This is a genomic window from Antribacter sp. NEAU-D49 (assembly GCF_057158775.1).
In genome coordinates this window covers 1-50,104 of sequence record NZ_JBXTSN010000034.1, presented here as the reverse complement: position 1 = coordinate 50,104, position 50,104 = coordinate 1, and the positions used below count along the sequence as shown (strand labels likewise).

The following is a 50,104-nucleotide window of genomic DNA, read 5'->3' as shown; positions in this document are numbered from 1 at the left end:
CTCCTCGTCGAGCTCCAGGTGCTTCCCGCGTCGTTGCGGGAGGCCGGGTCGTCGTCGACCCGCTACTTACTTACCATCAGTAAGCCCGCCACAGCCATACCCACAGCGAACCGAGGTCAGGGGACCGTCGGGACCAGGAGCGTCACGAGCTCGCCCGTCCCCAGGTGCACCAGCGCCCGCCCCGGCGTCACCTGCGACGACACCGACGAGCGCGGCAGGCGCACGCCGACGAGGTCGCCGTCGAGCGGGGCCTGCGGGCTCAGCAGCGCACCCCGCCGCCCCTTCTTGGCGTCCACCTGCCAGCCCGAGAACCCCGACGCGACCTCCGTCGAGTCGCCGCCGAGGATCAGCCCCCGCCGGTTGTCCTGGGCCGTGCGCAGGAACGCGCGCAGCCACGCCTTGGCGGGGACGTCCTGCAGCAGGCCGCCGTCGTCCACGACCAGGACCACGGGCGTGCCGTCCGGGTCCAGGTGCGGCGCGAGGTCCTCCTCGGTGAGCTCCGTCCCGGTGTGCACCACACGCACGCCGGGGCGCCCGTCGAGGTCGCGCAGCGGGCTGGGCCGCGGCGCGAGGACCACGAGCTCGGTGCCTCCCCGGAGCAGCGACTCGGCCATCACCGCGAGCAGCGTGCTGCGGCCCGACCGGGCGGGACCAGCCACGATGAACGTGGGCGCGTCGCCGGCGAGGTCCATGCCGAGCGCCGCGAGCTGGTCGCCGCCCACGCCCACCATCGCCCACATCGGCTTCGCGGCCTCCGGCCCGGCGTACGCGTAGGCGGCGTCGAGCGTGATCGTCGCGGGCAGGTCGTCCACCCGGAACGGGCCCGTGCCGGGCACCACCTGCTCGCGCTCCCGCACGACGGCGGCCAGCCCGCGCACCGCGTCGGTCTGACCCCGGCCGCCCGGGTCCTCCCCCACGATCGCGACCTGCACCTCGCGCCCCGAGCCGCCCCGGAAAGCACGCCCGGGGAGGATCTCGTCGGGCAGCTTGCGGTAGGCGATGCCCGCCATGCCCGCGTCGGACCGGTCGGTGAGGCGCAGCACCAGGACGTCGTCGGTGAGGACGCTCATCCGGCTCGTCAGCAGCGTCCGGTCACCGGCGACGAGCAGGTGCACGCCCGCGCTCGCGCCGTCGCGCAGCAGCTCGTGGACGATGTCGACGAGCGCCCCGTTGTCGACCTCGCCGAACGACGACACGAAGCTCTCCCAGCGGTCGACCAGGAGCAGCACGCGCGGCAGCCGCTCGTGCGCCGGCGCCAGCGAGCGCTGCTCGGTCACGTTCGCGTAGTTCCCCTGGGACAGCACCTGCTGGCGGCGGGCGAGCTCCGCCCGCAGGCGGGTCAGGAGCCGGGCGGCGCGGTCGGCCTGGGTTCGCTGCACGACGGCGCCCGTGTGCGGCAGCTCGTCAAGGACGGCGAGAGCGCCGTTGCCGCAGTCGACGGCGTACACGTGCAGGTCCGCGACCGGGTTGGCCAGGGCCGCGGCGACCGCCGTCGTGCGCAGCACCGTGGACCGGCCCGAGCCCGGGGCGCCGACGACGTACCGGTGCCCGAAGGTGTCGAGGTCGATGACCGCAGGCTCCTGGCGCTGCGCCCCCGGGTCGTCCTCCAGGCCCCACGCGAACGTGCCGGGCGCCGGAGGCTCGGCGGCCTCCGCGACCCCCGCGCGCTCCGTGAGCTCGGCGAGGGTGAGCAGGCCGGGGAGCGCCGGGAGCCACGGGCTGCGCGGCGCCTCGTAGCCGCCGAGCGCCGCGGCCTCACGCAGCGTGGTGACGATCGCGGACAGGTCGGTGTCGTCCTCGACGCGGCGGGCGGCCCGCTGCCGGGCGGGGGCCGGCTCGCCGAGCCCCGAGGGCAGCAGCCGGGCCACGAACGGCGGCTCGACCTCCACGGCCTCGGTACGGCGCAGGCGCCGTCCGCCGACGCGGGCCGCCTGGAACGGCACGAGCGACGAGTGCCCGAGCCGGGCGTAGGCGCGGCCCGGCTGCGACTTCGCGATCTGGGCCGCCTCGGGCGCGTCGATGACGTCGGACGACTCGCTCGTGTCGGTCATGCGCAGCGCGACCCGCAGGTTCGTGTTGGCCCGGATCGCGGGCGAGATCACGCCCGACGGCCGCTGCGTGGCCAGGATCAGGTGGATCCCGAGCGAGCGGCCGCGCTGGGCGATGTTCACCAGGCCGTCCACGAAGTCCGGCAGCTCCTTGGCCATCGCGGCGAACTCGTCGATGACGATGAGCAGGCGCGGCAGCGTCGGTCCGGCGTGGCCGCGCCGCTGGGCGTCGACGTAGTCCTCCAGGTCCTTCGCGCCCGCGGCGGCGAGCACGTGCTCGCGATGGGTGAGCTCGGCGCGGAGCGAGTCGAGGGCGCGCTCCACGAGGTGGGAGTCGAGGTCCGTGACCATGCCGACGGTGTGCGGCAGCAGCGCGCACTGGCTGAACGCCGCGCCACCCTTGTAGTCCACCAGGACGAACGTCATGGTCTCGGGAGAGTTCGCCACAGCGAGGGCGGCCACGACCGTCTGCAGAAACTCGGACTTGCCCGAGCCCGTGGTCCCCGCGACCAGCCCGTGCGGCCCGTCCTTCACCAGGTCGAGGACGAACGGCCCGTCCAGCGACACGCCGACGACGGCCTGCGTCGTCCCGCTGCCGGACCGCCAGCGGCCCACCACCTGCTCCGGGGTGACGTCCTCGATCCCGAGCACCTCGACCAGCCGCGCGGAGTCCGGGATCAGCCCCTCGGACTCGGTGGCGCTCACGTCGCGCACCGGGGCGACGGCCCGGGCCACCTCCTCGAACCAGTCGTCCTCCACCTCGTCGACGAGGATCCGGCCGAGGTCGTCGAGGTTCTGGCGCCGCAGCAGCATCCCGCCCTCGGCCCGGGCGTGCGCCACGACGGTGCACTCCTCGGGCAGCAGCTTCTCGTCGCCGTCGAGGCAGACCACGCTGACCCCGACGGCCGGCCCGTCCCGCAGGATCGTCACCACCCCCGGCAGGGCACGCAGCCGCCGGGCGCCGTCGAGCACCACGACGACCTCGGTCGCGAACACCGTCGAGCGGCCGGACGACTTCTCGCTCGCCGCACGCCGCTCGGCGACGAGCGCCCCGAGCTCGGCGACGCGGGCCGCCAGGGTCTGCGTGGTGGCGCCGATCGTCGCGACGGTGTCCTGGCCGAGCGCCGGCCGCAGGTGCGGCAGCCAGGCCGCCCACGCCCACTCGTCCAGGTGCTCGGGCGACGTGAGCACGTACACCTGGACGTCGCGCGGGCTCTGCAGCACGCCGAGCTGGCCGACGATCCAGCGGGCCCGGCGCCTCGGCCAGTCCCCCGGCCCGGCGATCCCCACCACGCCCGCGTCGCGCAGCCCCACGGTCACCGGCACCGCGGGGAGCGTGGCCTGGGTCTTGCGCCGGTGCTCCGGCTCGGTCAGGTCCTCCACCTCGACGCGGCTCGTCGCGTCGGCGAGGCCGAGCCGCACAGCGAGGTGGTCGGCGTCGGTAGGACGCCGCTCCCACAGCCGCCGGGTGGGCGTCGTCGCGATGGTGCGCAGCTCGGCCGCACCCGGGCTCGACAGCCGGCGGCGGTGCTGCTCCCTGCGCACGGCCTCCAGCACCTCGGCCTCGAGCGCGGCGCGCTCCGCGGCGTGCTCCCGCAGCAGGTCGCGGTGCGACCGCACGCCGTTGCGGCGGGCGGTCCACCAGGAGCCCACCGCCATGAGCGGCGACGCGAGGGCCAGCATGAGGAACAGCGGTGAGTTGAACACGAGGGCCGTCACGACCCCCAGGACGGCGGGCATCGCCGCGGCGAGCCACGGCAGCGGGTTGCGCGCGGGCGGGGACGGCGGCGCCGGCAGCCGGAACCGGGTCCCGCTCTGCGGCGGGAGCAGCCGCGGCGGCCGGTTGTAGTCCCACGTCCCGTCGCCGGGCTGCAGGTCGGCATCGGGCCGCGCGGCGGGCTGGACCGTCAGGGCGCTCCCGCCGAGCGTCAGCTGGGCCCCGGGCGGCCACCGGACCTCGTCCTCGCCGAGCGGCTCGTCGAGCGTGTCGAGCGTGACGGCCCGGCTCGCCGAGCGCGGGTCGGCGACCCGCCGCACGCGCACCCCGCCGTCGAACCCCACGACCACGGCGACCTGCACCCGGCCGCCCTCGGCGGGCTGGTCGAGCAGGAGCCGCCCGGCGTCGGCCTGGACCACCGTCTCACCGACCCCGAGCCGCGCGACGGTGCCCGCCCCGGCGCCGCCCGTGACGCACAGGTCGACGGGCCCGGGATCGGGCTCCGGCGGGGACGCGGCGCCGAACCGGACGGCGGCGCCGTCCCGCAGCCCGACGTCGCCTGCCGTGGCGTCCCCGTCGACGGGCCGGCCGTCGACGTGGGCGACGGCGGCCCGCGGGGCGCCGACCTCGGCGCCCAGGCGCTCCACCAGGTCGGCCGCGGTGACGCGCTCGTCGGTGTCCACGAGCACGAGCGCCGCCCGCGGCCCGTGCTCGACCGTCAGGTGGACGCGCACGTCACTTGCCGCCCTTGCGCGCCGCCGGGCGGTCGATGTACCGGACGTCCGGCAGGAAGCTGCTGCGCAGCCAGCCGTCGCCGTCGACCGTGAACCGCCACTTCGCCGTCGGGACCGCGCCCAGCACGACGACGACCCAGCGGAACGACGGGCTCGCGAACCGCTGCGCGAGCATCGCCTGCTGCGCCGTCGACGGCGCCTGGGCGAGCACGAGCACCCCGTGGCCCTCGCTCTCCAGCTCGGGGACGAGCTGCTCCAGGTGCGCCAGGTGCTCCACCGACTCCTGCTGCGGCATGCCGTTGCCGACCACGACGACCCGCGGGTCGTCCGACCACGGGTTCGCCGTCAGCTCGCCGAGCCACCGGCGCAGCACCTCGTGCTTGGCCCGGGTGGGGCCGTCGAGGCTGATGGTCCCGCGCGCCGCGGAGAAGTCGACGAGCACCCGGCCGGTCTCGGCCATGCCGACGGTCACGAGCCGGGCGAACCGCGTCGTCGGCTCCTCGGACGCGGGCGCCGACTGCAGGCGCGCCAGCGGCGCGGCCCAGCTCTGCCCGTCCTCCGACGCCACCCACGGCACCGGCGCGGGCGAGACCGGCCCGGCGAGCCGCAGCCGCAGGCCCGAGCCCTCGACGAACACGCCCACCAGGCGCGGGACGTCCATGCCCTCGCGCTCGCACGCGGCGACCAGGACACGCAGCGCCCGGTCCACCATCCAGGACGACGACGTGTCGGGGCGCAGCAGGCTGTCGTCGAACGGCTCCTCGGCCGCCGCGGCGGCGGCCCGACGGCGCAGCAGGTACCAGACGCCCGCCGCGAGCGCCGCCAGGACGAGCACCACGAGGGCGACGAGGAGGACCGGTGAGACACCGCCGGCGTCGTCGGCCGCCGCGTCGCCGGCCGCCGCCTCGCCGGTCTCCGTGCCGGAGCCGGTGGGCTCGGGGGCCGACGTCGTGCCCTCGTCCGCCGGCGACGCCGCGGCGCTCGACTCCTCGCTGCCGGGCGCGGGCGAGAGCCGAGGTGCGCGAGGGGTCACGAGCGTCGTCGGGAGGGGGCCCGTCTGGAGGCCGTCACCGGCGGCGCCGTCGGGCATGACGAGGACCCACCCGGGAAGGAGGACCGACGGGTCGGTGAGCGCGAGCCCGTCGGGCTGGGTACGGCCCTGGTTGAGGTCGAAGATCTCCTGGTACCGGTTGCCGTCGCCGAGGAAGCGCTGGGCGAGCTCGAAGAGGAACTCCGGCTCTCCGTCGGTGATCTCCGGGACGACGTAGTAGGTGACGTCCTCCTGCTCGGCGGACCGCAGGGTCGCGGCGACACCGGCAGCGGGCCCGGCGGGGACCACCGCGGCCGAGGCGGCCGTCGGCGCGGTGAGGGTGAGGACGAGGCAGGCGGCGGCCGTGAGGGCAGCGAGCCGGCCGGCGGCGGTGGGGCGCACGGTTCTCCGAATCGGGGACAGGAAAGAAGGTGGGATCAGGCGTCGCCGGCCGCGGGGCCGGAGACAGGGGCAGAGCCGGGGACCGGGCTGCCGGCGGCGTCGCCCGGCAGCGTGCCCGGGCCCGCCCAGCGGAAGGTGCCCATGAGGGCGTCGAAGAACAGGACCAGCGCCTCGGCGAGGCGCTCCGTCTCCGGCGTGCTCCACACGGCGTGGAAGGACAGGACGAGCCACTCCCCCGCGTCCTCGTCGCGGTTGAGCGCGTAGAGCACCTGGCGGCTCGACACCACGGGGAGGTCGTCGTCCTGCTCCACCTCGTGGAGCGTGGAGACGACCCGCACGCCGGGACGGCCGTCGACCTCCACGGCCTCGCTATCCTCGTAGCCGTCGGCCAGGACGCTCGAAACGATGTCGCGCGGGTCCGTCCCGGCGTCGGTGGTGAGCTCGAGCTCGACGAGCGAGCAGGGCAGCACGACCCCCTCGAAGGTGTCGTACGGCAGGTAGACGGCGTTCGCGCCCTCCGCCCCGGCGGCGGTGATGCCCTGGTGCAGCCGCTCACGCAGGAGGCGGCGGTACGGCTCGGCGGTGTCACGAGGAAGGTCGGGGGGCAGCGCCCGCGCGACGACGGCCTCGATGGCCTCGTCGAGCTCGCGCTCACGGCCCTCGCTCACGGGGAAGCGGGCCCAGCCGGGCGGCAGGAGGAAGACCCAGGCGTCGGTGGGGCGGGCGTCGGGGCTCATGCGTCGCTCCTTGTGACCTGCACCGCGGCGAGCAGCTCGTCGAGCAGCTCGACCATCAGCGACAGGAGGACCAGGTCGGTGGTGCGCCAGACGAGGACGGTGTCGACGACGGCGTCCGGGTGCTCGACGCGGCGGCCGAGCGCCACGCTCGCCCACACCTCGCCGGACTGCTCCCCGACGTCGAGCCGCACGACCCGCACGCCGTCGCCGTCGGCCAGGTCGAGGTGCTCGACCCGCGGGTCCTCCACGGGGCTGCCGCCGGTCGCCCCGCACAGGGCGAGCAGGTCGGCCGGCTCCGCGCCGTCGTCCGCCACGTCGACCGCCACCAGGACCGGCACAGGGGTGCGGTCGAGGAGCCCGACCGCCGCGACGACGCCGGCGTCCGGCCCGACGCCGTCCGCGAACGCGCACAGGTTCGCGACCGCCTCCTCGCACATGCGGGTGAGCTCGGGCGAGGCCAGCGCGTCCGGCCCGTCGGGGCCCGTCTCCTCGGCGACGAACGCGGCGATCGTCTCGCGGGTCGCGTCCACCACCGCGGTGACCCACGGGGCCGGGGCACCGGCGGGCACCACGAGCCAGCGGTCGCGGTCCGCCTCCACGGACCAGGACCAGGCCCCGGTCACAGGTTCTGCCCCGAGTAGAGCCCGGCGTAGTTCGCATCGGTGAGCAGGGTGCCGCTGCGGGCGTCGGGGCGGCCCGTCAGGCTGTTCAGGAAGGAGGGGCTGCCGCCGATGTTGAACCCGGCGAAGCTCCACCCGGCCAGCTTCTGGGAGAAGCCGCCCGCGTACATCCACGCGGCCGGGCCACCCATGGGGCCCACGCTCGGCAGGATCTTGGACACCTGGGCGCTCCACGACTTCCAGTCGACGGCGCGGTCCACGCCGAACACCTTGTCGATGCGCCAGTTGCCGCGCGGGTCCTTGAACCGGGCCAGGTCGAACTTGAGGTAGTCCGGGTGCCTGGTGCGGAACCACTCGGGCTTGACCGGGTTCTTCTCGAGCCACTTGCCGAGGTCGTGCACCTTGCCGATGCGCTGCTCCAGGTTCGGGACGTTGCGGAACGCGGGATTGCCGGTGGTACGGAGGAATCGGCCGGTCCACAGCTCGAGCTTGGAGAGGTGCTGCAGCTCGTCCGTGATGCCCGACCGCGCCGCACCGTGGACCCCCGCCAGGCCCTTCGTGGCGGCGCGCGTCGCGAAGGCCGAGAACCCGTAGAGGCCGAGCCCGACCACGCCGAGGATGACGGACAGCCAGCTCCCCTCACCCTGGGCCGCGAGGATGATGTTGGCCACCACGGAGATCGCGCCGGCCACCAGCGCCGTGACCGTGAGGAACCCGACGCCGGGGATGAGGACGCTGAGGACGGCGAGCGCCAGGCCGATGTAGCCGAGCACCTCGACGAGAGCCTTGAGGAACTTGTTGAACCCGTGGACGAACTTGTCCCAGCCGCTGGCGTGCAGGCCGTCGACGTGCCAGTCCTTGCGGATGGCGTCGGCGGCGCGGCGGGCGGCGCCGTCGAACCGCTCCATGGCGGCCCGGGCGCGCTCCTTGGCCTTCGCCAGGGCGTCGGACGCCCCGGACAGCGCGCTGCCACGGGAGGCGGACTGCTTCTCCTCCTCGGGGGTGAGGGGCTCCGCGTCCGGCGGCCGGGGCTGGTTCACCGGGTCGGGCATGCCCTCGGCGGCGCGCTGTGCGGCGGCGGCGTCCTCGGCCTCCTTGACGGCGAAGCCGGTCTCGGACCGCGCGTGCGCCAGCTCGGGCTGGTACTCCCGCAGCGCGCGCTCCATCTGGTCGTACCGGTCGGCGGCCTTGTGCAGGGCGTCCTGGGACTCCCTCGCCCGCTTGCGCATCGCGTCGGCCGACACGCCCTTGAGCAGGGTGGTGTCGCCGTCGCCGATCTGCTTCAGGAGCTGGGCCTCCGTCGACATCATGTCGGCGAGCTCCCGGTAGTACCGGATGACGTCGTCGAGGGCGCTGCCCTCGCTGGGCACCGGGTCGCTGTCGTAGCCGACGAGGTGCCACTCCTGGGTGCGGGCGGCCATCAGGCGCCCGCGGGGGGCTCGAGCGACTTCGTCAGCTCGATCTCGAGGTCGGTCCAGGCCTGCGCGGCCTGCTCCATCTTCTTCTGCAGGTCCTTGAGGTTCCCGGTGAGCTTCTCGCGCTTGACCCACCAGTCCTCGACGAAGTCGTGCATCGCCGAGCGGACCAGCGGGTGCCCCCAGAGCTCGGCGTTCTCGCCGCGCCGCTTGTTGGCGCCCTCGAACTCCGCGATGATCTTCTTGATCTGCGCCGCGGCGTCGTCGACGGCGATCTTGGTGACGACGAGGTCGCTCACCGGGTCCCCCTCTCGCAGGCTCGGGCGGGACTACTTGTTGAGGGCCTTGGCGAGCTCCTCGTCGGTGCCGCGGAGCGCCTCGGCCGCCGCGTCGAGGTACTGGGAGATGCCCTCCAGGCCGCCGATGCACTGCGTCGCACCCGTGTTGAACTCGCCGTACGCGGAGTTGAAGGCGACGGAGGACTTGTCGGTCACGTAACCGCCGTTCACGAGCTGGTCGACGAGGTTCTTGAGCTCGCGGAGCTTGGTCTCCATCTCTGCCTGACCAGCGGAGATGCGCTTCGCGGCGTCCTGCATGTCGGCATACGTCACGTTGAGGTTCGCCATGGTTCCAGCCCTTTCGATCGACCTGCGGACGTACCGAAAGTAAGCAGGCCACGCGAACCGGACATGAACAAACGGGCAATACGGGGCAAACATCCCAGTCTTCGTCGCCGTAGGCGATCGTCCCCCTGCTCGCTCGGGGTGTACGCAGGTGGTGGGCTGCAGCTGCGGGACGTCGGCTCGTCCGGCGTCCCGGCCGCCCCGAGCGCCTGCGCACGGAGCAGCTGCCCGACGACGACGGAGCGCGCCTCCCGTACGGGAGGCGCGCTCGGGCGTGGGCCGGGCGGGCCCGTCAGGCGGGCCGGGCAGGCGGGCCCGTCAGGCGGGCCGGGCAGCCGGGGCGAGTGACGGGACGCGGCGCTCCAGGCGCTCGACGAGGCCGACCGCGACCGCGGCGAGCGGGACCAGCACCAGGTTGCCGAGCAGCATCGTCCGGAGGAACGGCAGCCCGGCGACGTAGCTCGCGAGCAGGCCGTCGAGTCCCGGCGCGTAGTAGGCCTCGCGGCCCAGGAGCCAGACGCCGAAGTTGGTCCACAGGAAGAACCAGACCGATCCGCCCACCCCGAGGCCGAGGGCCGCAGCGTACCGGCGCAGGCCCGTGGTGCGGCGGCCGAGCAGCGCCGCCACCCCGACCACGGCCCAGGCCGTCCAGGTGAAGAGCAGGATCGACGTGTTGCCGAGCAGCACGTCGCTGAGTGCCACGGCTGCCAGCGGCACCAGCAGCGCAGCGCGGTGCCGCAGCAGGACCGCCGAGAAGAACGTGGCGGCCGTGAGCAGCTCCAGGTTGGGCGGCGCGCCGAGGTCCTCGCGCACGAAGCGCCAGCCGACGGCGAGGCCCAGCGCGAGGACCACGAGCGCGGGACGCCACCAGCGCCGCGCGAGCTCGCGCGCGCCGAGGTCCCGGCGGGTCTCGGTCAGTACGTCTCGAGCTTCCACGTGATCTCCTGTCCGTCCTCGGTCACGAGCGTTCCCGCCCCCACCTGCGCCTGCTCGCCGTCGACATACAGCGCCCAGAACTCCTTCGCCGCGTCGTCGGCCGCACGGCCGTCGACGGCCGTCACGTACGCCATCTCGCCCTCGCCGCTGACCTCCGCCGTGGGGTCGGCCTCCAGCAGCAGCTCCAGGGCCGTGCGGCCGGCCTCGCCCGCGTACGAGAACTCCGTCGCCTCTGCGGTGACCGCGGACGGGGCGTCCCCGTCGGCCGGCGCTGAGGCGGACTCGTCGACCGACACGACCGGCGCGTCCGTCTGCTCCGCCGCGGAGCAGCCGGCGAAGAGGCCCGCAGTGAGGAGGGCCGTGAGGGCGAGCGGCAGCGTACGAGCGCGGAAGGTCGAGATCATCACGCGGCCAGCCTAGGCCGTCGTCCGCCCACCGGGCAGAGTCGTCTCATGAACAGCGCAGCTCGGGTGGGGCCCTCGGCGCAGCCCGCCGCGGGCGGCGGTCAGGCGTCGATGCGGTTGCGGTCCAGCTCGTCCGCGCCCGCGATGATGAACTCCTTGCGCGGCGCCACGTCGGACCCCATGAGGAGCTCGAACACCCGCTCGGCGGCCTCGACGTCAGCCGCGGTGACGCGGCGCAGCGTGCGGTGACGGGGGTCCATCGTGGTCTCGGCCAGCTGGTCTGCGTCCATCTCGCCCAGACCCTTGTAGCGCTGGATGTCCTCCTTGTAGCGCCGGCCCGCCTTGTCGAGCCTGCGGAGGGTCGCCTGCAGCTCCGCCTCGGAGTACGTGTAGATGTACTCGTTCGCCTTGCGCCCGCTGCCGATGACCTCGACGCGGTGCAGGGGCGGCACCGCCGCGTACACCCGCCCGGCCTCGACCAGGGGCTTCATGTAGCGGTAGAAGAGCGTCAGCAGCAGCGTGCGGATGTGCGCGCCGTCCACGTCGGCGTCCGTCATCAGCACGATCTTGCCGTAGCGGGCCGCCTCCAGGTCGAACGACCGGCCCGAGCCCGCACCGATCACCTGGATGATGGCGGCGCACTCCGCGTTGCGGAGCATGTCGCTGACCGACGCCTTCTGGACGTTGAGGATCTTGCCGCGGATCGGCAGGAGAGCCTGGAAGTCGCTGGAGCGCGCAAGCTTGGCCGTGCCGAGCGCGCTGTCCCCCTCGACGATGAACAGCTCCGAGCGCTCGACGTCGTCGCTGCGGCAGTCGGCCAGCTTGGCCGGCAGGGAGGAGGTCTCCAGCGCGTTCTTGCGGCGCGAGATCTCCTTCTGCTTGCGGGCTGTGACCCGCGCCCGCATCTCGGCGACGATCTTGTCGAGGAGGAGAGACGCCTGCGTCTTCTCGTCGCGCTTCGTCGAGGTCAGCATCGCGTTGACCTCCTTCTCGATCACCCGCGAGACGATCGCCTTCACCGGCGCCGTGCCGAGGACCTCCTTGGTCTGGCCCTCGAACTGCGGCTCGGCGAGGCGGACGGTGACGACGGCCGTGAGGCCCGCCAGCACGTCGTCCTTCTCGATCCGGTCCGCGCCCTCCTTGGCGGAGATCTTCAGCCGGCGCGCATTGGTCTCCACGGCCTTGCGGAGCACCTTGAGCAGACCCTGCTCGAAGCCCGACAGGTGCGACCCGCCCTTGGGCGTCGCGATGATGTTCACGAACGAGCGGACCTCGGTCTCGTAGCCGGTGCCCCAGCGCACCGCGACGTCCACCTCGCACTCGCGCTGCACAGCCTGGGGCGACATGTGGCCGCGCTCGTCCAGGACCGGGACGGTCTCCGTGAACGTGCCCGAGCCCGTCAGCCGCCACGTGGCCGTGACCGGCGAGTCGGGCGCGAGGAACTCGACGAAGTCGACGGTGCCGCCCGTGTGCCTGAAGACCTCCTCGTGCGGACCGGCCTCGCCCGGCGTGCCGGGCAGGCCCCGCTCGTCCCGCACCCGGATCTCCAGGCCGGGCACCAGGAAGGTGGTCTGCCGCGCCCGGGTGACCAGCTCGTCGTAGCTGAAGACCGCGCTCTTGGGGAAGATCTGCCGGTCGGCCCAGTACCGCACCCGCGTGCCGGTCCGGCCGCGCGCGACCTTGCCGACGACCGCAAGCTCCGAGTGGTCGACGAACGGCTGGAAGGGCGCGTCGGGCGACGGACCGTCGGCCGGGTCGGCGAAGTTCCCGGGCTCGCCCCGGTGGAAGGTCATGCGGTACGTCTTGCCACCGCGGTCCACCTCGACGTCGAGGCGGGAGGACAGCGCGTTCACCACGGACGCGCCCACGCCGTGCAGGCCGCCCGACGCCTGGTACGAGCCGCCACCGAACTTTCCGCCCGCGTGCAGCTTCGTGTAGACCACCTCGACACCCGACAGGCCCGTCTTGGGCTCGATGTCGACCGGGATACCACGCCCGTCGTCGCGCACCGTCACCGAGCTGTCCGCGTGCAGCACCACGTCGATCTGCGAGGCATGGCCGCCCAGCGCCTCGTCCACCGAGTTGTCGATGATCTCCCAGAGGCAGTGCATGAGGCCGCGGGAGTCCGTGGACCCGATGTACATGCCGGGCCGCTTGCGCACCGCCTCCAGGCCCTCGAGGACGGAGAGGTGGCGTGCGGTGTAGCTCGACTCGGAGGTGGTGGTCACGGCGCCCAGCGTAGACGAGTCCACCGACAGCCTCCGTGAGGCGCTCCACACAGAGGGCCGCCCGGTACGTCCCGTCGACGGCCCCGCATCGAGGCCGCGGGGTGAGGCTGCCGGGCGGGTGGCGATTATTTCCCTCTTAGCGCAATTGCCCGGTACGTCGTACCCGGAGTGTGACACGCGCCGCTATGCTCGCAGCGAACCGGCGACCTCGGTCGGCATGGACCGCGGGCCTGGATGGTTGGATGGAGACGTGACCACCATGACGACCGAACCGCTCACCGCCGCCGACCGCTGCGACCGCTGTGGTGCCCAGGCCTACGTCCGCGTCGTTCTCCCAGTGGGCGAGCTGCTCTTCTGCGGCCACCACGGACGTGCGCACGCCGCTGCGTACACGGGCGTCGCCAAGCACGTCCAGGACGAGACCGACCGGCTCCTCGCCGAGCACGGCAAGGCCTGACGCCAGGCGCTCGCCGCACCCAGACCACACAGGACGACGGCCCGCCCCTCGGGGGGCGGGCCGTCGTTCCTTGTCCGCGATGCGTGGTGCCACAGGCGGAGGGACGGGTCGACGCGGCCGACCCGAGGCTCGAGCATGCACGAGGGCCCCGCTCGTCGAGCGGGGCCCTCGTGCGTCGGGATCGAGCGTCAGTCCAGGTAGTCGCGCAGCACCTGGGACCGCGACGGGTGCCGCAGCTTCGACATCGTCTTGGACTCGATCTGCCGGATGCGCTCACGCGTCACGCCGTAGACCTTGCCGATCTCGTCGAGCGTCTTGGGCTGGCCGTCCTGCAGGCCGAAGCGCATCGAGACCACACCGGCCTCGCGCTCCGACAGCGTGTCGAGCACCTGGTGCAGCTGCTCCTGGAGGAGGGTGAAGCTCACCGCGTCAGCCGGCACCACGGCCTCGGAGTCCTCGATGAGGTCACCGAACTCGCTGTCGCCGTCCTCACCGAGGGGCGTGTGCAGCGAGATGGGCTCGCGGCCGTACTTCTGGACCTCGACCACCTTCTCGGGGGTCATGTCCAGCTCCTTGGCCAGCTCCTCCGGCGTGGGCTCGCGGCCCAGGTCCTGGAGCATCTGGCGCTGGACGCGGGCCAGCTTGTTGATGACCTCGACCATGTGCACCGGGATGCGGATGGTGCGAGCCTGGTCGGCCATGGCGCGGGTGATCGCCTGACGGATCCACCAGGTGGCGTACGTCGAGAACTTGTAGCCCTTGGTGTAGTCGAACTTCTCGACGGCACGGATGAGGCCGAGGTTGCCCTCCTGGATCAGGTCCAGGAACAGCATGCCGCGACCCGTGTAGCGCTTGGCGAGCGAGACCACGAGGCGCAGGTTCGCCTCCAGGAGGTGGTTCTTGGCCCGCTTGCCGTCGTGCGCGATCCACTTGAGGTCGCGCTCCATGCGGCGCTGGTCGGGGTCGGCGCGGTCGAACGTCTGCGACGCGAGACGCTCCTCGGCGAACAGGCCGGCCTCGATGCGCTTGGCGAGCTCGACCTCCTGCTCGGCGTTCAGCAGCGCGACCTTGCCGATCTGCTTCAGGTAGTCCTTGACGGGGTCTGCCGTGGCGCCGGCGGTCACGACCTGCTGCACCGGGGCGTCGTCCTCGTCCGCGTCGGACACCACGAAGCCCGTGTCCTCGTCCGCCTCGGCCTTGACGGCGACCGGCGCGACGGCGACCGGCTCGGCGTCGTCGTCCGTCACCTCGACCGGGACCTCGACGTCCTCGACCTCGAGGTCGACCTCGAGATCCTCGATCGGGACGTCCTCGAGCTCCTCGTCGTCACCCTTGGCACCTGCGGCCTTGCCCTTGGCGCCCTTGGCCGGCGTCTTGGCGTCGCCCGCCTTGGGAGCGGCCTTCCGGCGCGTCGCGGGCTTCTTGGGCTCCTCGACGACCTCGGGCTCGGGCGCCACCTCAGCACCCTTCGCCGCGGACGTGCGGGACTTGGCCGCCGCACGGCTCGTGGACGCGGAGGTTCGGGTGGTGCGCCGTGCCGTCCCCGTCGCGGGAGCCTCGCCCTCGGCGGGGGCCTTGGCCGCCACCGACGTGGAGCGCGCGGCAGAGGCCGCGGCCACCTTGGTCGCGGTGGGCACCCCCACCTCGACGCCGGCGTTCGCGAGCGCACGGAGCACGGCCTTCAGCCGCTTGGCGTCGGCGATCTGCGCTGCCTCGCACGCGGTGCGGAAGCTCTCGGCCTCCACGCGCCCGGCAGCCACGCCGCTGTCGAGCAGCTCCTTCAGCGCGGGGTGCTCGAACTCGCGGGGCAGATTGTCGCGCGCAGCGTCACGAACAGGGGCGACGTTCTGGGGATCTTTCACGGAAGTGGGCGCCACAAACCGACCTTTCGGTAATCGAGGGGGCGGCGTACCGCCGTCGGGGCCTTCACCGGATCTTCTTCAGCCGCCGGCGGACAAGGGATATTGTACCGTCGGGAGCCGTCCGCGCCGCGTCGGCACGACGATCCGGGCGAATCCGTGCGGATTATCACCTTGCCGTCCGTGCCTGGCCTCACAGTCCGGGGGAATTCCTGTTCCCCTGACAACGGCCGGGCGGGCCCGGGAATTCCCGTTCTCAGACCTTCACGGTCAGCACCGGGCACGGCGCCTCGATGAGGATCCGCTGAGCGCCCGCGCCCAGGATGAGCTTGCCCACCGGGCTCCGGCGGCGCAGCCCGATCACCACCAGCTCGGCCCCCGTGTCGGTCGCGGCGCGCACCAGGTCGTCGGCGAGGTCGCCGGTGCCCGGCACCACGCGGACCTGCAGACCGGACTGTTCCAGGGAGCCGGTGAGCTCCGGCAGGCCGGGGTCGGAGCCGTCCTCCGCGCCCTTGCCGGTCGTCACCACCACCAGCGGCAGATCGCGCTGCCGCGCCTCCTCGACTGCGGCGCTCAGCGCCGCCTGGCCCTCGGGCGTGGCCAGGTGGCCCACGACGATCGTCATGTCTACCGACGCTACCCGACTTCGGGGCGCGGCTCAGCGCGGCGCCACCCCGAAGCCGGGCTCCTGCCGCCGGTCAGCCCGCCCGGGCACCCAGTGACGCGCGAGGCACCGCCTCGTCGTCCCGCGACTCCACCTCCTCCCGGTACACGCGCCCCACCCAGCCGGGCGGCACCCCGCCCTGGAGGGCGCTCGCCAGGAGCGTCGCGAGCCGGTAGCCCGGCTCCGCCCGGAGCGCCTCCGCCACGCGCTCGCTCGCCCCGCCGCCGTCGCCGTCCCACCAGGACAGCAGCCCGAGCAGCAGGCAGGGCGGGGCCCAGCGCCGACGCGGCACGTGAGCCACGACCGCCTGGAGGACCACGCACGCGGGGACCGTCAGCCGCTGGTCGGGCTGCTCGCCGATCGCCGGGTCGACGATCCGCGCCATCACCGAACCGATGGCGGCGTCGCGCTCCGGGTCGGCCTGCCGCCGGGCCGTGGCACCGGCCAGCTCCTCCGTGCCCGGCACGAGGCTCAGGAGGACGGCGTCGCGGACCCAGGTGTCCGCGAGGCCGGCCGCCAGCCTGCCCAGCAGCACGGGTGCCAGGACGACCCGGCTGCCCGGTTCCGCCGCCGCCTGCCGGGTGAGGGTGCGCCACAGGTCGAGGGCCTCACCACCCCGCCGGCCGAGCGCCCGCACCGCCGCGACCGCGTCCGGACCCGTGCCCGCCGCCGCCGCGACGAGCCGGTCGTGCTGCTGCTGCCAGCGGCCCGCGGCCCGGCTCGCCTGGGACCGGGCCTCGGGGGAAGCAGGCCGGATGGCGTACCGCTCGGCGCGGCTGGTGGCGACGGTACGACCTTCGAGGACCATGCCGGCGCTGACCCGGCTGCCCTCGATCTGGGCGAGGGGCCGGCCGGAGGGCGGGCAGCAGACCTGGTCGGCGCACCCCAGCGCGCGGTACCCGGTGGGCGCCACGACCCACGCCTCGGTACCCGGGAGCACCCGGTCGAGACGCGAGCGGACGAGGTCGACGGCACGCCTCTCGGCACCGCGCGGACGCGACTCCAGGTCGGCCGCGGTGTACACGACCACGACCGCCCGGTCCGCGCCGTCCGCGACCGTGTGCTCGGCGAGCCAGTCGGCGAGCGCCGCCCCGCCGGGCTCCCCGATCCCGTCGGGTGCGCCGCTCCCGGCCGGTCCGGTGCCGGGCGGTGCGAGGGCGAGGTCGTCGAGGTCGACCCGGGCGACGAGCCCGACGGACCGCCGTGGACCCCGGAGGCTGACGACGACGAGGGAGTCCTGCGGCCGGAAGCCGAGCCGGAAGGGGATGTAGGCGAGGAGGTCGTGGGGTCCGCCGACCCGCACCGTGGCTGTTGTCATGTCCCGATCCCACCGGGCAGCCGGGGCGTCGTCCCGGTGGGACGGCCGTTGTGGACGGCAGCCGGGGGTGTGGTCGGGCTCGCGCCCGCGGCTTGTGGTCACGCGGGTCGGTCCGGGTACGGTGTGCCACGTGCCAGCCCGCACCCTCGACCCGCGTCCCGCCTCTCGCGCACACCGCCCCCTCGCCCGGGCGTGCCGCGCGGTGATGGTGGCGGTCGTCGTCGCCCTGGCGACCGCGGCGTGCGGCGAGCCGGCCGCGGACGGCGAGGAGCCCGTCGTCGGGCAGGAGGCTGTGGCCTCGCTGCCTGCCTTCGACCCGTCGTCGGCGGTGGGCAGGTACGTCCCCGGGTTCCCGGAGGCGCTGCTGCCCGTCCCGGCGTCGGCCACGCTGCTCGCCACGTCCGCGCAGCCTGCGGAGGGGTCGGTCCCCCCGCAGACGCAGATCACCATGAACCTCACCTCGACGCTGTCCCCGCAGGAGGTCCTGGACCAGTTCGCCGCGACGCTGGGCGGCCAGGGGTTCACGTCGGTCGCGGCGCCCGATGCCACCGGGCTCACCGCGCAGACCGCGTACAGCCGCCAGTCGCAGACCGACGCCGGGTCGGTCACCGAGTCGCTCCTCGTCGGGGTCCTGGACGACGGCACGCGCCGCCTCGTGACCGTCACGGGCACGGTGCTGGCGCCCGCGGCACCCTGACCTCGCGGGCACGGTCACGCGTCACACCGCCGTACGCCCCCGACCACGGCGCCTCGCGGCCTAGGCTGGGCCTGTGCCTATCGCAGCCCACTCCCCCGCCGCACCGGCCGCAGCCTCGGCGCTCGTCGACCTCGAGAACCTCCGTGCCGACGTCGACGCGGCGGTCCGCGCGCACCTCGACGACCTCGCGTCCGAGGTGCAGCGGATCGGCGCGGGGGCCCGGGCCCTCACCGACCAGGCGTCCGACCTCCTGCTGGGCGGCAAGCGCCTGCGGGCCGCGTTCTGCTACTGGTCGTTCCGCGCGCACGGCGGGGCGGGCCCGCTCGACGGGGACCAGGCGGCCCGCACGGCGGTGGTCCGCGTGGGGGCCGCGCTCGAGCTCTTCCAGGCCGCCGCCCTCCTCCACGACGACGTCATGGACAACTCCGACACGCGACGTGGCCGCCCCACCGCGCACCGCGCCTTCGCGGCGCGGCACGTGGTCGCCGGGTGGGCCGGCGGGAGCGACGCGTTCGGGGAGTCGGCCGCGATCCTGCTCGGCGACCTGGTGCTGGTCGCGGCCCAGCGCGAGCTCAGCGCGGCGCTCGACGGCCTGCCCGACGACGTGACCCGGGCCGCCCGCGCCACGTTCGACGCGATGCAGAGCGAGGTCGTCGTCGGCCAGTACCTGGACGTGCTGGTCCAGGCCGAGCCGTGGGGCGCCGACCCGGCGTCCGACGAGGAGCGGGCTCGCGCCGTGCTGCGCGCCAAGTCGGCGACCTACTCGGTCGCGGCGCCGCTGGCCCTCGGCGCGGTGCTCGCGGGGGCGGCGCCCGAGCAGATCGAGGCGGTCCGTGCCGCCGGCCTCCCGCTGGGCGAGGCGTTCCAGCTGCGCGACGACGTCCTGGGCGTCTTCGGTGACCCGGGCGTGACCGGCAAGCCCGCCGGTGACGACCTGCGCGAGGGCAAGCGCACGGTGCTCATGGCCCGCACGATGGCCGGGACCGACGCCGCGGGCCGGGACGTGGTCACGCGCCTTCTCGGCAATCCCTCGCTGTCCGACGCCGCCGTGACCGAGCTCCGCGAGACGATCGTCGCCTCGGGTGCGCTGGACGCCGTGGAGGCGGTCATCGACGAGCTGTCCGCGCGCGCCCACGCGGGGCTCGCGGCGGCCGGCCTGGCGGAGCCGGGGCGGACGGTGCTCACGGACCTCGCGCACGCCGCGGTGGACCGAGCGGCCTGAGGCGCCTGGCGTCACCAGCGGCTGGTCACCAGTCGCTGATGATGACCGTGCTGCCCGGGTCGGCCTTCTCGCCGGCCAGCGGGTCCTGACGCCGCACCGTGTCCGACAGGCCGAACGCGAAGAGCGCCTCCTCGACCACGAAACCGGCCTCCTCGAGCGCGGCGGTGGCGTCCTCCCGTGACAGGTCGACGACGTTCGGCACCTCGACCTGCACGGGGCCCGACGAGACCAGGAGCGTCACCGCGTCGCCGCGGCGTACCTCGGTGCCGTTCACCGGGTCCTGTGCGGCCACGTGGCCTGCCTCGTACTCGTCGGTCTCCTGCTCCACGACCTCGACCACCAGGCCCAGGTCTTCCAGGGTCTTCCGTGCCGCGTCGACCACGGTTCCCACCACCTGAGGCACCGCGACCGGCGGGGGTCCCGCCGAGACGGTCAGCGTGAGGGTGGTGCCGCGCGGGAGGGAGGCGCCGTCCCGGACCGCGGCACCGTCCGGTCCGGAGACCGCCAGGACCTGGCCCTCGGGGGCCGTGTCGTCGTGGGCGGACTTCTCCGTGCCGAGCGTGAACCCGGCCCCCGTCAGCGCCGTCGCTGCGGCGTCCTTCAGCGCCCCGACCACGCCGGCCGGGACCTCGACCATCTCGACGCCCAGCGAGACCACGAGCGTCACGGTGTCACCCTCGTTCAGGAGCGTGCCGGCCGCCGGGTCGGTGGAGACCACCGCGCCCTCGGCCACCGTGTCGTGGTGCGCCTCCGCGGTCACGACCTCGAGCCCGAGCGCCTCGACCTCCGCCCGGGCGTCGGCCACCGGGACGCCGGTCAGCCCGTCGGGAACGCTGGCCGTGCTCGCCGCCTGGCTCCGGATCCACCCGATGCCGGCGATCAGCAGGAGCAGCAGCACGATGGCCGTGACGATCGTCCCGGTCGCCCGCTTCTTGTCGAGGCGCGGAGTCTCCGGCGGAGCACCACCAGCCATCAGCCCGGCCGGCGCCTGGCCGCCCGGGACCATCGCCTGGCCCGGGTAACCGGGCTGCTGCCCGTACGGGCCGGGCGCCCCGTACTGCCCCGGTGCCGCGTACTGGCCCGGTGTCCCGTGCTGGCCCGGTGTCCCGTGCTGGCCCGGTGTCCCGTGCTGGCCCGGTGTCCCGTAGGGCGGGCCCGCCTGGCCCGGCAGCAGGGTCGTGGGCTGGGTGCCCTGGTGGCCCTGGGCGGGGGCTGCCACCACGGGCATGGCCGTCGTGGCGGCGGCAGCATCTCCGACCACCGAGTCGAGCACGCCGTCGGGCAGCGACTGCCGCACGTTCCGGAGCACCTCCAGGGCGGCGGCGGCGTCCGTGGGACGCGAGTCGGGGTTGCGGGCGGCGAACGAGCACACCATGTCGTCGACGGCGGCGCCCAGCTGGGGCGCGAGCGACGACGGACGCGGCACGTCGTTGTTGACGTGCGCGAACGCGATCTGGATCGGGGTGTCCCCCTGGTGCGGGAGCCTGCCGGTGAGCATCTCGAACGCGAGCACGCCCACGGCGTAGACGTCCGCGCGGGCGTCGCACCGGCCGGTCGAGATCACCTCCGGCGCGAGGTACGCGACGGTGCCCAGGACGGTGCCGGTCGAGGTCGACGTCACCTCCGTCACGGCGCGCGCGAGGCCGAAGTCCGCGACCTTGACCTGCCCGCTCTCGGCGGTGATGAGGACGTTCTCCGGCTTGATGTCACGGTGGACCACGCCCTTGCGGTGCGCGACGGAGAGGGCGGCGAGCACCTGCTCGAGGATCGCGAAGGCCCGGCGGACCGTCATCCCCCCGGCACGGATCTCCCGCCGCAGGTTGGTCCCGGGCACGTACTCCATCGTGAGGTAGCTGGTCTCGCCGTCGAGCCCCTGGTCGAAGACCGCGACCACCCCGTGGTGCGTCAGCCCCGCGGCGGCGCGCGCCTCGCGACGGAAGCGCGAGAGAAAGTCGTTCGCCTCGGCACCCTCCGCCAGGTGCGGGTGCATGACCTTGAGGGCCACCTCCCGGTCCAGGCGGCGGTCGAGCGCACGGTAGACCGTGGCCATGCCGCCGCGAGCAACACGCTCGAGTACCTCGTACCGCCCGTCGACCAGGCGGCCGAGCAGGGGGTCCGTCGTCACCATGGCCACGGGCCCGAGTCTAAGCGGGTGAGACGCGCCTCCGGCGGAGCCCCGCGAGCGCGCGTCCCGCACCGTTGCACGATCGTTGCCGGGAGTTCACCCGGCCGTAGCACCAGCGCCCGGTACGCCCGTCGGGGCCCGCCTGCCGTGCGGACCCCGGTCACGGCTTAGGCTTGTGGGCGTGAGTGAAACCGCTGCCCGTCTCGACGACCTCGTCGACGACTGGCTGACCCTGCCCGACCTCGCTGAGGTGCTCGACATCGATCTCGGCAAGACACGCCGCCTGGTGCAGGACCGGCACGTCGTCGGGATCAAGCGTGGCCCCGGCAGCACCTTCCAGGTCCCGGCGCGCTTCGTCGTGCCCGACCCCGACGCGAGGCCCCGCCCGGACGACGCCGACGGAGACGCGGCCGGCAGGTCGATCGTCATCCCGACGCTCCGCGGCACCGTGGTGCTGCTGTCGGACGGCGGCTTCACCGACGCCGAGATCATCGAGTGGCTCTTCACCCCCGAGGACGCGCTGGGCACACGGCCCGTCGACGCGCTGGCCTCAGGGCGGCGCGCCGAGGTGCGCCGCGTAGCCCAGACGCACCTCTGACGCGTCAGGCGCGGAGCATCTCCGCGACCTGGAAGGCGAGCTCCAGCGACTGCTGGTGGTTGAGCCGCGGGTCCACGAGGGTCTCGTAGCGCAGCGCGAGGCCCTCGTCGGAGATCTCCTCGCTGCCGCCCAGCACCTCGGTGACGTCGTCGCCGGTGAGCTCGATGTGGAGCCCGCCGGGCACGGTGCCCAGGGCACGGTGCACCTCGAAGAAGCCGGCCACCTCGTCGAGCACGTCGGACAGCCGGCGGGTCTTGTACCCGCTTGCCGACGTGATCGTGTTGCCGTGCATGGGGTCCGTCACCCACGTGACCTCGGCGCCAGACCCGGTGACCGCCTCCACCAGCTTGGGCAGCGCGTCCCGGACGGTCGACGCGCCCATGCGCGTGACGAAGGTGAGCCGTCCCGGCGTGTTGTCGGGGTTGAGGCGCTCGATCAGGGCGAGCGCGTCCTCGGGCATGGTCGTGGGGCCCAGCTTCACCCCGATCGGGTTGGCCACCCGAGACAGGAAGTCGACGTGGGCGCCGTCGAGCTGGCGCGTGCGCTCGCCGATCCAGAGGAAGTGCGCCGACGTGTCGTATGCCCGGCCCGTCCGCTGGTCCTGGCGGGTCAGCGCCCGCTCGTAGTCGAGGATCAGGGCCTCGTGGCTCAGGAAGAACTCGACCGTTCGCAGGGCGTTGAAGTCGGCACCGCACGCCTCCATGAAGCGGATCGCACGGTCGATCTCGTCGGCCGTGGACTCGTAGCGCGCGTACGCGGGGTTGCGCATGAACCCGCGGTTCCACTCGTGCACCTGACGCAGGTCGGCGAAGCCCCCCTGCGTGAACGCCCGCACCACGTTCGCCGTGGCCTGGGAGATCCGGTACGCCTGCTCGAGCCGCTCAGGGTCGGGCACGCGCGCCTCGGGCGTGAAGGGGAAGCCGTTGACCATGTCGCCGCGGTAGGCGGGCAGCGTGACGCCGCCGCGCTCCTCGACGTCCGACGAGCGGGGCTTCGCGTACTGGCCCGCGAGGCGGCCCATCTTCACCACCGGCGTGCTCGCGCCGTGGGTGAGGATCACCGCCATCTGCAGGATGGTGCGGACCTTGTTCCTGATGCGGTTCGCGTTGGCGTCGGCGAACGTCTCGGCGCAGTCTCCGCCCTGGAGGAGGAAGGCCTCGCCCCGCCCGGCCGCGGCGAGCCGCTCCCGGAGGGTGTCCGCCTCGGCCGGCACCACCAGGGGCGCCGCCTGCGAGAGGCGTGCGGAGACGGCGGCGAGCGCCGCGGCATCGGGCCAGGCGGGTTGCTGACGAGCCTCGAGCGTGCGGAAGTGGTCCAGCCCTGCGGCCGGCGCGGAGTCCGCGACCGTGCTCATGCGCGTGCCCTTCGTCGGTCCGGTCCCGGGGCCGTGCGGCCCCGGGACCGGAGATGCTCAGTGAGCGGCAGCCGTGGCGGGGACGAGCGGCTGACCGATCGCGGAGAGGATCTCGCCGAACCACTCCTGCGTCACGTCGAACGCCTTGCCGCCGGCGATGCGCGGGAACGCGATCGCCTTGAGCCGGTCGCCGTCCTCCTCGTCGTGGCCGATCACGCCGGACTCGCCGCGCAGCGCGCACTCGACCGCGAGGTCGGTCATCGACTTGATGAGGCGCAGGTCCTCGGCGTTCGCCGCGGCGGCACGCGAGTAGTAGCCCGACTTCTGGACCATGACCTTCTCGGCGCCGAGCTTCTCGGCGAACTGCTTCGCGAACCACTGGCCCGGGTTGATCGTGTCGAGCTTGACGTGCCCGAACGGGTCGCGCGGCACCTCCTCGCCGGCGGCCTCGAGCTGCGCGACGATCTCGTGCATGCCCGCCCCCTCGGACAGGAAGATGTTGACGTTGCCGATCTCGTCCATCACGGTGCGCAGGCGCTTGGCCTCCGCCTCGATGTCGAGCTCGAGCTCCGGCAGGAACACCGCGTGCACGTCCCAGCGCTCCTTGGTGAGGCCCAGCGCGGGGGCCCACTCCTGCTGGTCGAGCCACTTGCGGTACTCCTTGGCCGCGGCGGCCGTGAGCCACCCGCAGTGCCGGCCCATGACCTCGTGCACGATGAGCATGCGCGGGCCCGAGCGGTGCTCGCCGATGACGTTCACCGCGAAGCCCGCGGCCTCCTCGGCGGCGGTCCAGGCACCGAGCGACTGACGGATCGGGATCACGTCGTTGTCGATCGTCTTGGGCAGGCCCACGACCGTGAGCTCGTAGCCGTTCTCGTGCAGGTAGGCGGCGAGGTCGGCAGCCGTCGTGTTCGTGTCGTCGCCGCCGATGGTGTGGAGCACGTCCACGCCGTCGGCCTTGAGCTGCTCGGCAGCCACGTGCAGCGGGTCCTGGCCCTCCTGGACCAGCCCGCGCTTCACGGCGTCGGCCACGTTGGTGAGCTTGACGCGGGAGTTGCCGATGGGCGAGCCGCCGAAGCGGTGCAGGATCCCGGCCTGCTTGCGGCCCTCCTCGTCGATCACGATCTTGGTGCCCGTCAGCAGGCCGTGGTAGCCGTACTGGTAGGCGATGATCTCGATCGTGGGGTCGAGCTCCGTATAACGCTCGATGAGCCCACCCACGGCCGAGGAAAGGCAGGGGGCGAAGCCGCCGGCGGTCAGCAGAGCCACGCGACGAACAGCCATCGGACTAGCACCTCTCGTTGGGGACTGGCAGGACCGGCGCGAGGCGCCGGGCCTTCGCAGCCATCCTACTGACGGCCGGTCGCGACCCGTGCCGGTTCCGCCCCCTGGACGGTGCCCCGCCGGACCACTACCTCGCCGGAGGCTCCGGGAGCGGCTTGCCGCCCGGCGCGACGTCGGCCGCGGGGCCGGCGTCGTTGCCGGCGGCCAGCCGTGCCTTCGCGGTGGCGGCGTACACGTCCACGTACTCCTGGCCGGAGAGCTGGAGGATGGCGTACATGATCTCGTCGGTCACGGCCCGGAGGACGAACCGGTCCTCCTCCATGCCCTTGTAGCGGGAGAAGTCCAAGGGCTCCCCCACGATCGCTCCGAGGGGCATGAACTTGGGGATGGTGCGGCCGATCGGCTGCGCCACGTCGGTCCCCACCATCGCGATCGGGATCACGGGGGCGCCGGACTCGAGCGCCAGCCGGGCCACCCCGGTCTTGCCGCGGTAGAGGCGGCCGTCCGGGCTGCGCGTCCCCTCCGGGTAGATGCCGAAGAGCCCGCCCTCGCGCAGGACGCGCAGGCCGGTCTCGAGCGCGGCCTCGCTGGCCTTGCCGCCGGTGCGGTCCACCGGGATGGTGCCGACGCCGCGCATGAAGCCCGCCACGATGCGGCCCTTGATGCCCGTGCCCGTGAAGTAGTCGGACTTGCCGAGGAACTTCACCTGCCGGTCGAGGAGGAGCGGAAGGATGAACGAGTCGATCACCGCGAGGTGGTTGCCGGCCAGGATCGCCGCCCCGGACGAGGGCACGTTCTCACCGCCCTTGACCCACGGGCGGTACGCCAGCCGGAGCAGCGGCCCCACCAGCACGTGCTTCATCACCCAGAAGAACAACTTTCCTCCTCCGACCCCCGCGCGGAGCCACGATCCGACTCTAGAGTGTGCGCATGGCCGCATCGAACACGGACGACCGCGACGACGACCAGTCCCAGGACGGCTCCGGAGAGCTGCCCGACCACGACGTGGAAGCCCGCTGGGCCGACATCGTGGCGACCCTCGGCGACATCGACCACCCCGGCGACGCCGACGGCGAGCGTCCCGCCACCGCCGGCACCGAGCCTGGCAGCACATCCGACCGCGCGCCCGGCGACGTCCCGGGCGAACCCGCTACGACGGACGACTCCGTGCCGCCCGCCCGGATCGTACGGCCTGCCGGCCCGCGCGACTGGCCCGCGTCCGACGAGGTGGAGGCGCTCGAGGAGCAGGAGTCCCACTTCATCCCGCCCGAGCCGCCGCCGCTCCTGTCCAAGGACCCGCTGCTCACCATGGCGTGGTCCTTCGTGGTGGGCGTGCCGGTGCTGTCGCTCGCGGCGGTCCTCGTCACGTCAGCCTTTCCCGCGGTGCACGTCCCGGCCCTCGCCGGGCAGATCGGCATCGGCCTGTTCGTGGCGGGTCTCGGCGTCCTGTTCTGGCGTATGCCGCACCACCGGGACGGCGACGACGGCCCGGGGGCCGTCGTCTGAGACCGGAGCGCAGCGCAGGGTGAGGGCCGAGGAACGAGGCACTCGCCCGGAGCGGAGTGCAGGTCTCGGACGACAAAAAGCGTCGTCTGAGACCGGAGCGCAGCGCAGGGTGAGGGCCGAGGAACGAGGCACTCGCCCGGAGCGGAGTGCAGGTCTCGGACGACAGAGAGCGTCGTCCGAGACCCGCCACAGGCTCAGCGCCGGGCCAGGTCCGCCGCGCCGATGATGCCGGCCTCGTTGCCGTGGTGCGCCAGCTCGATGGCCGCGACCGGACGGTGGCCCAGGGCCGAGAGCTGCGCCTCGTAGCCGCGACGGACCGGGCCGAGCAGCAGCTCGCCGGCCGCGCCGACACCGCCGCCGATGACCACGAGCTCGAAGTCGAGCAGCGCGGCGACCGAGGCCGCACCCTCGCCGATCCAGCGGCCGAGGGTGGCGAGCAGCTCGACGGAGAGCTCGTCGCCGTCCTGCGCCGCCTGCGTCACCTGCGGGCCGGTGATCTTCTCCGGGTCTCCCCCGGCGCCCTCGAGCAGCCGCGCGGCACGGTCGGGCGAGGCGATGGCCGCGTGCTGCGCGTCGCGGACCAGGGCGCTCCCCGAGGCGTACTGCTCCCAGCAGCCTTCGTGGCCGCAACCGCAGTAGTGGCCCTCGGGGACCACGCGCATGTGGCCCACCTCGGCGGCCATGCCCCACTTGCCGCGCACGAGCTCGCCGCCCACGATGATGGCCCCGCCGAGGCCGGTGCCGACCGTGAGCATGAGCATGTCGGTGGCCTCGCGCCCGGCGCCGAACCGGAACTCGGCCCAGCCGGCGGCGTTGGCGTCGTTCTCCACGCAGATCGGGACGTCCACGCTCACGAGCTCGGCCACCTTCGCGGCGAGCGGGTACTCACGCCAGGCGATGTTGGGCGCGAACTGCACGGAGGAGCGGTCAGGACTGATGAACCCGGCGGCGGCGAGGCCGATGGCGCCGACCTCGTGCTCCTTGGCGAGCTCGTCCACGGCGTCGGCGATGGCGCGGTCGATCTGGGCCACGTCGTCGGCGTCGGTCTCCCGGCGCACCTGCGCCAGGATCTGCCCCTCCTCGTCCACCACGCCGACCGCGATCTTGGTGCCGCCGATGTCGACTCCGATGGCGTGCATGCGTCCTCACGTTCTCTCGCTGCAGGGCGGCCGGGCCCAGGGGGCGGCCGTAGGGTGTTGGCGCCCGTGGGCGCAAGCCCCAGCCTAACGACCACCGCGACCGCCGGGGCCCTGACACCCGTCCAGTGGACAGCCCTGCCGGGTCAAGTGTGGGGGTGCTCACACCGGAAGGACGTTTACCGGTATCTTTGCAGCCACGGTCAGTACTGCCACTGGAGTCAGACACATGGACGAGATCCTCAGCCCTCAGCTCATCGAGCTGCCCCCGACGTCGAACCTGAACGACGTGCTCGCGACGCGGGTCTCCGCCGGCGCCCACCTGCCGTTCGCCGAGATTCCTGGCGCGACACCGGACGCTCCCTGGACGGTGGTGACCGCGGGCGAGTTCGACGCGCAGGTGGTCGCGGTGGCCAAGGGCCTCGTGGCGCGCGGGATCCAGCCGGGCGACGCCGTCGGCATCATGTGCCGCACCCGGTACGAGTGGACCCTCCTCGACTTCGCCACCTGGGCTGCCGGCGCGTTGCCGGTCCCCATCTACGAGACCTCCAGCGCCGAGCAGGTGCAGTGGATCGTCACGGACTCCGCGGTCAAGCTGCTCGTCACGGAGAGCCCCGAGCACGCGGCGACGGTCGCGGAGGTGCGCGACCAGACCCCGAGCCTCGAGGACGTGCTCGTCATCGACGACGGCGCGATCGAGACGCTCACGGCCGCAGGCGCGGACGTCCCGGACGAGGAGATCGCCCGCCGCCGCGCGCTCGCGGACCTCGACGACCTCGCGACGATCATCTACACCTCGGGTACCACCGGCCGCCCCAAGGGCGCCGAGCTCACGCACGGCAACTTTGCGTCGCTCACCGTCAACGCGGTCGAGGTGGTCCCCGACGTGTTCACCGAGGGCGGCCGGACGCTGCTCTTCATCCCCCTGGCGCACGTCTTCGCCCGGTTCGTCGAGGTGCTGGCAGTCGCCGGTGGTGTGGTCCTGGGCCACACGCCCGACACCAAGCAGCTCCTGCCCGACCTGGCCGCGTTCAAGCCCACGTTCATCCTCGCCGTGCCGCGCGTCTTCGAGAAGGTCTACAACTCGGCGGAGCAGTCGGCCGCCGCGGGCGGCAAGGTCAAGATCTTCCACTGGGCCGCCGCGACGGCGATCGCGTGGTCTCGCGCCCGTGACACCGACAAGGGCCCGGGTCTCTGGCTCAACGTCCAGCACAAGGTCGCCGACGTCCTCGTCTACTCGAAGCTCAAGGCCAAGCTCGGCGGCGCGGCGCGGCACGCGGTGTCCGGCGGCGGCCCGCTGGGCGAGCGCCTCGGCCACTTCTACCGCGGCCTGGGCCTCACGATCCTCGAGGGCTACGGCCTGACGGAGTCGACCGCCCCCACGTCGGTCAACCGCCCCGACGCCATCCGGATCGGCTCGGTGGGGCTCCAGCTCCCGGGCTGCGGCGTGCGGATCGCCGAGGACGGCGAGATCCTCCTCAAGGGCATCCACATCTTCCGCGGCTACCACAACAACCCCGAGGCCACGGCCGAGGCGTTCACCGAGGACGGCTGGTTCCGCACGGGCGACCTGGGCGTCCTGGACGCCGACGGCTTCCTCACCATCACCGGCCGCAAGAAGGAGATCATCGTCACCGCGGGCGGCAAGAACGTGGCGCCGTCGGTCCTCGAGGACCGGATCCGCGCCCACGCCCTGGTCAGCCAGTGCGTCGTGGTGGGCGACAACAAGCCGTACATCGCGGCGCTCCTCACTCTGGACGAGGAGGGCCTGCCCGGCTGGCTGAACATGCACGGCAAGCCGGCCATGTCGGTCGACGAGGCGCGCAAGGACCCGGACGTGCTCGCCGCCCTCGACCAGGCCGTCATCCGCGCCAACAAGGCCGTCTCCAAGGCGGAGTCGATCCGCAAGTTCACGGTGCTGGAGCAGGACCTCACCATCGAGAACGGCTACCTCACGCCCAAGCAGAGCGTGCGCCGCGCGGTCTTCACCGCCGACTACGCCGCCGAGATCGAGCGCCTGTACGCGGACAACAACAAGGACTCGCTCCACCTCGTCTGACCCGCCCAGGGTTCCCGGCCGAGGGGGGGGGCCGCGTCCGGTCGGGAAGGCGGCCACAGCCGTCGTCGGGCACCGCCGAGAGAGGCGCACGCCTATCTCAGCGAGGAGATCACGGGACGATGAGGCCCGCCGTCTGGGTCTTCGCGCGCTGGAGGCGCGCCTCGGCGTCCGCCCAGTTCACGACGCTCCACCAGGCCGTGACGTAGTCGGCACGGACGTTCTGGTAGTCCAGGTAGTAGGCGTGCTCCCAGCAGTCGAGCAGCACGATCGGCACCAGGCCGAGCGGGATGTTCCCCTGCTGGTCGTAGAGCTGCACGATGATCAGCTTCTGGCCGATCGAGTCCCAGGCGAGGATGGCCCAGCCCGACCCCTGGACGCCCGCGGCGACAGCCGCGAAGTGCGCCTTGAACTTGTCGAACGAGCCGAAGTGCTCGTCGATGGCTGCACCGATCTCACCGGTCGGCTCACCGCCACCCTCGGGCGACAGGTTGGTCCAGAACGCCGAGTGGTTGATGTGTCCGCCGAGGTTGAACGCGAGGTTCTTCTCGTGCAGGTTCACGGCGGCGAGGTCGCCCTTGTCGCGGGCCTCCTCGAGCTTCTCCAGTGCCGTGTTGGCGCCGGCGACGTAGGCAGCGTGGTGCTTGGAGTGGTGCAGCTCCATGATCCTGCCCGAGATGTGGGGCTCGAGCGCTCCGTAGTCGTAGGACAGGTCAGGGAGCGAGTAGACAGCCATGCTGAGTTACCTCCTGGATCGGGCCGCTCGCCGTACGGCGGGCGGCGGGGCGCCCCGGACTCCTCCCGGGGACGAGAACGACCCGCCCCTCCGCCCGCCGCGCAGGCGAGGGGTTGGAGGGACGGGTCGTCACGTGGTGGCGCAGGATGCTCAGTGCTCCTGCGCGGTCCCGGCTCCGACGCCGGCCTCGAGGGCCGGGTGCTCGGCCGAGCCGAGCGCGTCGTGCTCGCCGTGGGAGTGCGCCGCGGCGAGCTCGGCAGGGGTCACCGGCTCCACGCGGTCCTCGAAGAAGAACCGCGAGACCCGCTGCCACCGGCGGTCGGCCGCGTAACCCTTGCGCTTGACGCCACGGGCATCGGTCTTCGGCTCGATCCGCAGGGGCTCCGGTGCGTCGTAGTTGACGCGCAGCCAACGCTCCTGCTCGTCGAGCGGACGGTGGACCTCGATGTACTCGCCGTTGGCGAAGCGCACGATGCGCCCGGTCTCGTGCCCGTGCAGCACCAGCTCACGGTCCTTGCGCTGGAGACCGAGGCAGACGCGCTTGGTCACCCAGAACGCGAAGGCCGGGCCCACGAACAGCAGGATCCGGAAGACCCAGGTGATCGTGTTGATCGACAGGTCGAAGTGCGTCGCGATGAGGTCGTTCGAGCCAGCCAGGGCCAGGATGATGAACGCCGACAGGAACGTCACGCCGAGGGCGGTACGGGTCGGCACGTTCCGCGGGCGGTCGAGCACGTGGTGCTCGCGGTGGTCACCCGTGACCTTGGCCTCGACGAACGGGTACGCGAACAGGAACGTGAACAGGATGCCCGGGATCACCACGGCCGGGACCAGGACGTTCAGCGACAGCGTGTACCCGAAGATCTCCCACTCCGTGCCTTGACCTGGCATCAGTCGTAGCGAGCCCTCGAGGAACAGCATGTACCAGTCCGGCTGGGCGCCCGCGGACACCGGCGACGGGTCGTAGGGGCCGTAGTTCCAGACGTTGTTGATCGCCATGGTGGCACCCATGAGCGCGAGCACACCGAAGACGATGAAGAAGTTGCCGGTCATCTTGGTGATGTACACCGGGAACAGCGGGTAGCCGACGACGTTCTTGTCGGTGCGGCCACCGCCCGGGTACTGGGTGTGCTTGTTCAGCACCATGAGGAACAGGTGCAGCGCGATCAGGGCGAGCAGCAGGCCCGGGACCAGCAGGATGTGGATGGTGAAGAGCCGCGGGATGATGTGCTCGCCCGGGAACTCACCGCCGAACACCATGTACGACATGTACGAGCCGACCACCGGGATCGACTTGATGACGCCGTCCGTGATGCGCAGGCCGTTGCCCGAGAGCACGTCGTCGGGCAGGGAGTAGCCGGAGAAGCCCGCGGCCAGACCCAGGATCAGCATGACCAGGCCGACGAGCCAGTTGAGCTCGCGGGGCTTGCGGAACGCGCCCGTGAAGAAGACGCGCATCATGTGCACCACGATCGCGGCCATGAAGATGAGCGCCGACCAGTGGTGGATCTGGCGCATCAGCAGACCGCCGCGCACCTCGAACGACATGTCCAGCGTGGAGGCGAAAGCGACCGACATGAGCTGCCCGTGCATGTTCTCCGGGTGCTCGCCGTGGTACTCGACGAGCGCCATCGACGGCTGGAAGAACATCGTCAGGAAGAAGCCGGAGATCAGCAGCACGACGAACGAGAACAGCGCGATCTCGCCGAGCATGAACGACCAGTGGTCGGGGAAGATCTTGCGGGCGAACTCCTTGACCGCGACACCGATGCTGGTGCGCTGGTCGAGGTAGTCGGCCGCCTTGCCGGCGGCCGTGGTGGGCTGCGCCGGGACCTCGGTGTGCTTGGTGGAGGCGGTGGTGCTCACTTCAGACGCTCCCAGTAGCTCGGGCCGACGGGCTCGGCGAAGCCGTCCTGCGCGACCAGGTAGCCCTCGTCGTCGACCGTGATGGGCAGCTGCGGCAGGGGCCGGTTGGCCGGGCCGAACACGACCTTCGCGCTGTCGGCCACGTCGAACGTCGACTGGTGGCACGGGCACAGCAGGTGGTGCGTCTGCTGCTCGTACAGGGCCACGGGGCAACCCACGTGCGTGCAGATCTTCGAGAAGGCCACGATACCGTCGTACGACCAGCCCTCGCCCTGCTCGGACTTGATGTCCCTCGGGTCGAGGCGGACCAGGAGGACCACGGCCTTCGACTTCTCCGTGATCCACTCGTGCGACTCGCGGTACTCCGGGGTCACGTCGGGGATGACGTGGAAGACGGAACCGACGGTGACGTCGGCCGCCTTGATGGGCCGGCCCGACGGGTCGACCGCCAGGCGCATGCCCTTCTCCCACAGGGTGTGCTTGAACTTCGAGATCTTCCAGTCGCCACCCACGCTGCCGATCAGCGGCACCGCGATCGTCAGCGGGAAGAGAGCCAGGGCCGAGACCACGGCCCCCTTGAGCAGGCCACGACGGCCGATGCCGGAGTCGGCGGCGCCGGCCTTGAGGTCGGCCACCGCCCCCGCGCGCGTCTCGTCGTCGGACCGCATGGGGTGGCGCTCCTGGACCAGCTCGTGGTCGCCCATGAGCGTCTTGGCCCAGTGGATGCCGGCGATGCCGATGCCCAGGAGCGAGACCGTCAGGCCGAGGCCCAGGAGGAGGGTGTACGTGCGGACGCCGGCCGTGCTGCCGTCCAGCGGCAGCGCCACGTAGGCGACCAGCGTGCCGATGGTGCCCAGGATCGACAGGACGAACAGCAGGGTCACCGCGCGCTCGGCGCGCCTGCGGGCCGCGGGGTCCGTGTCGGTCAGCCGGGGGCGGTGCGCCGGGACGCCCGGGTCGTCGAACCGCTCCGCGTGGACCAGCTCGCCGTGGCCCTCGGCGTGAGCCGTCACCTCGGTCGAGGCGTCGGCGGGGGTGTTCTGGTTCTCGCTCACGAGGACTTCGCTCCGATCCACACTGCCGCACCGATCAGCAGGCCCAGGCCGACGACCCAGCCCCACAGGCCCTCGCTGACCGGACCGAGGCCACCGAGGGCGTTGCCGCCCGCGGAACCCTGGCGCTGGTCCACGAGGAACGCGATGATGTCCTGCTTCTCGTCCGGCGTGATGTTGGCGTCGTTGAACACCGGCATCGACTGCGGGCCGGTGAGCATCGCCTGGTAGATGTTGCGCGGCGTGGTCTCCCACAGCGCCGGGGCGAACTTGCCCTCGGACAGGGCACCACCGGCACCCACAGCGTTGTGGCACATGGCGCAGTTGGTACGGAAGAGGGCCATGCCGTTGGCGATGTCGCCCTCGGCCGGGTCGACCTGCGCGTCGGTGGGGATGGCCGGGCCGGCGCCCAGCGACGAGATGTATGCGGCGAGGGCTGCGGTCTGCTCCTCGTCCATCTGCGGCGGCTTGGCCTCGGCCTGCGGGCCGTTCATCTGCATGGGCATGCGACCGGTGGAGACCTGGAAGTCCACGGCAGCGGCACCCACACCGATGAGGGACGGCACGCCGTCCCTGCCCTCGGCGTTGGGGCCGTGGCAGGTGGCGCAGTTGGCCTGGAAGAGCTTCTTCCCGGTCTCGATGTCCGCGGTGCTGGCGGTCTCGGCAGATGCCGTGCTCGGAGCCAGGGCGGCATACACACCGCCCGTGACCAGCAGCGCCAGCAGCAGAAGCACGACCGGCGCCAGCCGGTGGTGCCTGCGGGCGGCGAGTGCCTTCACGAAATGATCCTCGTCTCGCTGTGGGGGGTTCTGAGATCTATCAAACCGGTCTGCGCGCGGGTGCACACGCCGGGGCGGTCGCGTACGTCAGCGCAGCAGGTAGATGACTGCGAACAGCGCGATCCAGACGACGTCGACGAAGTGCCAGTAGTACGACACGACGATGCCGGTGGTGGCCTCGTGGTGACCGAACTTCCGCGCGGCGAAGGAGCGGCCGAGCAGGAAGAGGAAGGCGATGAGGCCGCCGACCACGTGGAGGCCGTGGAAGCCGGTCGTCAGGTAGAAGACCGAGCCGTACGGGCTCGAGGAGATCGAGAGGCCGTGGTGCACCAGCTCGGCGTACTCGTAGACCTGGCCGCCGATGAAGAAGGCGCCCATCACGAACGTCACCGTCATCCACTCGTTCATGCCCCAGCGCCAGAACTGGGCGATGCTGCCCGTCCGCGCGGCCTGGAAGCGCTCGGCGGCGAACACGCCCGCCTGGCAGGTGAACGAGGAGAGCACCAGGACGATGGTGTTCATCAGGGAGAAGCCGATGTTGAGCTTGTCCGCCTGGGCCGCCCACTCCTCTGCCGGCATGACCTGCCGCACGGTGAAGTACATCGCGAAGAGCGCGGCGAAGAACATGAGCTCGCTCGCGAGCCAGACGATCGTCCCCACCTGGACCGGGTTGGGACGATTGACGCTCACGTGCTGGTGGGTGTGGGTGGCAGCAGCCGTTGCGGTCGACACGACAGCCATTATGGCCGACGTTCGACCTGTTCGGGCCACCGGGGCGCCCGCTCACGGGCGTCGAATCTCACAAAGCCTCCAGAACTCCCCACCAGGGCCGTCACTTGATGACGGAGCATGGAAGAGTGCCATGAAAAGGACGTGGGACACACCTGCCCTCCGCGGCGCCCGTGTGCCACGATTCGACTCGGACGTATCGCCACGAGGGGACGAGCCATGACTACCGAAGTGACGGGCAAGGACACGACAGCGAGGTCGGAGGTGGCGCAGAGCGCGCCGCACATCCTGCTCTACAGCGACGACCACGGGGTGCGTGAGCAGGTGCGCCTCGCCGTCGGACCGAGGATCGGCGCCGGGACGCCGGAGATCGTGTGGCACGAGGTCGCCACGCCGGCCGCCGTGGTGGCCGAGGCCGACCGGGGCGGCTGGGACCTGCTGGTCCTCGACGGCGAGGCCGACAAGGCCGGCGGCATGGGGCTGTGCCGCCAGCTGAAGAACGAGGTCTACGACTGCCCGCCCGTGCTGGTGCTGACCGGCCGGCCCCAGGACGCCTGGCTGGCGTCCTGGTCCCTGGCCGACGGCGTCGTGGCGCGGCCGCTCGACCCGTTCGAGCTCCAGGCCACCGTCGCACGCCTGCTCGGCCGCTGAGCAACCCCGACCGACCGAGAGAACCGAGGGACACCGCGTGACCACCCCCACCGCCCCGACCTGGCCCGGGCTGCTGAGCGACCTGATCGCCGGCACCGACCTGACCGCAGAGCAGGCGGCCTGGGCCATGGACGAGGTGATGTCCGGCGAGGTGTCGCCGGTCCGCCTCGCGGGCTTCCTCACGGCGCTGCGCGCCAAGGGCGAGACCGTGGAGGAGCTCTCGGGGCTCGTCGAGGCGATGCTCACGCACGCCACCCGGATCGAGGTACCCGGCCGTATCGTCGACATCGTGGGCACCGGCGGCGACCGGGCGCACACGGTGAACATCTCGACCATGGGCGCGGTCGTGATCGCCGGTACCGGCCTGCGGGTGGTCAAGCACGGCAACCGGGCGGCGTCGTCGTCGTCCGGCTCGGCCGACGTGCTCGAGCAGCTCGGCATCCGGCTGGACCACTCGCCCGAGCGGGTCGCGCAGATCGCGGACGAGGCGGGCATCACGTTCTGCTTCGCCGCGGTGTTCCACCCGTCCATGCGGCACGCGGGCGTGGCGCGCAAGGAGCTGGGGGTCTCGACGGTCTTCAACTTCCTGGGCCCGCTCACCAACCCGGCCCAGCCCGGCGCCACGGCCGTGGGCTGCTCCGACGCGCGGATGGCCCCGCTCATGGCGGGCGTGTTCGCCGCCCGCGGCACCAACGCGCTCCTGTTCCGCGGCGACGAAGGCCTCGACGAGCTCGCGGCCACGGCGGGCGCGACCGTGTGGGAGGTGCGCGACGGAGTCGTCACCGAGCACCGCCTGGACCCGGTCGCCGACCTCGGCCTGCCGCGCATCACCGTGGAGGATCTCCGCGGGGCCGATGCCGCCTACAACGCCGGCGTGGCTCGCGACGTGCTCGCCGGCAAGGAGGGCGCGGTACGCGACACGGTGCTGCTCAACGCCGCAGCGGCGCTCGTCGCCGACGCGAGCCTCGAGGGCACCGCGGACGGCTCGCTGGCTGACCGGCTCCACGCCGGCATGCGGCACGCCGCCCGGAGCATCGACGAGGGCGCCGCGCAGGCGGTCCTCGGTCGCTGGGCGGAGGCCTCCGCCCGCTGACCGGGGCTCGCCTCGGTTATCACCGATAACACCTGAACGATACCGGCCGTTGCATGTCGTCGGTAACGCGCGTACGTTATCAGTGATAACCCACTGGCGAGAGGTCTCCCATGTTCCGTCGGACACGCACCACGTCGGCCGCTCTCGCGGCGACGGCCGTAGCGCTCGTGGTCGCGGGATGCGCCGGACCCCCGTCCGGCCCGGCCACCGGTCCCGAGGGGGGTGGCGCCACCGCGACCGCCGCTCCGGGTGCGGCGCCGGCGCACACGGCGGCCCCGGGCACGCTGACCGAGCTCACCACCGGACTGGAGGCCCCGTGGGGCCTCACCTTCCTGCCCGACGGATCGGCGCTGGTCTCCGAGCGGCTGTCGGCCCGGGTGCTGCGCGTCGGGCCCGACGGCGGCGCACCAGAGCTCGTCGGGGTCGTGCCGGACGTCGAGACCAGCTCCGAGGGTGGCCTGCTCGGTCTCGCCGTCTCACCGGACTTCGCGACCGACCGCACGGTGTTCGCCTACGCCTCAGGCTCCCCCACCAACCGGGTGCTGGCCCTGGAGATCGGCGACGACTTCGGCTCGCTCGAGGTCGACCGCGTGCTGCTCGACGGCATCGAGACCGCCGACCGGCACCACGGCGGGCGCCTCCGGGTCGGGCCGGACGGGCATCTCTGGATCGGCACCGGGGACGCGTTCCTCCCCGAGAACGCCGCCGACGACACGTCCCTCAACGGCAAGATCCTGCGGATCGCCCTCGACGGGACGATCCCGGACGACAACCCGTCCGGTACGGCCGTCTACTCGTCCGGCCACCGCAACGTCCAGGGCATCACGTTCGGCCCGGACGGGACCGCCTACGCCTCCGAGCTCGGTCACCGCACCTGGGACGAGGTCAACGTGCTGCGACCCGGCACGGACTACGGCTGGCCGGAGACGGAGGGCACCGCGGGCATCACCGGCGAGCCACCGATCGCCACCCTCCGTCCCGACGACGCCTCGCCGTCGGGGATCGCCTACGCCGCCGGATCCCTCTGGATCGGCGCGCTGGGCGGACAGCGCCTGTGGCAGCTCCCCGTGGACGGGGCGGCCGCGACCAGCGACCCCGTCGCGCACCTCGTCGGGGAGCACGGCCGCCTCCGCACGGTCGAGGTGGCCCCCGACGGCGCGCTCTGGCTCGTCACGTCCAACACGGACGGGGCGACGTGGGGCGGCACCGCGCCACGGCCTGGTGACGACAGGATCCTGCGGCTCGCGCTCGACGCCGACGGGTGAGCGGGTCAGTCGTCCAGACCGAGCGCGAACGCCTGCTCGAGGTCCTTGCGCGAGTACGTCCGGAACGCGATGAGCGTCTCCGTCTGCTGCACGCCGGGGACCTTGTTCACGGAGTCGGACACCACGGAGGCGAGCTCCTCGTGCTCGTGCACCCGCACGATCGCCACGAGGTCCACCTTGCCGGTCACGGAGAACACCTCGCTCACACCGGCGATGTTCGCGACCTCCTGCGCAACCTCGGGGATGCGGGACGTCTCGGCCTCGATGAGCACGATCGCGGTCAGCATGCCGCCATCGTAGCCACGGCCGAGGCCTCCGCGAGCCGGTCCCGCACGTCGGCCGACGCCCACGCCAGGTCGGCGTGCGCTGCGGCGCCCCGCACCGGGCACGCCCACTCGCCGGAGACGTGCACCAGCCGCACCCCCGGCGACTCCAGCCACGCCAGGAGCAGGTCCGCCTCCTCCGGGTGGCTCGCCGGGGCCGGTGCCACCGGCGGCTCGACCACCTCCGCCGTGCTCCGCAGCGCCTCGACGAGCGGCCAGGGGTCCTCGCCCGGCCGGGAGACCCCGGTCGCTGCCAGACGACCGTGCCGCACCACCACCACCTCCCACCCGTAGCGGGCCCAGCCACCCGCGGGGACCTCGCCGGCCGCGACCCAGGACCCGTCCGGCCGGGCGGCCACGAGCTCCGGGCAGCGGGCGAGCGGCGCCAGGCGCTGCGCGCGGTGCGCACCGGCGACGAAGGCGCGCAACCGGCGGGTCACCTCCCCCGCCTCCTCGAAGCGCTCCTCTCCGGCCAGCCGGGCGATCCGGTCGGACAGGGCGCGCACCACCGCCGACGGGTCGCCCACGAGCGCCTGGCGGGCGGCCACGGCGACCTCCGCATAGCCCGCGTCCGGCTCCCCCACCGCCGTGCAGGGCGCCGAGCACCGGCCCATCCCGGCGAGCGCGCACGGGCTGCCCGCCACCCGGGCCACCAGCGGGAGCCGCGGGGTGCACTGCCGGATCGGCAGCGCGTCGTGCAGAGCGTCGACGGCCTCCTGGGCAGCCCGCCGCGAGGAGAAGGGGCCGATGTGCGGAGCGTCGTCCCGCACGTCGCGCACGACCGACAGACGCGGGTACGCCTCGTCGGTGAGCCGGACCCAGGTCGCGCGCTCCGGGAACTTCGACCGCCGGTTGTAGCGCGGCGCGTGCTCGGTGATGAGCCGCAGCTCACGCACCTGGGCCTCCAGGGGCGTGGCGCACACCACGGGCGTCACGGCGTGGGCCACGCGCACCATCTCGGTGATGCGCCGGCGCTTCTCGGCGGCGGTGAAGTACGAGCGCACCCGCTTGCGGATGTTCGTCGACGTGCCCACGTACAGCACCTCCTCCCCCGGCCCTCGGAACAGGTACACGCCCGGGGCCTGCGGCAGGTCGTCCGCGAGGTGCCGCTTGCGGCGCACGTCCGCCGGGACGGGGTCGGTCGCCGTCGCGAGGTCCTCGAGGTGGGTCACCCCCAGCGGAGCGAACCGCTCGAACAGCGCGTGCAGCACGTCTACCGTGGCCCGCGCGTCGGCCAGCGCGCGGTGCTCGGGCGACACGGTGGCCCGGAACAGCGTGGCGAGGGTCGAGAGCTTGTGGTTGGGAGCCTCGTCGCGCGTCACGACCCGGCGGGCGAGCGTCACGGTGTCGACCACGCCGAACCCGGGCCAGGGGTAGCCGAGCCGGTCGCAGGCCGCGCGGAGGAACCCGACGTCGAACGGGGCGTTGTGCGCCACGAGCACCGACCCGTGCGCGAACTCCAGGAAGCTGGGCAGCACCAGCTCGATCCCCGGGGCGGTGGCCACCATCGCCGTGGTGATGCCCGTCAGCCGCGCGACGAAGGCGGGGACCGGCTGGCCCGGGTTCACGAGGGACTGGAACTCGCCGAGCACCTCGCCGCCGCGCACCTTCACGGCACCGATCTCCGTGATGCCGCCCTCTTTCGAACTGGTACCCGTGGTCTCGAGGTCGACCACCACGAACGTGACGTCCCGGAGCGGCGTACCGAGCTCGTCGAAGCTCGCCTGGTAGGGGACGTCCGCCGCGGTGGTGCTCATAGCCGGGAACGGTAACCTGCGCCACCGACACTCCCGGCCACCGTGCCCGGAGACGGCGACGGCCGGCCCTCCCGAAGGAGGACCGGCCGTCACCAGGTGCGGGGGCGCTCAGTGCGAGTGCTGGCCCCGCGAGAACTCGAAGACCCAGCCGACGAGGGCGAGGACGCCCAGCGCCGCGCCGATGTACAGCACCCACCAGCCCACGGCCAGGCCGAGGAACGCGATGGCCGCGGCACCAGCGATGGCCAGCGGCCACCAGCTCCACGGCGCGAACACGCCCTGGTCACCGGCGCCCTCGGAGATGTCCGCGTCGGGGTCGTCCTCCGGGCGGGCGTCGATCCGGCGTGCGGTCATGCCGAGGTACGCACCGACCATCGCCACCAGCGCGGCGACGAGGAGGATGCCGAGCGTTCCGACGGGCTCGAAGACCCCGTCCTCCTGCCAGGTCATCCAGCCGTAGACGGCGGACGCGAGGACGAAGAACGGCGCGCCCCAGAGGAACAGCCTGGTCTCGATCTTCACTTGCTGGTCCCCTCTTCCGGCTCGTCGACGATGATCGTGGAGCTCTGGTCGGCGGCGTCACGGCCGGTCGCCGCACGCTCGACGGCCACCTCCTTCTGCCCGCGGCGGTCCGCCTCGCCGTAGACCTTGTCCAGGCCCTTCTTGTGCAGGTCCGGGTGCTCCATGGCGACCACCTCGGGGTGGTGCAGGTCGAAGGCCGGCGACTCGGAGCGGATCCGCGGGAGCGACGTGAAGTTGTGCCGCGGCGGCGGGCAGGACGTGGCCCACTCGAGCGAGCGGCCGTAGCCCCACGGGTCGTCGACGGTGACCTTCGGCGCGTTGCGTGCGGTCGTGTACACGTTCCACAGGAACGGCAGCGTCGACGCCGCGAGGATGAACGCGCCCACCGTGGACACCTGGTTCTCCCAGGTGAAGCCCTCCTGCGGCATGTAGTCCGCGTACCGGCGGGGCATGCCCTCGACACCCAGCCAGTGCTGGATCAGGAAGGTGGTGTGGAAGCCGATGAACAGCATCCAGAAGTGCAGCTTGCCGAGGCGCTCCGAGAGCATCTTCCCCGTGAACTTGGGCCACCAGAAGTAGAAGCCCGCGAACATCGCGAACACCACGGTGCCGAAGACGACGTAGTGGAAGTGCGCCACCACGAAGTACGAGTCGGACAGGTGGAAGTCCAGGGCCGGGCTCGACAGGATGATGCCCGTCAGACCACCGAAGAGGAACGTGACGAGGAAGCCGATCGACCAGAGCATGGGCGTCTCGAAGGTGAGCTTCCCTCGCCACATGGTGCCGATCCAGTTGAAGAACTTCACGCCGGTCGGGACCGCGATGAGCATGGTCATGAACGCGAAGAACGGCAGCAGCACCGCGCCCGTCACGTACATGTGGTGCGCCCACACGGTCACGGACAGCGCCGCGATGGCGATGGTCGCGTAGACCAGGCCCGTGTAGCCGAAGATCGGCTTGCGGGAGAAGACCGGCAGGATCTCGGACACGATGCCGAAGAACGGCAGCGCGATGATGTAGACCTCGGGGTGGCCGAAGAACCAGAACAGGTGCTGCCAGAGGATGGCACCGCCGTTCTCCGGGTTGAAGACCTGCGCGCCGAGGCGGCGGTCGGCACCCAGCGCGAACAGCGCGGCGGCCAGCGGCGGGAAGGCCATCAGCACCAGGAGGCTCGTGACGAGCGTGTTCCAGGTGAAGATCGGCATGCGGAACATCGTCATGCCCGGCGCACGCATCGTGATGATCGTGGTGATGAAGTTGACCGAGCCGAGGATGGTGCCGAAGCCGGCCAGCGCGAGGCCGAAGACCCAGAGGTCACCACCGAGCCCTGGACTGAACGTGGTGCTCGACAGCGGCGCGTACGCGAACCAGCCGAACGACGCGGCACCCTGCGGGGTGAAGAAGCCGGCGCAGGCGATGAGGCCGCCGAACAGGTACAGCCAGTAGGCGAACATGTTCAGACGCGGGAACGCCACGTCGGGGGCGCCGATCTGCAGCGGCATGATCACGTTCGCGAAACCCGCGAACAGCGGGGTCGCGAACAGCAGGAGCATGATCGTGCCGTGCATGGTGAAGAGCTGGTTGTACTGCTCCTTGCTCTGCACCAGCTGGATGCCGGGCTCGAAAAGCTCGGCCCGGATCACCAGCGCCATCAGCCCGCCGATGGCGAAGAAGATGAACGACGAGATCAGGTACAGGTACCCGATCGTCTTGTGGTCGGTCGAGGTGACCCACTTGATGATGGTGCGGCCGAGGGACTGGCGCTCGGGCCGCAGGCCAGGGATCAGCTCTACGGTTGTCGCTGCGGCCATCAGTGCCCAGCCTCCTCGTCGTCGGTTCCGTCGTTGACGTCGCGGCTGCCGCCCTCGTCGCCGGAGCTGCTCTGGCGACGGTCGAGGCCCGAGTTCTCCTCGCCCTCGCCCGACTCCAGGGCGCCGGTCTGGCCCTTGTCCCGCAGCGTCTCCATGTGGGCGTCGTACTCCTCCTGGGAGACCACCTTCACGTTGAAGAGCATGCCGGAGTGGAACTCGCCGCAGAGCTCGGCGCACTTGCCGGCGTACGTGCCCTCACGGGTCGGCGTGACCACGAACTCGTTGGTGCGGTCCGGGATCATGTCCTGCTTGTACAGGAACGCCGGGATCCAGAACGAGTGGATGACGTCGCGCGAGTCCAGGGTGAAGTGGACCGACTGGTTCACCGGCAGGTACAGCGTGGGGAACGACGTGGACGTGCCCGCAGCACCGTCGAGCTGGTCCTCGGCGGTGATGCTGCCCGGGTCCCCCTCGTGCGTGCCGAAGTCGTAGACGTCGTCGCTCAGGTAGTTGAAGTCCCAGCTCCACTGCTTGCCGACCACCTGGATCTGCAGGTCCGCCTCGTCGGCGTTCTCCGCGTCCTGGACGGCGCTCATGACGGTGTCCGTGTGGATGAACAGCACGAACACCATGACGAGCGGCACGAAGGTGTACATCAGCTCGAGCGGCAGGTGGTACCGGGTCTGCACGGGGAGACGGTGGTCGTCACGGCGCTTGCGGTATGCGGCGACGCACCAGAGGATCAGGCCCCACGTGAGGACGCCCACGGCGAGCGCGGCGACCCATGAGCCCACCCAGAGGTCGGTCATGCTCGCCGTATGGTTCGTCACCTCCCCGTCGGTGTAACCGGGGAGGTACCCGCGCTGGACGGTGTCGCTGGCGCAGCCGGAGACCGTCACGGCGAGAGCGACGGCAACAGCCGACGCACGCAGGAGGGCCCGCCGGGTGCGGGTCGGTGGCTTCGAGTGCAAGGGAGGCCTTTCACGTCTCGTCCTGTCGCGCCCCCGCCCGCCATGTCTCGCAAGACACACACGGGAACCACGCAGAACCTTCGTCCTCGATACACCGCAGCCTAGCGCGCCCACCGCGCCCGCGACGCCGTTCCAGCCCGCCCGGGACGTGACGATCCTGGCATGGGGCCCCGGGCATCCATGCTGTTCAGGACACGCGCGGCAGAGGTGTCAGAACGATAGCGCCCGACGGGTGCGACGATCGTAGGCAGGACGCCGGTCGGGCGGCCCAGCCGCCCACCCGGGCGGAACTGCGGCCCGGCCGGCCCGCACCCGGAAGGACTCGTGTGACACATCCCACGCCCGCTCCCGCGCGGGTCCACCTCGACAACGGTGGCCGCGCCCCGTGGCACCCGCTGGCCAGGCAGGCCTTCCTCCAGGCGCTCGACGACGGCTGGGCCGACCCCCGCCGCCTGCACGCCGAGGGCCGGCGCGCGGCCCGGCTGCTCGACGGCGCACGCGAGGCGGTCGCTGCCGTCCTGGGCGCCCGCACCGACGAGGTCCACCTCACGCCGAGCCACACCGCGGCGCTCCACGCCGGTGTCGCCGCCGTGTCCGCCGGACGTCGCAGGGCCGGCTCGGGCGTGGTCGTCAGCGCCGTCGAGCGGGCCGCGGTGCTGCACGCCGCCGGGCTCGCGGCCGGGGACACGGGGCGCGTCGTCGTACCCGTGGACCGCCTGGGGCGGGCCGACGCCGCGGCGATGGCCGAGGCGGTGGCCGCTCCCGGCGTCGCGCTCGCCGCGCTGCAGCACGCGAACGGCGAGGTCGGGACGGTCCAGCCCGTCGAGGAGGTGCACGCCGCCGCACGGGCGGCGGGAGTCCCCCTCCTGGTCGACGCGGGGGCCAGCCTGGGCCACGTGGCGGTCCCCGCGACCTGGGACGTCCTCGCCGCCGACCCCGCCGACTGGGGCGGCCCCGCCGGCGTCGGCCTGCTCGCCGTGCGGCAGCGGGTCCGCGCGGTGCCTGTCGGCCCCGAGGACCCCGACCCGTGGGCGCCCGGCGGCGTGAGCGTCCCGGCGGCGTTCGCGGCGGCGGTGGCGCTCGAGGCGGCGGAGGCCGACCGCGTGGCGCAGGACTCCCGGCGCCGGGCGCTCGTCGACCGCGTCCGCACGGCGGTGGCGACGATCCCCGACGTCGAGGTGGTCGGCGACCCCGAGGGCCGCCTCCCCCACGTGGTCACCTTCTCGTTCCTCTACGTGGACGGCGAGGCGCTCGTGACCGAGCTGGACCGCGCGGGCTTCGCCGTCGGCTCGGGATCCGCCTGCACGGCCAGCACCCTCGAGCCCTCGCACGTGCTGGCCGCCATGGGCGCGCTCACGCACGGCAACGTGCGGGTCGCGCTCGACCGGACCACCACCGACGACGACGTCGAGCGCTTCCTCGCCGTGCTCCCCGGCGCCGTCGCGCGCGTGCGCGACCTCCTGGGGGTGCAGGGCCTGTGACCGGCGACCATCTCGTGGACGCCCGCGGCCTGCGCTGCCCGCTGCCGGTGATCCGGCTCGCGGCGCGGGCCAAGGAGCTGCCCGCCGGGACGCTGGTGTCGGTGGTGTCGACCGACCCCGCCGCCAAGCACGACGTCCCGGCCTGGGCCCGGATGCGCGGCCACGAGCTGGTCGCCACCGAGGAGCTCGGCGAGGAGCCCGCGGCGTGGCGCCTCACGGTCCGCCTGCACTGACCCTGCCCCGCCCCCGATCGCTGTGGGTATGGCTGTGGCGTGAACTCGGTGCCGAGCTCACGCCACAGTCATACCCACAACCGGCAGGACGATCAGGAGAACGAGCCGCCGCAGGCGCAGGCGCTGCCCGCGTTCGGGTTGTCGATCGTGAAGCCCTGCTTCTCGATGGTGTCCGCGAAGTCGATGGTGGCGCCCTCGAGGTACGGGACGCTCATCTTGTCGACGACGACCTCGACACCGTCGTAGTCGCGCACCGCGTCACCCTCGAGCATGCGCTCGTCGAAGTAGAGCTGGTAGATCAGGCCGGAGCAGCCACCGGGCTGCACCGCGACACGCAGGCGGAGGTCGTCGCGACCCTCCTGCTCGAGCAGGTTGCGGATCTTGTCCGCCGCGACGTCCGTGAGGTTCACGGCGTGGGTCGCGACGTCGGAGGTGGTGTCTGTCATGGGTCGTCTCTCCTGATCTGGCGCGGTGCTGGGCACCGCCCCTGGACGGTCGTCTCGCAGACCGTGACAACACGTCGGTCCCGCGGTCTGTTCCCGATCCTACGCTCGCCCGCGGCGGGCGTCCGTGACCGCTGTCACGTCCACACCGGCGCCCAGGTCCGCGCCACGCGGACGAGCCGGTCCCCAGGGTCGTCACCGACCTCGTGCACGCCGCTCAGGCCGGCCGTGGACCACTCCCGGCGGCTCGCCTCGCTGCGCCCCGCGAGCACGACGACGGGCACGGCGCTCGCCGAGGCGGCCAGGGCCGCCTCAGCGACCGGCCCCCGGTGCAGCGACTCCCCGTCCAGCACGGGCACGTGGACCATCACCAGGTCGGCGCCCGCGGCGCGCTCCGCGAGCGCGGCGGCCTCCTCCCGCCCGAGGGAGGACGGGGTGAGCCCCGGACCGGAGGGCCGCCCCGCCGTGGGTGGCCCCACCGGCAGGGCGGCCCCGGCGACGAGCACCCCCGTGCTGCCCGACGACGCCGCGGCCGGGCCGGGCGCGGCGGTCGCCTCCGGAAGGCTCACCTCGTGCGCCTCGACGGTCGTGTGCGGCGCGGCGCGCGACCAGGCGTCAGCGAGGGCGAGGGCGGCGGACCGGCGTCCGGACAGGAGGAGGACGTGCACGTGCCGACCCTAGCGACCTGTGGAGGGCCCCGGCTGCCCCCGGCGGCGGTGTGTCACCATGGTGATCGTGAGCACGCTCCTGGCCAACTTCTCCGAGCCGTCCGCCTCTCCCCTGCTGCTGCTCGGGCAAGGCCGTGACCTGGACTCCGAGCGCGGCGTCGAGTGCACGGGCGCCCTGCCCGCGGCCAGCGACCCGGACCTCGTCGAGCGCGCCCGCGCGGCGCGCGCCGCACTGGGGGACCGCGCCTTCGTGCTGGGCCACCACTACCAGCGTGACGAGGTGATCGACTTCGCCGACGTCACGGGCGACTCGTTCAAGCTCGCGCGCGAGGCCGCGGCCCGCCCGGAGGCGGAGTACATCATCTTCTGCGGCGTGCACTTCATGGCGGAGAGCGCCGACATCCTCACGTCGGACGACCAGCAGGTGGTGCTGCCCGACCTCGCGGCGGGCTGCTCCATGGCCGACATGGCGGCGATCCACCAGGTCGACGAAGCCTGGGCCGTGCTCGAGGACCACGGCATCGCGGGCGACACGATCCCCGTCACGTACATGAACTCTTCCGCCGCCATCAAGGCGTTCACCGGCCGCCACGGCGGGACCGTGTGCACCTCCTCCAACGCCGAGGTGGCGCTGCGCTGGGCGTTCGACCAGGTGGGTGGCGTCGACGGCACGGGCAAGGTGCTCTTCCTCCCGGACCAGCACCTCGGCCGCAACACCGCGGTGCTCAAGCTGGGCCTCTCGCTGGACGACTGCGTGGTGTTCGACCCGCGCAAGCCGAACGGCGGCCTCACCGACCAGCAGCTCCGTGACGCGCGCATGATCCTGTGGCGCGGCCACTGCTCGGTGCACGGCCGCTTCTCGGCGCAGAACGTCACCGACATCCGCGCGGCGGTGCCGGGCGTGAACGTGCTGGTGCACCCGGAGTGCAAGAACGAGGTGGTCACGGCCGCCGACTTCGTGGGCTCCACGGAGTACATCATCAAGATGCTCGACGCCGCCGAGCCGGGCTCGTCCTGGGCCATCGGCACCGAGCTCAACCTGGTGCGGCGCGTGGCCGCCGCGCACCCGGACAAGAACGTGCACTACCTGGACTCGACGGTGTGCTTCTGCTCCACCATGAACCGCATCGACCTGCCGCACCTGGTGTGGACGATGGAGTCGCTGGTGGCGGGGCGCGTCGTCAATCGGATCGTCGTGGACGCCGACGACGCGCACTGGGCGCGCGTGGCCCTCGACCAGATGCTCGCCCTGCCGGGTATCTGACCGGACCGCGAGGGGGCGGCATGAGCATCCACGACGGGCTGCGGATCGGGATCTTCGTCTTCGACGAGGCGGAGGAGCTCGACGTGGTGGGACCGTTCGAGGTGTTCGCCACCTGGGCCGAGCACTCCGACCTCAAACCACAGGTCAGCACCTTCTCGTGGGACGGGTCCGGGGTGCGGCTCGCCAAGGGTCTGCGGATCGTCCCGGCGCACTCGGCCGACGACGTGGGCCCGCTGCACGTGCTCGTGTACCCGGGCGGTCCCGGGACCCGGCCGCTGCTCGCCGAGCCACGGCACCTGGAGTGGCTGCGCGCGGTGCAGCACCAGACCCCGGTGATCGCGAGCGTGTGCACGGGAGCGCTCGTCCTGGCGGCCGCCGGGCTGCTCGCCGGCCGTCCGGCCACCACCCATCGCGACCACTTCGACGAGCTCTCGGAGATCGACCCGAGCGCGCTCGTGGACACCGAGGCGCGCTTCGTGGACGACGGCGACGTGGTCACCTCCGGCGGCGTGGCCGCCGGCCTGGACATGGCCCTGCACCTGATCGAGCGCCTCGAGACGCCGGAGGCCGCGCAGGCCGTGCGGCACGCGCTCCACTACGAAAGTACCTGATACCGGACGTGCGCGGTATATCCTGCGCTCCATGACCCGCATGCTGCACCTGACCTGGGCGTCCCTCGTGCCGCGCCGGCGGATCCCCGGCCAGGGAATCCTCGACCCGTCCGTCACCCGGATGCGCGTGCTGCCGCTGGACCTCGACTACTACCTCCACGTGAACAACGGGTCCTACCTCCAGATGATGGATGTGGCACGCAGCAACATGCTCGCCGACCTCGGGGCGTTCCCCCTCGCACGCGAGAAGGGCTGGGGTCCCGTGGTGGCCGCCTCCACCGTCAAGTACCGGCGCTCGCTCCAGCTCTGGGAGCGCTTCGAGATCACGACCCGGGTGATCGGCTGGGACGCGCGCGTCTTCTACATGGAGCAGGTCTTCACCCGCCGCGGCGACCTCTGCGCCCGCGGGATCGTCGCCGGGCGGTTCCTCGACCGCGCGGGGAACCGCATCGCACCGCACGACGTGGTCGAGCTGTTCACCGGGGAGCCCGTCGAGAGCCCTGCGCTGCCCGACGACGTCGTCGCCTGGGCCCGTGCCTTCGACGTGGCACCGCGCGAGCCCTCCACGCGATAGCGCGCGGAGGGCTCGCGAGGGTCAGAGGCCCTCGGCCACCTTCGTCAGCAGCAGCGCCTCGGCGAGCACGACCTTGCGCAGCTCGCCCAGGTGCACCGACTCGTTCGCCCCGTGGGCCCGCGAGTCCGGGTCCTCGACGCCCGTCACGAGGATCGCGGCGCCGGGGAACACCTCCAGCAGGTCGGCGATGAACGGGATGGACCCGCCCACCCCGACGTCGACGGGGTCGGTGCCCCACGCCGTCGCGAACGCCCAGCGTGCCGCCTGCATGGCCGCGGTGTCCCCGGCGGCGAGGAACGGCTTGCCGGTCTCCTTCGTGGTCCACGTGACGCGCGCGCCGAACGGCGCGTGCTTCGCCAGGTGCGCCCCGAGCGCCTCCGCGGCGGCGTCCGGGTCCTGGCCCGGCGCCAGGCGGAGCGACAGCTTCGCCCGGGCGCTCGGGGCGATCGTGTTCGACGCGCGCGCGGTCGGCGTCGCGTCGATGCCGATGACCGACAGCGCCGGCTTGGACCACAGGCGACCCGCGATCGAGCCGGTCCCCACGAGCTGCACCCCGTCGAGCAGCGACGAGTCGGCCCGGAACGACGCCTCGTCGTAGTCCACCTCGGGCTCCGCGGCCGTCACGAGCCCTTCGACGGCGACGTCGCCCGCCTCGTCGTGGAGGGTGGCCACGAGCCGCGCCAGCACGGTGAGGGCGTCGAGCACCGGACCACCGAACATGCCGGAGTGCACCGCATGACCGAGCACCTCGACGTCGAGATACCCGTCCACGAGGCCACGCAGCGACGTCGTGAGGGCCGGGACGCCGACCTTCCAGTTCGTCGAGTCCGCCACGACGATGACGTCGGCAGCGAGAAGGTCGCGGTACTGCTCCAGGAACGCGCGGAACGACGGCGAGCCGTCCTCCTCCTCGCCCTCGACGAACACCGTGACGCCCACCGCGAGGTCCTCACCGAGGGCGCGCAGGGCGCCGAGGTGCGCGGCGATGCCGGCCTTGTCGTCGGCCGCGCCGCGCCCGTACAGACGCTCCCCCACGAGCGTCGGCTCGAAGGGCGGGGTCTCCCACGCGGCGTCGTCGCCCGGCGGCTGCACGTCGTGGTGCGCGTAGAGCAGGACCGTCGGCGCGCCCTCGGGAGCGGGGCGGCGGGCCACCACGGCGGGGGCGCCGAGGACGCCGTCGGGCCGCGGCGCCTGGAGGATCTGCACGTCGGGGAGGCCTGCGGCGCGCAGCAGGTCGGCCACCGCCTGGGCGCTCGCCGCGACGTGCACCTGGTCGAAGGCCGCTGCGGAGACGCCGGGGATGCGCACGAGCGCCTCGAGATCGGACTGGAGCGCTGGGAAGAGCTGGGTGACGCGCTCCCGGAGCGCGTCCACCTGGGTTTCGTTGGTCACCGGCCCACGCTACCTCCGACCCTGGCGGGCCGACGGCGCGCGTCGGACTAGAATCGTCGGGTGTTCTCCCGCAGCAAGTCGGACTCCCCCGCCAGCCCCACCACGCCTGGCGAGCCCCTGGGCCGCGTGACGGCGCCCGCCGAGGCGACCGAGTCGTCGTCGGGCAAGGGACGGCCCACGCCCAAGCGCAAGCAGGCACAGGCGGCGAACAAGCGACCGCTCGTGCCGGCCGACCGCAAAGCCGCGGCCAAGGCCCAGCGCGAGCAGCGTCGCGCCGACCGCGAGCGCTCGTACCAGGCCATGCAGACCGGTGACGAGCGGTACCTGCCCCTCAAGGACAAGGGGCCGCAGCGCCGCTACGTGCGCGACTTCGTGGACGCCCGGTGGAACCTCGGCGAGTTCTTCCTGCCTATCGCGTTCGTGTTCCTGTTCGCGACGTTCTTCACGCAGTCACGGCCGGAGATCGGGCTCCTGGTCCTCATCGGCCTCTACGGGTTCCTCTTCCTCACGCTGATCGACGCCGCGCTGCTGTGGCGCTCGCTCAAGAAGCGGCTGATCGCGAAGTTCGGGCCGGAGATCCCGCGCGGCACCATGATGTACGCGATCACCCGGGCCTACCAGATGCGCCGGTCGCGGCTGCCGCGGGCCATGAGCAAGAAGCACGGCGAGTACCCGGTCTGAGCACCACCCCATCGCTGTGGGTATGGCTGTGG

46 protein-coding genes are annotated in these 50,104 nt (G+C 72.7%); 15 read left to right on the top strand and 31 right to left on the bottom strand.

Going from position 1 to position 50,104, the window contains the following annotated elements; translation table 11 throughout:
- Positions 1 to 116: 116 nt before the first annotated feature.
- The 10 genes from AC060K_RS20485 to AC060K_RS20440 form a co-directional block, all read right to left on the bottom strand.
- Positions 117 to 4,499: an FtsK/SpoIIIE domain-containing protein gene (locus AC060K_RS20485; protein ID WP_483767200.1), complete on the bottom strand. Its 4,383-nt coding sequence runs from the start codon at positions 4,497 to 4,499 to the stop codon at positions 117 to 119.
- A gap of 1 nt (position 4,500) precedes the next feature.
- Positions 4,501 to 5,931, bottom strand: coding sequence for a hypothetical protein (locus AC060K_RS20480; RefSeq protein ID WP_483767199.1), 1,431 nt, complete (start codon positions 5,929 to 5,931; stop codon positions 4,501 to 4,503).
- Between the two features lie 35 nt (positions 5,932 to 5,966).
- The gene (locus AC060K_RS20475) at positions 5,967 to 6,668 is read right to left on the bottom strand and encodes a hypothetical protein (RefSeq protein ID WP_483767198.1); all 702 of its coding nucleotides are present in this window, start codon (positions 6,666 to 6,668) and stop codon (positions 5,967 to 5,969) included.
- The gene (locus tag AC060K_RS20470) at positions 6,665 to 7,291 is read right to left on the bottom strand and encodes a hypothetical protein (RefSeq protein WP_483767197.1); all 627 of its coding nucleotides are present in this window, start codon (positions 7,289 to 7,291) and stop codon (positions 6,665 to 6,667) included. The genes AC060K_RS20475 and AC060K_RS20470 overlap by 4 nt, the downstream gene beginning before the upstream one ends.
- Positions 7,288 to 8,709, bottom strand: a complete 1,422-nt coding sequence (locus tag AC060K_RS20465; RefSeq protein ID WP_483767196.1) for a hypothetical protein — start codon at positions 8,707 to 8,709, stop codon at positions 7,288 to 7,290. Before AC060K_RS20465 ends, AC060K_RS20470 begins: the two co-directional genes overlap by 4 nt.
- Positions 8,709 to 9,002, bottom strand: coding sequence for a hypothetical protein (locus tag AC060K_RS20460; RefSeq protein ID WP_483767195.1), 294 nt, complete (start codon positions 9,000 to 9,002; stop codon positions 8,709 to 8,711). The genes AC060K_RS20465 and AC060K_RS20460 overlap by 1 nt, the downstream gene beginning before the upstream one ends.
- 30 nt (positions 9,003 to 9,032) lie before the next feature.
- Entirely contained in the window at positions 9,033 to 9,329 is a 297-nt protein-coding gene (locus AC060K_RS20455) for a WXG100 family type VII secretion target (protein WP_483767194.1), read from the bottom strand.
- 315 nt (positions 9,330 to 9,644) lie between these two features.
- Positions 9,645 to 10,262 (bottom strand): DUF6580 family putative transport protein, encoded by a 618-nt coding sequence (locus AC060K_RS20450; RefSeq protein WP_483767193.1) that lies wholly within the window; start codon positions 10,260 to 10,262, stop codon positions 9,645 to 9,647.
- Entirely contained in the window at positions 10,241 to 10,666 is a 426-nt protein-coding gene (locus AC060K_RS20445; protein WP_483767213.1) for a DUF4430 domain-containing protein, read from the bottom strand. Before AC060K_RS20445 ends, AC060K_RS20450 begins: the two co-directional genes overlap by 22 nt.
- 101 nt (positions 10,667 to 10,767) lie before the next feature.
- Entirely contained in the window at positions 10,768 to 12,894 is a 2,127-nt protein-coding gene (locus AC060K_RS20440; protein WP_483767192.1) for a DNA gyrase/topoisomerase IV subunit B, read from the bottom strand.
- A gap of 259 nt (positions 12,895 to 13,153) precedes the next feature.
- Between AC060K_RS20440 and AC060K_RS20435 the strand changes: the two genes are divergently transcribed.
- Positions 13,154 to 13,351, top strand: coding sequence for a DUF7455 domain-containing protein (locus AC060K_RS20435; RefSeq protein ID WP_483767212.1), 198 nt, complete (start codon positions 13,154 to 13,156; stop codon positions 13,349 to 13,351).
- Between the two features lie 188 nt (positions 13,352 to 13,539).
- Here the strand turns inward: AC060K_RS20435 and AC060K_RS20430 are convergent, their stop codons facing one another.
- The 3 genes from AC060K_RS20430 to AC060K_RS20420 form a co-directional block, all read right to left on the bottom strand.
- The gene (locus AC060K_RS20430; protein WP_483767191.1) at positions 13,540 to 15,213 is read right to left on the bottom strand and encodes an RNA polymerase sigma factor; all 1,674 of its coding nucleotides are present in this window, start codon (positions 15,211 to 15,213) and stop codon (positions 13,540 to 13,542) included.
- Positions 15,214 to 15,466: 253 nt separating this feature from the next.
- Positions 15,467 to 15,835, bottom strand: a complete 369-nt coding sequence (locus AC060K_RS20425) for a universal stress protein (RefSeq protein WP_483767190.1) — start codon at positions 15,833 to 15,835, stop codon at positions 15,467 to 15,469.
- A gap of 73 nt (positions 15,836 to 15,908) precedes the next feature.
- Positions 15,909 to 17,192: a DUF4192 domain-containing protein gene (locus AC060K_RS20420; protein WP_483767189.1), complete on the bottom strand. Its 1,284-nt coding sequence runs from the start codon at positions 17,190 to 17,192 to the stop codon at positions 15,909 to 15,911.
- A gap of 130 nt (positions 17,193 to 17,322) precedes the next feature.
- Here AC060K_RS20420 and AC060K_RS20415 point away from each other — a divergent pair, with 130 nt between their 5' ends.
- Complete coding sequence (locus AC060K_RS20415) at positions 17,323 to 17,889, top strand: hypothetical protein (RefSeq protein ID WP_483767188.1); 567 nt, start codon at positions 17,323 to 17,325, stop codon at positions 17,887 to 17,889.
- Between the two features lie 73 nt (positions 17,890 to 17,962).
- Positions 17,963 to 19,111 (top strand): polyprenyl synthetase family protein, encoded by a 1,149-nt coding sequence (locus AC060K_RS20410; protein ID WP_483767187.1) that lies wholly within the window; start codon positions 17,963 to 17,965, stop codon positions 19,109 to 19,111.
- A gap of 25 nt (positions 19,112 to 19,136) precedes the next feature.
- Here AC060K_RS20410 and pknB read toward each other — a convergent pair whose 3' ends face one another.
- The gene (pknB, locus tag AC060K_RS20405; protein WP_483767211.1) at positions 19,137 to 21,239 is read right to left on the bottom strand and encodes a Stk1 family PASTA domain-containing Ser/Thr kinase; all 2,103 of its coding nucleotides are present in this window, start codon (positions 21,237 to 21,239) and stop codon (positions 19,137 to 19,139) included.
- A 178-nt stretch (positions 21,240 to 21,417) separates the two neighbouring features.
- Between pknB and AC060K_RS20400 the strand changes: the two genes are divergently transcribed.
- A complete protein-coding gene (locus tag AC060K_RS20400; protein ID WP_483767186.1) occupies positions 21,418 to 21,834 on the top strand; it encodes an Rv2175c family DNA-binding protein in 417 nt (138 codons plus the stop codon).
- A gap of 4 nt (positions 21,835 to 21,838) precedes the next feature.
- On the opposite strand, the gene AC060K_RS20395 is transcribed toward AC060K_RS20400, so the two are convergent.
- The 3 genes from AC060K_RS20395 to AC060K_RS20385 form a co-directional block, all read right to left on the bottom strand.
- Positions 21,839 to 23,188, bottom strand: a complete 1,350-nt coding sequence (locus AC060K_RS20395; RefSeq protein WP_483767185.1) for a class II 3-deoxy-7-phosphoheptulonate synthase — start codon at positions 23,186 to 23,188, stop codon at positions 21,839 to 21,841.
- A gap of 57 nt (positions 23,189 to 23,245) precedes the next feature.
- On the bottom strand, positions 23,246 to 24,472 hold the full coding sequence (locus AC060K_RS20390) for a pyrophosphate--fructose-6-phosphate 1-phosphotransferase (RefSeq protein WP_483767184.1): 1,227 nt from the start codon (positions 24,470 to 24,472) through the stop codon (positions 23,246 to 23,248).
- Between the two features lie 127 nt (positions 24,473 to 24,599).
- Positions 24,600 to 25,349 (bottom strand): lysophospholipid acyltransferase family protein, encoded by a 750-nt coding sequence (locus AC060K_RS20385; RefSeq protein WP_483767183.1) that lies wholly within the window; start codon positions 25,347 to 25,349, stop codon positions 24,600 to 24,602.
- Positions 25,350 to 25,402: 53 nt separating this feature from the next.
- On the opposite strand from AC060K_RS20385, the gene AC060K_RS20380 reads away from it, so the two are divergent.
- Entirely contained in the window at positions 25,403 to 25,978 is a 576-nt protein-coding gene (locus AC060K_RS20380; protein WP_483767182.1) for a hypothetical protein, read from the top strand.
- A gap of 194 nt (positions 25,979 to 26,172) precedes the next feature.
- On the opposite strand, the gene AC060K_RS20375 is transcribed toward AC060K_RS20380, so the two are convergent.
- A complete protein-coding gene (locus AC060K_RS20375) occupies positions 26,173 to 27,117 on the bottom strand; it encodes an ROK family glucokinase (RefSeq protein WP_483767181.1) in 945 nt (314 codons plus the stop codon).
- A gap of 226 nt (positions 27,118 to 27,343) precedes the next feature.
- Here AC060K_RS20375 and AC060K_RS20370 point away from each other — a divergent pair, with 226 nt between their 5' ends.
- Positions 27,344 to 29,173 carry an AMP-dependent synthetase/ligase gene (locus AC060K_RS20370; protein ID WP_483767180.1) on the top strand — a complete coding sequence of 610 codons (1,830 nt, stop codon included), beginning with the start codon at positions 27,344 to 27,346 and terminating at the stop codon, positions 29,171 to 29,173.
- Between the two features lie 109 nt (positions 29,174 to 29,282).
- On the opposite strand, the gene AC060K_RS20365 is transcribed toward AC060K_RS20370, so the two are convergent.
- The 5 genes from AC060K_RS20365 to ctaE all read right to left on the bottom strand — a co-directional run bounded on the left by AC060K_RS20365 (position 29,283) and on the right by ctaE (position 34,344).
- Positions 29,283 to 29,906 (bottom strand): superoxide dismutase, encoded by a 624-nt coding sequence (locus AC060K_RS20365; protein ID WP_483767179.1) that lies wholly within the window; start codon positions 29,904 to 29,906, stop codon positions 29,283 to 29,285.
- A gap of 150 nt (positions 29,907 to 30,056) precedes the next feature.
- Positions 30,057 to 31,772 carry a cytochrome bc1 complex cytochrome b subunit gene (gene qcrB, locus AC060K_RS20360; RefSeq protein ID WP_483767178.1) on the bottom strand — a complete coding sequence of 572 codons (1,716 nt, stop codon included), beginning with the start codon at positions 31,770 to 31,772 and terminating at the stop codon, positions 30,057 to 30,059.
- The gene (gene qcrA, locus AC060K_RS20355; protein WP_483767177.1) at positions 31,769 to 32,827 is read right to left on the bottom strand and encodes a cytochrome bc1 complex Rieske iron-sulfur subunit; all 1,059 of its coding nucleotides are present in this window, start codon (positions 32,825 to 32,827) and stop codon (positions 31,769 to 31,771) included. Before qcrA ends, qcrB begins: the two co-directional genes overlap by 4 nt.
- Positions 32,824 to 33,603 (bottom strand): cytochrome bc1 complex diheme cytochrome c subunit, encoded by a 780-nt coding sequence (qcrC, locus tag AC060K_RS20350; RefSeq protein WP_483767176.1) that lies wholly within the window; start codon positions 33,601 to 33,603, stop codon positions 32,824 to 32,826. The genes qcrA and qcrC overlap by 4 nt, the downstream gene beginning before the upstream one ends.
- An 87-nt stretch (positions 33,604 to 33,690) precedes the next feature.
- A complete protein-coding gene (ctaE, locus tag AC060K_RS20345) occupies positions 33,691 to 34,344 on the bottom strand; it encodes an aa3-type cytochrome oxidase subunit III (RefSeq protein WP_483767175.1) in 654 nt (217 codons plus the stop codon).
- Positions 34,345 to 34,551: 207 nt separating this feature from the next.
- Here ctaE and AC060K_RS20340 point away from each other — a divergent pair, with 207 nt between their 5' ends.
- The 3 genes from AC060K_RS20340 (at position 34,552) to AC060K_RS20330 (ending at position 37,341) form a co-directional block, all read left to right on the top strand.
- Positions 34,552 to 34,983: a response regulator transcription factor gene (locus AC060K_RS20340; RefSeq protein WP_483767174.1), complete on the top strand. Its 432-nt coding sequence runs from the start codon at positions 34,552 to 34,554 to the stop codon at positions 34,981 to 34,983.
- A gap of 37 nt (positions 34,984 to 35,020) precedes the next feature.
- Positions 35,021 to 36,076: an anthranilate phosphoribosyltransferase gene (trpD, locus tag AC060K_RS20335; protein ID WP_483767173.1), complete on the top strand. Its 1,056-nt coding sequence runs from the start codon at positions 35,021 to 35,023 to the stop codon at positions 36,074 to 36,076.
- 110 nt (positions 36,077 to 36,186) lie between these two features.
- Positions 36,187 to 37,341 carry a PQQ-dependent sugar dehydrogenase gene (locus AC060K_RS20330; protein ID WP_483767172.1) on the top strand — a complete coding sequence of 385 codons (1,155 nt, stop codon included), beginning with the start codon at positions 36,187 to 36,189 and terminating at the stop codon, positions 37,339 to 37,341.
- A gap of 5 nt (positions 37,342 to 37,346) precedes the next feature.
- Here AC060K_RS20330 and AC060K_RS20325 read toward each other — a convergent pair whose 3' ends face one another.
- From AC060K_RS20325 to ctaC, 5 genes are all read right to left on the bottom strand, one after another.
- The gene (locus AC060K_RS20325) at positions 37,347 to 37,628 is read right to left on the bottom strand and encodes an Lrp/AsnC family transcriptional regulator (protein ID WP_483767171.1); all 282 of its coding nucleotides are present in this window, start codon (positions 37,626 to 37,628) and stop codon (positions 37,347 to 37,349) included.
- Entirely contained in the window at positions 37,622 to 39,421 is a 1,800-nt protein-coding gene (locus AC060K_RS20320) for a DEDD exonuclease domain-containing protein (protein ID WP_483767170.1), read from the bottom strand. The genes AC060K_RS20325 and AC060K_RS20320 overlap by 7 nt, the downstream gene beginning before the upstream one ends.
- A 108-nt stretch (positions 39,422 to 39,529) precedes the next feature.
- Complete coding sequence (locus AC060K_RS20315) at positions 39,530 to 39,943, bottom strand: cytochrome c oxidase subunit 4 (RefSeq protein WP_483767169.1); 414 nt, start codon at positions 39,941 to 39,943, stop codon at positions 39,530 to 39,532.
- Positions 39,940 to 41,754 (bottom strand): aa3-type cytochrome oxidase subunit I, encoded by a 1,815-nt coding sequence (gene ctaD, locus AC060K_RS20310; RefSeq protein ID WP_483767168.1) that lies wholly within the window; start codon positions 41,752 to 41,754, stop codon positions 39,940 to 39,942. Before ctaD ends, AC060K_RS20315 begins: the two co-directional genes overlap by 4 nt.
- A complete protein-coding gene (gene ctaC, locus AC060K_RS20305; protein ID WP_483767167.1) occupies positions 41,754 to 42,725 on the bottom strand; it encodes an aa3-type cytochrome oxidase subunit II in 972 nt (323 codons plus the stop codon). Before ctaC ends, ctaD begins: the two co-directional genes overlap by 1 nt.
- Before the next feature lie 326 nt (positions 42,726 to 43,051).
- On the opposite strand from ctaC, the gene AC060K_RS20300 reads away from it, so the two are divergent.
- Entirely contained in the window at positions 43,052 to 44,206 is a 1,155-nt protein-coding gene (locus AC060K_RS20300; RefSeq protein ID WP_483767166.1) for a cysteine desulfurase family protein, read from the top strand.
- The gene (locus AC060K_RS20295; RefSeq protein WP_483767165.1) at positions 44,203 to 44,439 is read left to right on the top strand and encodes a sulfurtransferase TusA family protein; all 237 of its coding nucleotides are present in this window, start codon (positions 44,203 to 44,205) and stop codon (positions 44,437 to 44,439) included. The genes AC060K_RS20300 and AC060K_RS20295 overlap by 4 nt, the downstream gene beginning before the upstream one ends.
- Positions 44,440 to 44,531: 92 nt before the next feature.
- On the opposite strand, the gene erpA is transcribed toward AC060K_RS20295, so the two are convergent.
- Together erpA and AC060K_RS20285 are read right to left on the bottom strand one after the other, a co-directional pair.
- Positions 44,532 to 44,885 (bottom strand): iron-sulfur cluster insertion protein ErpA, encoded by a 354-nt coding sequence (erpA, locus tag AC060K_RS20290; RefSeq protein WP_483767164.1) that lies wholly within the window; start codon positions 44,883 to 44,885, stop codon positions 44,532 to 44,534.
- 134 nt (positions 44,886 to 45,019) lie between these two features.
- Entirely contained in the window at positions 45,020 to 45,550 is a 531-nt protein-coding gene (locus AC060K_RS20285; protein ID WP_483767163.1) for a hypothetical protein, read from the bottom strand.
- A gap of 58 nt (positions 45,551 to 45,608) precedes the next feature.
- On the opposite strand from AC060K_RS20285, the gene nadA reads away from it, so the two are divergent.
- Genes nadA through AC060K_RS20270 form a run of 3 tightly spaced genes read left to right on the top strand, consistent with a single transcriptional unit; the run spans position 45,609 to position 47,999 of the window.
- Positions 45,609 to 46,814 carry a quinolinate synthase NadA gene (gene nadA, locus AC060K_RS20280; RefSeq protein ID WP_483767162.1) on the top strand — a complete coding sequence of 402 codons (1,206 nt, stop codon included), beginning with the start codon at positions 45,609 to 45,611 and terminating at the stop codon, positions 46,812 to 46,814.
- A gap of 20 nt (positions 46,815 to 46,834) precedes the next feature.
- Complete coding sequence (locus AC060K_RS20275; protein ID WP_483767161.1) at positions 46,835 to 47,425, top strand: DJ-1/PfpI family protein; 591 nt, start codon at positions 46,835 to 46,837, stop codon at positions 47,423 to 47,425.
- Between the two features lie 31 nt (positions 47,426 to 47,456).
- Positions 47,457 to 47,999 (top strand): acyl-CoA thioesterase, encoded by a 543-nt coding sequence (locus tag AC060K_RS20270; RefSeq protein ID WP_483767160.1) that lies wholly within the window; start codon positions 47,457 to 47,459, stop codon positions 47,997 to 47,999.
- A gap of 21 nt (positions 48,000 to 48,020) precedes the next feature.
- On the opposite strand, the gene AC060K_RS20265 is transcribed toward AC060K_RS20270, so the two are convergent.
- The gene (locus tag AC060K_RS20265) at positions 48,021 to 49,391 is read right to left on the bottom strand and encodes a M20/M25/M40 family metallo-hydrolase (protein ID WP_483767159.1); all 1,371 of its coding nucleotides are present in this window, start codon (positions 49,389 to 49,391) and stop codon (positions 48,021 to 48,023) included.
- A gap of 60 nt (positions 49,392 to 49,451) precedes the next feature.
- Between AC060K_RS20265 and AC060K_RS20260 the strand changes: the two genes are divergently transcribed.
- A complete protein-coding gene (locus AC060K_RS20260; RefSeq protein ID WP_483767158.1) occupies positions 49,452 to 50,072 on the top strand; it encodes a DUF3043 domain-containing protein in 621 nt (206 codons plus the stop codon).
- The last annotated feature ends 32 nt before the right edge of the window (positions 50,073 to 50,104 follow it).

Excerpts from the sequence above, each read along its gene's own strand:
- AC060K_RS20270 (WP_483767160.1), top strand. The coding sequence starts at position 47,457 with ATGACCCGCATGCTGCACCTGACCTGGGCGTCCCTCGTGCCGCGCCGG.
- ctaE (WP_483767175.1), bottom strand. The coding sequence starts at position 34,344 with ATGGCTGTCGTGTCGACCGCAACGGCTGCTGCCACCCACACCCACCAG.
- AC060K_RS20435 (WP_483767212.1), top strand. The coding sequence starts at position 13,154 with ATGACGACCGAACCGCTCACCGCCGCCGACCGCTGCGACCGCTGTGGT.
- AC060K_RS20395 (WP_483767185.1), bottom strand. The coding sequence starts at position 23,188 with ATGAGCACGGTCGCGGACTCCGCGCCGGCCGCAGGGCTGGACCACTTC.
- erpA (WP_483767164.1), bottom strand. The coding sequence starts at position 44,885 with ATGACAGACACCACCTCCGACGTCGCGACCCACGCCGTGAACCTCACG.
- AC060K_RS20320 (WP_483767170.1), bottom strand. The coding sequence starts at position 39,421 with ATGAGCACCACCGCGGCGGACGTCCCCTACCAGGCGAGCTTCGACGAG.
- ctaD (WP_483767168.1), bottom strand. The coding sequence starts at position 41,754 with ATGGCCGCAGCGACAACCGTAGAGCTGATCCCTGGCCTGCGGCCCGAG.
- AC060K_RS20375 (WP_483767181.1), bottom strand. The coding sequence starts at position 27,117 with ATGCACGCCATCGGAGTCGACATCGGCGGCACCAAGATCGCGGTCGGC.
- AC060K_RS20380 (WP_483767182.1), top strand. The coding sequence starts at position 25,403 with ATGGCCGCATCGAACACGGACGACCGCGACGACGACCAGTCCCAGGAC.
- AC060K_RS20390 (WP_483767184.1), bottom strand. The coding sequence starts at position 24,472 with ATGGCTGTTCGTCGCGTGGCTCTGCTGACCGCCGGCGGCTTCGCCCCC.
- AC060K_RS20455 (WP_483767194.1), bottom strand. The coding sequence starts at position 9,329 with ATGGCGAACCTCAACGTGACGTATGCCGACATGCAGGACGCCGCGAAG.
- AC060K_RS20475 (WP_483767198.1), bottom strand. The coding sequence starts at position 6,668 with ATGAGCCCCGACGCCCGCCCCACCGACGCCTGGGTCTTCCTCCTGCCG.
- AC060K_RS20465 (WP_483767196.1), bottom strand. The coding sequence starts at position 8,709 with ATGGCCGCCCGCACCCAGGAGTGGCACCTCGTCGGCTACGACAGCGAC.
- AC060K_RS20365 (WP_483767179.1), bottom strand. The coding sequence starts at position 29,906 with ATGGCTGTCTACTCGCTCCCTGACCTGTCCTACGACTACGGAGCGCTC.
- AC060K_RS20330 (WP_483767172.1), top strand. The coding sequence starts at position 36,187 with ATGTTCCGTCGGACACGCACCACGTCGGCCGCTCTCGCGGCGACGGCC.
- AC060K_RS20370 (WP_483767180.1), top strand. The coding sequence starts at position 27,344 with ATGGACGAGATCCTCAGCCCTCAGCTCATCGAGCTGCCCCCGACGTCG.
- AC060K_RS20445 (WP_483767213.1), bottom strand. The coding sequence starts at position 10,666 with ATGATCTCGACCTTCCGCGCTCGTACGCTGCCGCTCGCCCTCACGGCC.
- nadA (WP_483767162.1), top strand. The coding sequence starts at position 45,609 with ATGGTGATCGTGAGCACGCTCCTGGCCAACTTCTCCGAGCCGTCCGCC.
- AC060K_RS20420 (WP_483767189.1), bottom strand. The coding sequence starts at position 17,192 with ATGACAACAGCCACGGTGCGGGTCGGCGGACCCCACGACCTCCTCGCC.
- AC060K_RS20325 (WP_483767171.1), bottom strand. The coding sequence starts at position 37,628 with ATGCTGACCGCGATCGTGCTCATCGAGGCCGAGACGTCCCGCATCCCC.
- pknB (WP_483767211.1), bottom strand. The coding sequence starts at position 21,239 with ATGGTGACGACGGACCCCCTGCTCGGCCGCCTGGTCGACGGGCGGTAC.
- AC060K_RS20340 (WP_483767174.1), top strand. The coding sequence starts at position 34,552 with ATGACTACCGAAGTGACGGGCAAGGACACGACAGCGAGGTCGGAGGTG.
- AC060K_RS20425 (WP_483767190.1), bottom strand. The coding sequence starts at position 15,835 with ATGACGATCGTCGTGGGCCACCTGGCCACGCCCGAGGGCCAGGCGGCG.
- AC060K_RS20275 (WP_483767161.1), top strand. The coding sequence starts at position 46,835 with ATGAGCATCCACGACGGGCTGCGGATCGGGATCTTCGTCTTCGACGAG.